This is a genomic window from Methylobacterium sp. 22177, assembly GCF_052045615.1.
GTDB lineage: Bacteria > Pseudomonadota > Alphaproteobacteria > Rhizobiales > Beijerinckiaceae > Methylobacterium > Methylobacterium radiotolerans.
Window position 1 is genome coordinate 1 of the sequence record NZ_JBQEPK010000008.1, and the last position, 56,776, is coordinate 56,776.

The 56,776-nt window shown below is 69.6% G+C and carries 49 protein-coding genes, 1 tRNA gene and 4 pseudogenes; 20 read left to right on the forward strand and 34 right to left on the reverse strand.

Annotated features, from left to right (window positions below):
* Both ACTJK8_RS10220 and ACTJK8_RS10225 read right to left on the reverse strand, forming a co-directional pair.
* Positions 1-1,256 (reverse strand): annotated as a pseudogene (locus ACTJK8_RS10220) (glycosyltransferase); the annotation flags it as partial.
* 239 nt (positions 1,257-1,495) lie between these two features.
* Positions 1,496-1,969 carry an acyltransferase gene (locus ACTJK8_RS10225; RefSeq protein WP_246694651.1) on the reverse strand — a complete coding sequence of 158 codons (474 nt, stop codon included), beginning with the start codon at positions 1,967-1,969 and terminating at the stop codon, positions 1,496-1,498.
* A gap of 434 nt (positions 1,970-2,403) precedes the next feature.
* Here ACTJK8_RS10225 and ACTJK8_RS10230 point away from each other — a divergent pair, with 434 nt between their 5' ends.
* Positions 2,404-2,922, forward strand: coding sequence for a hypothetical protein (locus ACTJK8_RS10230; protein ID WP_440761869.1), 519 nt, complete (start codon positions 2,404-2,406; stop codon positions 2,920-2,922).
* Between the two features lie 103 nt (positions 2,923-3,025).
* Here the strand turns inward: ACTJK8_RS10230 and ACTJK8_RS10235 are convergent, their stop codons facing one another.
* The gene (locus ACTJK8_RS10235) at positions 3,026-4,459 is read right to left on the reverse strand and encodes an SDR family NAD(P)-dependent oxidoreductase (protein WP_012318197.1); all 1,434 of its coding nucleotides are present in this window, start codon (positions 4,457-4,459) and stop codon (positions 3,026-3,028) included.
* A 179-nt stretch (positions 4,460-4,638) separates the two neighbouring features.
* On the opposite strand from ACTJK8_RS10235, the gene ACTJK8_RS10240 reads away from it, so the two are divergent.
* The 7 genes from ACTJK8_RS10240 to ACTJK8_RS10270 all read left to right on the forward strand — a co-directional run bounded on the left by ACTJK8_RS10240 (position 4,639) and on the right by ACTJK8_RS10270 (position 10,426).
* Complete coding sequence (locus tag ACTJK8_RS10240) at positions 4,639-6,246, forward strand: HAD-IIIC family phosphatase (RefSeq protein WP_024830686.1); 1,608 nt, start codon at positions 4,639-4,641, stop codon at positions 6,244-6,246.
* A complete protein-coding gene (locus ACTJK8_RS10245; protein ID WP_012318195.1) occupies positions 6,212-6,529 on the forward strand; it encodes a hypothetical protein in 318 nt (105 codons plus the stop codon). The genes ACTJK8_RS10240 and ACTJK8_RS10245 overlap by 35 nt, the downstream gene beginning before the upstream one ends.
* Positions 6,522-7,562 carry a ketoacyl-ACP synthase III gene (locus tag ACTJK8_RS10250; protein ID WP_024830687.1) on the forward strand — a complete coding sequence of 347 codons (1,041 nt, stop codon included), beginning with the start codon at positions 6,522-6,524 and terminating at the stop codon, positions 7,560-7,562. Before ACTJK8_RS10245 ends, ACTJK8_RS10250 begins: the two co-directional genes overlap by 8 nt.
* Entirely contained in the window at positions 7,559-7,786 is a 228-nt protein-coding gene (locus ACTJK8_RS10255) for a hypothetical protein (protein WP_012318193.1), read from the forward strand. The genes ACTJK8_RS10250 and ACTJK8_RS10255 overlap by 4 nt, the downstream gene beginning before the upstream one ends.
* 4 nt (positions 7,787-7,790) lie before the next feature.
* Entirely contained in the window at positions 7,791-8,528 is a 738-nt protein-coding gene (locus ACTJK8_RS10260) for an SDR family NAD(P)-dependent oxidoreductase (protein ID WP_012318192.1), read from the forward strand.
* The gene (locus tag ACTJK8_RS10265; RefSeq protein WP_440761870.1) at positions 8,525-9,184 is read left to right on the forward strand and encodes an acetyltransferase; all 660 of its coding nucleotides are present in this window, start codon (positions 8,525-8,527) and stop codon (positions 9,182-9,184) included. Before ACTJK8_RS10260 ends, ACTJK8_RS10265 begins: the two co-directional genes overlap by 4 nt.
* 90 nt (positions 9,185-9,274) lie before the next feature.
* Complete coding sequence (locus ACTJK8_RS10270) at positions 9,275-10,426, forward strand: DegT/DnrJ/EryC1/StrS family aminotransferase (protein ID WP_058607947.1); 1,152 nt, start codon at positions 9,275-9,277, stop codon at positions 10,424-10,426.
* Between the two features lie 30 nt (positions 10,427-10,456).
* Here ACTJK8_RS10270 and ACTJK8_RS10275 read toward each other — a convergent pair whose 3' ends face one another.
* The 5 genes from ACTJK8_RS10275 to ACTJK8_RS10295 all read right to left on the reverse strand — a co-directional run bounded on the left by ACTJK8_RS10275 (position 10,457) and on the right by ACTJK8_RS10295 (position 16,289).
* Entirely contained in the window at positions 10,457-11,974 is a 1,518-nt protein-coding gene (locus tag ACTJK8_RS10275) for a glycosyltransferase family 61 protein (protein ID WP_440761871.1), read from the reverse strand.
* A 61-nt stretch (positions 11,975-12,035) separates the two neighbouring features.
* Complete coding sequence (locus tag ACTJK8_RS10280) at positions 12,036-12,629, reverse strand: GNAT family N-acetyltransferase (protein ID WP_440761872.1); 594 nt, start codon at positions 12,627-12,629, stop codon at positions 12,036-12,038.
* A gap of 110 nt (positions 12,630-12,739) precedes the next feature.
* On the reverse strand, positions 12,740-13,837 hold the full coding sequence (locus tag ACTJK8_RS10285; RefSeq protein WP_440761873.1) for a DegT/DnrJ/EryC1/StrS family aminotransferase: 1,098 nt from the start codon (positions 13,835-13,837) through the stop codon (positions 12,740-12,742).
* Positions 13,834-14,247 (reverse strand): sugar 3,4-ketoisomerase, encoded by a 414-nt coding sequence (locus tag ACTJK8_RS10290; RefSeq protein ID WP_440761874.1) that lies wholly within the window; start codon positions 14,245-14,247, stop codon positions 13,834-13,836. The genes ACTJK8_RS10285 and ACTJK8_RS10290 overlap by 4 nt, the downstream gene beginning before the upstream one ends.
* A 152-nt stretch (positions 14,248-14,399) precedes the next feature.
* Entirely contained in the window at positions 14,400-16,289 is a 1,890-nt protein-coding gene (locus ACTJK8_RS10295; protein WP_440761875.1) for a glycosyltransferase family 61 protein, read from the reverse strand.
* Positions 16,290-16,512: 223 nt separating this feature from the next.
* On the opposite strand from ACTJK8_RS10295, the gene ACTJK8_RS10300 reads away from it, so the two are divergent.
* The 5 genes and pseudogenes from ACTJK8_RS10300 to ACTJK8_RS10320 all read left to right on the forward strand — a co-directional run bounded on the left by ACTJK8_RS10300 (position 16,513) and on the right by ACTJK8_RS10320 (position 22,616).
* Positions 16,513-17,274: a hypothetical protein gene (locus tag ACTJK8_RS10300; RefSeq protein WP_440761876.1), complete on the forward strand. Its 762-nt coding sequence runs from the start codon at positions 16,513-16,515 to the stop codon at positions 17,272-17,274.
* The gene (locus ACTJK8_RS10305; protein WP_440761877.1) at positions 17,271-18,278 is read left to right on the forward strand and encodes an NAD-dependent epimerase/dehydratase family protein; all 1,008 of its coding nucleotides are present in this window, start codon (positions 17,271-17,273) and stop codon (positions 18,276-18,278) included. The genes ACTJK8_RS10300 and ACTJK8_RS10305 overlap by 4 nt, the downstream gene beginning before the upstream one ends.
* Positions 18,279-18,357: 79 nt before the next feature.
* Positions 18,358-18,993: pseudogene (locus ACTJK8_RS10310) on the forward strand (DedA family protein); the annotation flags it as partial.
* 606 nt (positions 18,994-19,599) lie between these two features.
* Positions 19,600-20,016 (forward strand): hypothetical protein, encoded by a 417-nt coding sequence (locus ACTJK8_RS10315; protein ID WP_010685040.1) that lies wholly within the window; start codon positions 19,600-19,602, stop codon positions 20,014-20,016.
* Between the two features lie 194 nt (positions 20,017-20,210).
* Positions 20,211-22,616 carry a glycosyltransferase family 2 protein gene (locus ACTJK8_RS10320; protein ID WP_440761878.1) on the forward strand — a complete coding sequence of 802 codons (2,406 nt, stop codon included), beginning with the start codon at positions 20,211-20,213 and terminating at the stop codon, positions 22,614-22,616.
* Positions 22,617-22,665: 49 nt separating this feature from the next.
* Here ACTJK8_RS10320 and ACTJK8_RS10325 read toward each other — a convergent pair whose 3' ends face one another.
* The 8 genes from ACTJK8_RS10325 to ACTJK8_RS10360 all read right to left on the reverse strand — a co-directional run bounded on the left by ACTJK8_RS10325 (position 22,666) and on the right by ACTJK8_RS10360 (position 31,431).
* A complete protein-coding gene (locus ACTJK8_RS10325) occupies positions 22,666-24,324 on the reverse strand; it encodes a GDSL-type esterase/lipase family protein (RefSeq protein WP_440761879.1) in 1,659 nt (552 codons plus the stop codon).
* A gap of 22 nt (positions 24,325-24,346) precedes the next feature.
* A complete protein-coding gene (locus tag ACTJK8_RS10330; RefSeq protein WP_043073355.1) occupies positions 24,347-25,591 on the reverse strand; it encodes a hypothetical protein in 1,245 nt (414 codons plus the stop codon).
* A 79-nt stretch (positions 25,592-25,670) separates the two neighbouring features.
* Positions 25,671-27,014: a coagulation factor 5 8 type domain-containing protein gene (locus ACTJK8_RS10335; RefSeq protein ID WP_440761880.1), complete on the reverse strand. Its 1,344-nt coding sequence runs from the start codon at positions 27,012-27,014 to the stop codon at positions 25,671-25,673.
* 118 nt (positions 27,015-27,132) lie between these two features.
* Positions 27,133-28,083, reverse strand: coding sequence for an N-acetyl-gamma-glutamyl-phosphate reductase (gene argC / locus ACTJK8_RS10340; RefSeq protein WP_012318177.1), 951 nt, complete (start codon positions 28,081-28,083; stop codon positions 27,133-27,135).
* A gap of 171 nt (positions 28,084-28,254) precedes the next feature.
* Entirely contained in the window at positions 28,255-28,740 is a 486-nt protein-coding gene (gene rpsI / locus ACTJK8_RS10345; RefSeq protein ID WP_012318176.1) for a 30S ribosomal protein S9, read from the reverse strand.
* Positions 28,741-28,742: 2 nt separating this feature from the next.
* Positions 28,743-29,204: a 50S ribosomal protein L13 gene (rplM, locus tag ACTJK8_RS10350; protein ID WP_012318175.1), complete on the reverse strand. Its 462-nt coding sequence runs from the start codon at positions 29,202-29,204 to the stop codon at positions 28,743-28,745.
* Positions 29,205-29,414: 210 nt separating this feature from the next.
* Entirely contained in the window at positions 29,415-30,032 is a 618-nt protein-coding gene (locus ACTJK8_RS10355; protein ID WP_440761881.1) for a CoA-binding protein, read from the reverse strand.
* 127 nt (positions 30,033-30,159) lie between these two features.
* Positions 30,160-31,431: a nucleotide sugar dehydrogenase gene (locus tag ACTJK8_RS10360; protein WP_041372273.1), complete on the reverse strand. Its 1,272-nt coding sequence runs from the start codon at positions 31,429-31,431 to the stop codon at positions 30,160-30,162.
* A 208-nt stretch (positions 31,432-31,639) separates the two neighbouring features.
* Here ACTJK8_RS10360 and ACTJK8_RS10365 point away from each other — a divergent pair, with 208 nt between their 5' ends.
* The 3 genes from ACTJK8_RS10365 to ACTJK8_RS10375 all read left to right on the forward strand — a co-directional run bounded on the left by ACTJK8_RS10365 (position 31,640) and on the right by ACTJK8_RS10375 (position 32,621).
* Positions 31,640-31,921, forward strand: a complete 282-nt coding sequence (locus tag ACTJK8_RS10365; RefSeq protein WP_012318172.1) for a hypothetical protein — start codon at positions 31,640-31,642, stop codon at positions 31,919-31,921.
* 74 nt (positions 31,922-31,995) lie between these two features.
* Complete coding sequence (locus tag ACTJK8_RS10370; protein ID WP_020096204.1) at positions 31,996-32,130, forward strand: hypothetical protein; 135 nt, start codon at positions 31,996-31,998, stop codon at positions 32,128-32,130.
* A gap of 137 nt (positions 32,131-32,267) precedes the next feature.
* A complete protein-coding gene (locus tag ACTJK8_RS10375) occupies positions 32,268-32,621 on the forward strand; it encodes a hypothetical protein (protein ID WP_234741492.1) in 354 nt (117 codons plus the stop codon).
* Between the two features lie 258 nt (positions 32,622-32,879).
* On the opposite strand, the gene ACTJK8_RS10380 is transcribed toward ACTJK8_RS10375, so the two are convergent.
* Positions 32,880-33,245 carry a c-type cytochrome gene (locus ACTJK8_RS10380; protein ID WP_012318169.1) on the reverse strand — a complete coding sequence of 122 codons (366 nt, stop codon included), beginning with the start codon at positions 33,243-33,245 and terminating at the stop codon, positions 32,880-32,882.
* A 398-nt stretch (positions 33,246-33,643) separates the two neighbouring features.
* Positions 33,644-33,826, reverse strand: coding sequence for a hypothetical protein (locus tag ACTJK8_RS10385; protein ID WP_012318168.1), 183 nt, complete (start codon positions 33,824-33,826; stop codon positions 33,644-33,646).
* A 631-nt stretch (positions 33,827-34,457) separates the two neighbouring features.
* Between ACTJK8_RS10385 and ACTJK8_RS10390 the strand changes: the two genes are divergently transcribed.
* Positions 34,458-34,703, forward strand: coding sequence for a hypothetical protein (locus ACTJK8_RS10390; protein WP_012318167.1), 246 nt, complete (start codon positions 34,458-34,460; stop codon positions 34,701-34,703).
* Between the two features lie 291 nt (positions 34,704-34,994).
* Here ACTJK8_RS10390 and ACTJK8_RS10395 read toward each other — a convergent pair whose 3' ends face one another.
* A complete protein-coding gene (locus ACTJK8_RS10395; RefSeq protein WP_440761882.1) occupies positions 34,995-35,783 on the reverse strand; it encodes a hypothetical protein in 789 nt (262 codons plus the stop codon).
* Between the two features lie 1,236 nt (positions 35,784-37,019).
* Here ACTJK8_RS10395 and ACTJK8_RS10400 point away from each other — a divergent pair.
* Positions 37,020-37,811 (forward strand): hypothetical protein, encoded by a 792-nt coding sequence (locus ACTJK8_RS10400; RefSeq protein WP_440761883.1) that lies wholly within the window; start codon positions 37,020-37,022, stop codon positions 37,809-37,811.
* Between the two features lie 1,098 nt (positions 37,812-38,909).
* Positions 38,910-39,068, forward strand: coding sequence for a hypothetical protein (locus ACTJK8_RS10405; RefSeq protein ID WP_440761884.1), 159 nt, complete (start codon positions 38,910-38,912; stop codon positions 39,066-39,068).
* A 162-nt stretch (positions 39,069-39,230) separates the two neighbouring features.
* Here the strand turns inward: ACTJK8_RS10405 and ACTJK8_RS10410 are convergent.
* A pseudogene (locus ACTJK8_RS10410) lies at positions 39,231-39,892 on the reverse strand (IS3 family transposase); the annotation flags it as partial.
* 53 nt (positions 39,893-39,945) lie between these two features.
* Here ACTJK8_RS10410 and ACTJK8_RS10415 point away from each other — a divergent pair.
* Positions 39,946-40,610: pseudogene (locus ACTJK8_RS10415) on the forward strand (SDR family NAD(P)-dependent oxidoreductase).
* Positions 40,611-41,532: 922 nt separating this feature from the next.
* Here ACTJK8_RS10415 and ACTJK8_RS10420 read toward each other — a convergent pair.
* The 14 genes from ACTJK8_RS10420 to ACTJK8_RS10485 all read right to left on the reverse strand — a co-directional run bounded on the left by ACTJK8_RS10420 (position 41,533) and on the right by ACTJK8_RS10485 (position 56,764).
* Positions 41,533-42,507, reverse strand: coding sequence for a hypothetical protein (locus ACTJK8_RS10420; protein ID WP_440761885.1), 975 nt, complete (start codon positions 42,505-42,507; stop codon positions 41,533-41,535).
* A gap of 363 nt (positions 42,508-42,870) precedes the next feature.
* Positions 42,871-43,832 (reverse strand): IS630 family transposase gene (locus ACTJK8_RS10425; RefSeq protein ID WP_440761886.1). Its coding sequence is split into 2 segments (ribosomal slippage): positions 42,871-43,481 and positions 43,481-43,832, totalling 963 coding nucleotides; the frame shifts between segments, so codons are not numbered across the junction.
* A gap of 239 nt (positions 43,833-44,071) precedes the next feature.
* The gene (comJ, locus tag ACTJK8_RS10430) at positions 44,072-44,548 is read right to left on the reverse strand and encodes a competence protein ComJ (protein WP_440761887.1); all 477 of its coding nucleotides are present in this window, start codon (positions 44,546-44,548) and stop codon (positions 44,072-44,074) included.
* 2 nt (positions 44,549-44,550) lie between these two features.
* A complete protein-coding gene (locus tag ACTJK8_RS10435) occupies positions 44,551-45,777 on the reverse strand; it encodes a PAAR-like domain-containing protein (RefSeq protein ID WP_440761888.1) in 1,227 nt (408 codons plus the stop codon).
* Positions 45,774-46,844 (reverse strand): DUF2169 family type VI secretion system accessory protein, encoded by a 1,071-nt coding sequence (locus ACTJK8_RS10440; protein ID WP_440761889.1) that lies wholly within the window; start codon positions 46,842-46,844, stop codon positions 45,774-45,776. The genes ACTJK8_RS10435 and ACTJK8_RS10440 overlap by 4 nt, the downstream gene beginning before the upstream one ends.
* A gap of 10 nt (positions 46,845-46,854) precedes the next feature.
* Complete coding sequence (locus tag ACTJK8_RS10445) at positions 46,855-48,855, reverse strand: type VI secretion system Vgr family protein (protein WP_440761890.1); 2,001 nt, start codon at positions 48,853-48,855, stop codon at positions 46,855-46,857.
* A 43-nt stretch (positions 48,856-48,898) separates the two neighbouring features.
* The gene (locus ACTJK8_RS10450) at positions 48,899-49,261 is read right to left on the reverse strand and encodes a hypothetical protein (RefSeq protein WP_440761891.1); all 363 of its coding nucleotides are present in this window, start codon (positions 49,259-49,261) and stop codon (positions 48,899-48,901) included.
* A gap of 196 nt (positions 49,262-49,457) precedes the next feature.
* Complete coding sequence (locus ACTJK8_RS10455) at positions 49,458-49,973, reverse strand: Hcp family type VI secretion system effector (protein WP_024830708.1); 516 nt, start codon at positions 49,971-49,973, stop codon at positions 49,458-49,460.
* Between the two features lie 973 nt (positions 49,974-50,946).
* Entirely contained in the window at positions 50,947-51,198 is a 252-nt protein-coding gene (locus ACTJK8_RS10460; RefSeq protein WP_440761892.1) for a hypothetical protein, read from the reverse strand.
* A gap of 131 nt (positions 51,199-51,329) precedes the next feature.
* A tRNA-Ser gene (locus tag ACTJK8_RS10465) sits at positions 51,330-51,419 on the reverse strand.
* Positions 51,420-51,560: 141 nt separating this feature from the next.
* Positions 51,561-53,831, reverse strand: coding sequence for a glycogen debranching protein GlgX (glgX, locus tag ACTJK8_RS10470; RefSeq protein WP_058607931.1), 2,271 nt, complete (start codon positions 53,829-53,831; stop codon positions 51,561-51,563).
* 127 nt (positions 53,832-53,958) lie between these two features.
* The gene (locus tag ACTJK8_RS10475; RefSeq protein WP_440761893.1) at positions 53,959-54,957 is read right to left on the reverse strand and encodes an ABC transporter substrate-binding protein; all 999 of its coding nucleotides are present in this window, start codon (positions 54,955-54,957) and stop codon (positions 53,959-53,961) included.
* Between the two features lie 180 nt (positions 54,958-55,137).
* Complete coding sequence (locus ACTJK8_RS10480; RefSeq protein WP_440761894.1) at positions 55,138-55,872, reverse strand: NUDIX hydrolase; 735 nt, start codon at positions 55,870-55,872, stop codon at positions 55,138-55,140.
* Positions 55,865-56,764, reverse strand: coding sequence for a PhzF family phenazine biosynthesis protein (locus ACTJK8_RS10485; protein ID WP_440761895.1), 900 nt, complete (start codon positions 56,762-56,764; stop codon positions 55,865-55,867). Before ACTJK8_RS10485 ends, ACTJK8_RS10480 begins: the two co-directional genes overlap by 8 nt.
* Positions 56,765-56,776 lie beyond the last annotated feature (12 nt).

Consider the following 56,776-nt stretch of genomic DNA (forward strand, 5'->3'; position numbering starts at 1 on the left):
GCCTCGGACAGGCCGTAGCGCGCCCGGTAGAAGCCGTGGTCGAAATGCCCCGCCACCAGCCGCGCCTGCAGGTCCAGGAGCGCGTCCCGGTCGAGGGTCTCCCGCCCGATCGCCCCCAGCCAGCCGGTGTCCTCCACGGGCGCCCGCGCCGGCCGCAGCCCGCAGACCCGCAGCAGCGCCGCCAGCGTCGAGCGCCCCGGCCCGGGATCGCGCAGCTCCCGCCAGCCCGCCTCGGCGAAGTGCAGGAACGGCTCGCGCCCGCCCACGTCCGGGTAGGTCGCCCGGTACCAGTCCGCGTCCACCGCCGGCAGGTTCAGCCGGTGCGGCTCCGCGAACGGCTCGGCCCCGGAGAGCCGGGTCTCGGCGACGTAGCGGAAGAACGGGTCGTCGCTGACCGCCCGGCTGCCGGCCCGCGCCTGCACGTAGCCGGCCGGGTCGAAGTCCGGCCGCGGGCCGATCCGCGCCCGCCAGCCCTCCGCCACGTAGTGGCGCAGCAGCGCGGCGTCCGAGGCCCCGGCCAGAGCCTCGGCCTGCGGCTCGGGCAGGCGCTGCCGGTAGTGGGCGGCGTCGAAGTAGGGGGCGAGCGTCTCGATCCGCAGGGCGAGCGCGGCGTCCGGGTCGGGCCGGGCGGGACCGCCGTGGAGGACGTAGTGGACCAGCGGGTTCTGTGTGGCGAAGGTGATCCCGCGGGTGAGGCAGTAGGCCAGGGTGTCGAATTGCGGCGCCGGCTCGCGGCCCTCGCGCCAGCCCGAGGCCATGTAGTGGTCGACCGGGTCGACGCCGGCGGCGGCGAGGTCGGGATTGCCGGCGAGGTAGAAGGCGCCGTCGACGAGGCGGCGGGCGAGGCGGTGGGCCTCGGCCGTGTCGGGCCTCGGCAGGGCGGCCGCCTCCCCCTCCCCGCCCGCCCCGCCGCGCCGGCGCGCGAGGGCGTGCAGGAGCGGGTTGATGCCGGCGCGGGCGATGTGGGGATGGGCGGCGAGGTAGGCGGCGGAGTCGAAGTCGGGGCGCGGGTCGCGGCCCGCGCGCCAGCCGTGGACGAGGTAGTCGCGCACCGGGTCGGCCGCGATCCCGTACCAGCTCGCGTAGAACGCCGCGTCGACGTGCGGGGCCAGGACGGCGACCTGCGCGTCCGCGGTGACGAGATCGTCCGCCGCCGGCAGGCCGCGGCGGGCGGCCAGCCGGATCAGCGGGTTGCCGCTCGCGCGGACCGGGCCGGAGCGCGCCCAGCGATGGTACAGGCCGCGGATCTGCTTCAACGCGCGGCGCCCGCTCTGTCTCGCGACGGCCGCCGATCGCGGTCGGAGGCCGTGCCGGGCGCGGCGCTGGGGTCGAGACCTGAAGCTCGGGTGAGCATGTGTTCGCGCGGGCTGGATCGGAGGCGTGGCGGTGCGCCGGGCAAGGGGTCGCGCCGACGGCCCATCGCCCTAACGGAACGCGCGCGCGGGGTAAACAACGGCGCCCCCTGCCCCACGTCCCGCGCGCCCGTCCGGTGCGGTCAGATCAGGTCGGAGCGCCACGTCACGTTCTCCCGCACGATCCGCGCGGGGTTGCCGGCGGCCACGCAGTGGGCCGGCACCGTCCCGGTGACGACCGCGTGCGCGCCGACGATCGCGTTGTCGCCGATGACCGTGCCCTTGAGCAGGGTGGCCTGATTGGCGATCCAGACGTGGTTGCCGACCCGCACGGGCTTGGCCGGGTTCAGCCGCGCGCCGGTGTCCCGGGTGACGATGGAGTGGAAGTCGCTCGTCGTCATCCAGACGCCCGACGCGATCGAGCAGTCCGTGCCGATCTCGATAGCCTTCCCCTCGACGGGATTGAGGTGGACGAGCCCGGTGAAGCCGGTCCGGTCGCCGATACGCAGGACCGAGCCGGGGCCGATATAGATGTTGGCCATCGACAGCCGCACGTCCTCGCCGACGTCGAACCGGCAGTTCGACTCGATGACGATGTGCATGTCCTTGTCGGACACGCAGCCCCTGCCTATGCGGATGTAGTTGTTGTCGCCATTGATGTAGATCTTTCCCGCTTGGCTGTGCTGATCCCGCGAGTCAATGTCGATGACATTATTCTCCCCTTTGTCGAAGATATTCAAAGACATAATTCGCTCTGCGGGATCTGTGGAGGCCCCTGGGCGCGGCGCGGCCGAGGTCCGGGAGCGGACGGCCACACATCGAACCCGCGGAAGAATGCTCGCCTTCTGACATGACGATTACGGTATCGGCGTGCCGGGATCGGGATCCGTCGACATTCGGCGGCAGCGCCGATGACCCCGGGCCGGAAGCGGCGTTTGAAGATGTCTCTAAGCCATCGGGCGCCGTCCTCACAACTCGTGCGTCGGTTGACGTCCGAAGGGTCCTATGCCGTATGCCGTCCACCAGAGAAATCATGGGATGAGGCCGTCCGGTGGCTGAGGACAACACCCTGACGAAGGCCCTGGTGGACGTTCGGGCGCGCAGGGCCGCGCTGCAGAGCGACTACGACCGGATCGCGGCCGAGCTGACCAAGCTCCGGGCGGCGGAGGCCGCGCTGACCTCGATCGTCGAGGGGATCCCGCTGGAGGCCTCCGGTCTCCACGCGCCCGAAGGGCCGCGGACCGCCGCGGCCGACCGCTCCGTGCCCGCCTCGGGCGGCCGGCGCGGTGCTCGCGGTCCCCGGGCCAACTCGGCCAAGGGGCGGCTGAAGGCGCTGCTCGGCTCGGCCGGTCCGCAGGGCCTGTCGCATGCCCAGATCGCCGAGCGGCTGCCCGACGTCGCGCCCAACACCCTCAACACCTATCTCAGCATGCTGGTGACCGGCGGCGAGGCGATCCGGAACGGCGACTTCTTCACCGCCGCCGCGGCGCCCGACGGGGCCGAGGACGGTGAGGCCGAGGCCGATCCGGAGGCGGACGAAGAGGTCCCGCACGACGCCGCCGCCGAGTGATCCCGGCGCCGGGGGCGCGGCCACTGCGCCGCGCGCTTGAGATTGCGGCGCCCGGTTCGGTCAGGGCCGTCCGGCGCGGTCCCGTGCCCGCCGCGCCTCCGGGTCAGGCGGCCGCCGACATCCGGCGGATGATCGGCAGCATCAGCGCGCTCGGCGCGGCGGCCGGCACGGGGAAGATCGTGGCGGTCTGGTCGGTCTTCACCCGGGGCAGACGCTCGATCACGGTCCGCAGGTTCGGGAGCGTCCGCGCCAGGGTCGCGGCCAGCGTCTCGCCGGCGATCTTGGCCATGACGTATTCCAGGGTGTCGCGGGGCGCCTCGTCGATGGCGCTGGTCGACGGGTAGAAGGCCGCCACGGCGTCGCCGCGCTCCAGGCAGAACTGGCTCAGCTCGTAGAAGGCGGTGTTGTAGACGCGCATCATCTCGTCGAGGCAGGCGGGCTCGAACGGCGCGCGCTTCTGGCGGAAGATGCGGGGCGTCGCGAAGTGGTAGAGCTGCGACGGGCGCATCGCCAGCGCCGCGAGCTGCGCGGCGGCCGGCTCGGCGGCGTCGTAGCGCAGAACCTGGCAGCGGCCGCCGGCATCGCGGATCTCCCGGGCGATCGCCTCCGCCTCCTCGGCGCCGGACGCGTAGGTGATGCAGACCGCCCCGCCCCCGGCGGCGATCAGCTTGGCGGTCGCGGCGCCGAGGCCCCGCGACCCGCCGACGATCAGCGCCGACACCGCCGCGAAGGCGCCCGGCTCCACCAGCGCGGCGAGGTCCCGCAGGCTCTCCTGCTCCACCGGCCGCGGGCGGACGAAGCCCTCGACCCGGGCGACGAGGCCGGGGCCGACGGCGTCCAGCGTCACCGATTGCAGCATCGGCTGGAACCGCTTCACCGCGTAGCCGAGGCGCGAGCCGGTGCCGCCCTCTGTGACGGTCACGTCGATCTTCGAGAGGATCGAGTGGAGGCCGGGCACGAACATGCCGACGAGCGTCGAGAGGCCGCCCAGGGCGGCGACCCGGCCCGGACCGAGGGCGCGGGCGAGGCGCGGCGCCAGCGCGGCGATCGCCGCCGGGTCCGGCAGCGCGAAGGCACCGGCGAGCCCCGTCAGGGCCGCCGGATCGCGGGCGACCGGCTCGGCGGGGATCGCGACGGGCGCGACCTCGACCGCCTGACCCGGTGCCCGCTCGGCCGCGAAGGTCGCCTGGATCGTCAGGGTGCGGACGCCGTCCACCGCCACGGACAGGCGCAGCTGCCGCGCGTCCGCCTCGTGGACCGTCAGGACGGTGCGGTCCCCGACCAGCACGAACCGCTCGAACCGCATCTGCAGCGTCGCGAGCCGGTCGAGGGGATGGGCGTCGGCGCAGGCGTCGAGGGCCCAGAGGGCGGCGTGGACGCCGTGGACGGCGCGCTCGCCGGCCAGCGTCCGCCGGGCCATCCGCGCGTCCATGTGCATCGGGTTCACGTCGCCGGTCGCCCGCGCGAAGGCGGCCTGATGGGCCTCGGTCCAGGTCCGCGTCGTCGCGGCGGCGTCGTCCGAACCGGATCCGTTCATCGCGCAGCTCCTCCTCGGCCGGTCCCCGTCCCGGCCGGGCTGACCGGCCGCCGGATGCCCGGCCCCTTGCTTTATGACACGCGATCTCGCAAGAGGGCGGCGCTCGCACGCACGGAAAGGGGCCGGTCGATCGCCGGAGGGCAGGCATCCGCAGGGTGTCGCAGGGACCGGTATCGAGGATGACCACGGCTCGCGCCCTGTCGATCGGTTTCGTCGGAAACGTCGTCACCAACCCGTTCGGGAAGGTGGCGGGCCGCCTCGCGGATCTCGCCACGGTCTCGTGCGAGCATCTCCCCATCGGACAGATCGAGCAGGTGCTGGCGGGACCCGCAGCCGCCGACGTCCTGATCGTGCATCTCGACCACCGCTGGTTCTTCGACGTCGCTCCGGACGAGGCGGCCGTCGCCCGCGCGCGCGGCCTCGCCGACTTGGTCTCGGCGCGTCTCGCCCGCGCGCCGGGGACGATCATCCTCAACACCGTGCCGTTCGTGCCGGTCTCGTCCGTCGAGAGCGACCTCCACGACCAGCTGGAGGCGCTCGCGCGGGTGAACGCGGTGCTGTTCGACCTCGCCCGGGCGCAGGAGCGGGTCAGCGTCGTCGACGCCGCCGGCGCGCTGGCGCTGCTCGGCTTCGCCAACGCCTTCCGCGAGCGCAACCGGTACATGTACCAGATGCCCTACGCCCCGGCCGCCGTGGACGCGCTCAGCGAGCGCTACGCCGACGCCGTCGCGGCGCGGCTGCGGGCGCGCCGCAAGGTGGTGGTGGTCGACGCCGACAACACGCTCTGGGGCGGCGTCGTCGGCGAGGACGGCGTGGAGAACCTGGAGGTCGACAGCGACTATCCGGGGATCGTCCACACCCAGCTCCAGCGCCAGCTCCTGCGCCTGAAGGGCCTCGGGATCCTGCTCTGCGCGGTGACGAAGAACAACGAGGAGGATTTCCGCGCGGTCTTCGCCCAGCGCGCGATGCCGCTCCGCCTGGACGATTTCGTGGCCTACCGCAGCAACTGGACGGAGAAGAGCGAGAACATCCGCGACCTCGCCGCGACCCTGAACCTCGGCCTCGACAGCTTCATCTTCCTCGACGACAACCCCTTCGAGATCGAGGAGGTGCGCGCCCGGCTCCCCGGGGTCGAGTGCCACCTGTTCGACCGGACGCGCCCCGAGCAGGCGCTGACCCTGCTCGACGGGATCGCGTCCCTGCGCGCCCGGAACGTCACCGCCGAGGATCTGGCCAAGACCGAGCAGTACCGCGGCGAGGCCCAGCGCCAGGAGCTGCAGCGCTCCGCCGCCTCGATGGACGAGTACCTCGCCTCCCTCGAGATCCGGGTGCACGTCGCCCGCAACAACCCGGGCTCCCTGCGGCGGGTCACGCAGCTGATCAACAAGACCAACCAGTTCAACCTGACGACGCGGCGCTACACCGAGGACGAGGTCGCCACCGCCATGCGGGAGGGCGGCGTCTACGCGGCCCGGGTGGTCGACCGGTTCGGCGACATGGGCATCGTCGGGGTCGCCATCGTCCGGGGCGGCGAGCTCGAGACGTTCCTGATGAGCTGCCGGGCCCTCGGACGCCGCATCGAGGCCCAAATTCTGCGCCACGTCTGCCAGCAGGAGGGTGATCGGGACCTGAAGGCCCAGTATCGCCCGAGCGCGAAGAACCGGATGGTCGAGAGCTTCCTCGACGACAACGGCTTCGAACCCGTGAGCGCTGGCCCCGAGGGCAAGACGTACCGACTGACACGAGGACCGGATGACACCCCCTACATCCACATCGTCGCGGAGTGACCGCGGCGCCGTCGAGGCGGCTGCCCGCGCCACCTTCGCGCGGCTCGTCGAGACCTGGGGGCGCCCGGACCTGGAGAATCCCGGGCCCGAGGACGACGTGTACGAGCGGCTCGACTCCTTCGCGGTGGTCGAGCTCCTCCTCGAGACGGAATCCGAGATCGAGCGGACGGTCGGCCGCTACGTGCCGCTCGCCAACGAGAGCATCCTCGACAGCACGAAGTCGCCGCTCCGCCGCTTCCAGGGCTGGATCGACTACGTCGCCGAGACGGTCGAGCATGGCTGACCTGCGGTTCTCGCGCGCGACCCTCGCGGGGCTCGTCACCACGGTCGGCGCGCGCGTCCAGGCCTTCGACGACGAGGCGGCCGCCCTCGGGCTCGCCCCCGAGGAGGCGGAGCGCCTCAAGCGGGCCATGGGCTTCGCGACCCGGCACGTCGTCGCCGATCCCGGCACTACGACGGCGGATCTCTGCCTGCACTCGGCGCGCCACCTCCTGCGCGGCCTCGACCTGCAGCCCGACGCCGTCGACGGCCTGATCCTCGTCACCCAGACGCCGGATTACAGCTCGCCGTCGACGTCGATCGGGATGCAGCACCGCCTCGGCATGCGGACCGACACGCTCTGCTTCGACATCCGCCTCGGCTGCAGCGGCTTCGTCTACGGGTTGTCGGTCGCCTACAGCCTGGTCGAATCCGGCCTCGACCGCGTCCTGCTCTGCGTCGGCGACGTCGCGAGCCGCATGGTCGCGACCGGGGACCGGTCGATCACCCCGATCATGGGCGATGCCGGCGCCGCGGTGCTGATCGAGCGGCGCGAGAGCGAGAGCTTCTTCCAGCTCCACAGCGACGGCTCGGGCGAGAAGGCCCTGTTCATCCCGCACAGCGGCCTCCGGGCCGACGCCGAGGACGCGGACAAGCCCGGCACCATGCACATGGACGGGGCGCAGGTCTTCAACTTCACCCTGAAGCGCGTCCCGCCGCTGATCGAGGGCATCCTGGCCTTCTCGGACACGCGCGCCGAGGACGTCGACTTCCTGGTCCTGCACCAGCCGAACAAGTACATCCTCAAGAACCTCCAGCGCCGCCTGGGGCTCGACGACAGCAAGCTCCCGACCGGCACCCAGTCGGTCTACGGCAACCAGAACTCGGCCTCGATCCCCGGCACGATCTCGGGCTTCCTCGCGGAGGCCTACGCGGGCCGGCGGGTGCGCTCGCTGCTCGCCGGCTTCGGGGTCGGGCTGAGCTGGGGAGCCTGCACGATCACCACCGACCGGATCTTCGCGCCCCCGGTCATGACCTACGAGGAGACCACCCGATGACCGAGGGCGCATTCCTGGACGAGCTCGGCACGATCCTCGACCAGCCGGGGCCGCTCGCCCGCGGGCAGAGCCTCGGGGCGATCGAGACCTTCGACTCGCTCGGCATCCTCAACATCATGGCGCTCTACGACACGCTGGGCCTCGAGGTGGATCCGCAGCGGATCGCCGGGGCGGCGACCACCGACGACCTGATCGCGCTGGCCGGCGCGAAGCTGCAGGCCTGAGCCGATGTCGCAGCCGATCGCGGAGCCGGGGGGGCACGTCCTCGTCGTCGGGGCCAGCAGCGGCATCGGCCGCGCCGTCGCCGAGCGCCTCCGCGCGGGCGGGGCGCGGATCACCGCCCTCGCCCGGCGGGCGGACCGGCTCGCCGAGCTGGAGGCTCTCGGCTGCGCCGCCGTCGCGGCCGACGTCACCGACCTGCCGGCGATCGGCGGCGTGCTGCAGGCGGCCGTCGCCGAGCGGGGGCTCCTGACCGGGCTCGTGTACTGCGCGGGCGTCCAGGTCATCAAGCCGATGCGCAGCCTCGGCGTGGAGGAGGTCGAGCGCCTCTACCGCACCAACCTCGTCGCGCCGACCCTGTTCGCCGCCGCCTTCGGCAGCGCCCGGGTCTCGACCCGGGACGCGGTGTTCTGCGCGGTCTCGTCCGTGGCGGCCCAGCGGCCCGAGCCGGCGATCGTGCCCTACGCCGCCTCCAAGGCGGGGCTCGACGCCCTGATCAAGGGGCTCGCCCGGGAACTCGCCCCCCGGCGCGCGGTCGGCGTCGCCCCCGGCTGGCTCGACACCGAGATGACCCAGGCCCATGCCCGCCTGTACGGCGCGGAGTTCAAGGAGGCGCTGGAGAAGCGCAGCCCGGCGGGCGCCGCGACCGTCGAATCCGTGGTCGACGCCATCGCGTTCCTGATGTCGCCCCAGGCCCGGCACGTCACCGGCGAGATCCTGCGCGTCGACGGCGGGGCCGTGCTGTGACCGGGCCCGGGCAGCGGCTCGCGCTGATCGGCGGCGGCGGATTCTCCAAGGAGATCGCCGAGATCGCGCGCGCCCTCGGCCACACGGTCGAGAATACCTACTCCACTTCTCCGGAGGTCCAGGTCGGCCGTCACCGCGGCTATCTCGACGCGCTGCTCGCCGACCGGGCGGAGTTCGACGGCGTCGTCCTGGCGGTCGGCGGCGTGAGCCGGCGCGCGATCCGGGCGCGGGCCGAGCTGATCGCGTGGCTCGACCGGCACGGCCTCCCCTGCCCCGCCCTGGTCTCGCCTCGCGCGATCGTGAGCCCGGACGTCGCAATCGGCGCCGGCGCCTTCGTGGCGCACGGGGTGATCGTCAACGCCGATGCCCGGCTCGGGCGCTTCTGCGTGCTGAACTCGGCGGCCATCGTCGGCCACGACACGGTCGTCGGCGACAACACCACGATCTCGCCGGGCGCCTTCGTCGGCGGCCGCTGCACGATCGGCGCCGACAGCCTCGTCGGGCCGCTCGCCAAGGTTCTGCAGGGCCTCACCCTCGGCCAGGGCGTCACGGTCGGCATGGGCTGCAACGTCCTGCGCGCGCTGCCCGACGACGCCACGATCTGGCCCCGGGCGGACATCGTCGCCCCGGCACCGAAGCCGGCCGGTCAGGCCTGATGGGCGCGCGTTTGCTGGGCGTGGTCGGCCACACTAAGCTATTCGTTTCGCGATGAACGGGCTCCGGTCCGCGCATCGGCAGGAGTCATCATGAGCGCGCAGCCGCGGCCGTTCGAGCAGCCGATCTACGTCACCCGCCCGATGCTGCCGGAACTCGCGGTGTTCACCCGGCATCTGGAGGCGATCTGGAGCAGCGCCGTCCTGTCGAACGGCGGCCCGCAGCACGTCGAGCTCGAGCGGCGCCTCCAGGCACATCTGGGCGACGGCCACATCGCGCTGTTCAACAACGGCACCAACGCGCTGATGACCGCCGTCAAGGCCCTCGACCTGTCCGGCGAGGTGATCACGACGCCGTTCACCTTCGCGGCGACGCCGCACGTGCTGTCGTGGCACGGCATCGATCCCGTCTTCGTCGACATCGAGGAGCGGTCCATGACGCTCGATCCGGAGCGGATCGAGGCGGCGATCACCCCGCGGACCACCGGCATCCTCGCCGTCCACGTCTACGGCAATCCCTGCGACGTCTGGGCCATCGAGCGCATCGCCCGCAAGCACGGGCTGAAGGTCCTCTACGACGGCGCCCACGCCTTCGGGACCCGGGTCGAGGGGCGCGCGATCGCCGCCTACGGCGACGCCACCATGTTCAGCTTCCACGCCACGAAGCTGTTCCACACGGCCGAGGGCGGCGCGGTCGTGATGAACGATCCCGACCTCAAGCGCCGCATGGAGCTCCTGAAGAACTTCGGCATCGCCAACGAGGTGTCGGTCCCGGCGGTCGGCATCAACAGCAAGATGAACGAGCTGCAGGCGGCCCTCGGCCTCTGCCTCGTCGACGCCGTCGCCGGCGAGAAGCTGAAGCGCCGGGCCGTGGCGGAAGTCTACGACCAACACCTCGCGGACCTGCCGGGCGTGACGCGGCCCAAGCTGGCCGACCCGGCGGTGGACAGTCTCCAGTACTACTGCCTGCGCATCGACCCGCAGGAGGCCGGCATCGCCCGCGACGCCGTGTACGAGGGGCTGAAGCACTACAACGTGTTCGCGCGCCGCTACTTCTACCCGCTGTGCAGCGATTACGGGCCTTACCGGGACCTGCCGAGCAGCGCGCGGGAGAACCTCCCGGTGGCCAACCGGGTCGGCGAGCAGGTGCTGTGCCTCCCCCTGTTCGGGGATCTCGGCGTGGACGCGGCCGAGCGGGTCTGCGCCGCGCTCCGCGCCGTGATGACGGGGCCGGACCGGCGCTGACCGGCCGGTCAGAGCGGCGGGCCGCCCCGATCAGGCCTCGCGGAAGACCTTGAGCGCGTCGGACAGGTAGGTTGGATCGACGCTGAAGCTGCCGTGGGAAACGTGCAGGGGCGGGCGCCGCACGTCCATCCCCGCCCTGAACTGCGGGTGCGTCCCCGGCAGCGCGTAGTACCGGGCGCCCGCGAAGTCCGACAGGCTCTTGAACAGGGACATCTGAACCGCGAACGGCGAGACGATGCCCAGGATCTTGGCCTCGGGCGCGCAGAAGATGAGGTTCGAGAAGGCGGCGCCGACCGGGCCGGCGATATGGGACGCGGTCGCGAAGGTGACGACCTGCTCCGCGAAGGTCATCTTGGCCGTGTCGACGATCTCGAACCCGCTCGCCCTGAAGATCTCGGTGACCGCCTCCGCGTTCTCGATGTTCCGGCCCTGGAACCGCGCCAGAAAGATCTTCCTGTTCCGCGGCGTTCCGGCCGGGATGGCGATCGCCGCCAGGACCCGGTCCCGCAGCCAGGCCAGGCTGTCATGGTTGACGGCCGAGACCTGCCAGAACGGCGTCTTGGGGCAGTCCGGCACGTACGTCATCGTCGACGGCACGTGCAGCTTCGCGACGTCGATCCGGATCCCGCGCCTGTGGCGCACCAGCGCCCGGCCCGGGAAGACGATCTCCAGCAGTTCCAGCTCCTGCGGATACAGGTCGTCCGGAACGATCAGCGGCAGGCCGTCGAGCTCCGCGATCCGCTCGACGATGTAGCCCTTGGTGACGTACTCGACCAAGAAATGGAAATAGTTCACGCCGCAGCGGCCGCCCAGCAGGATCGCTTCTGGGACGTTCATCTCCGCGGTGTCGGGCAGGCGGGCGAAGGCGCTCTTCCGAGATCGGATCCGGTTGAGCGGATGGGTTGTCAGGAACTCATGCTGTCCAGCCACGAAGCTGAACTGCGGATCCGCCGCCGGCTCGGAGACCAGGAACGTGCCGCGCGATGCGATCTGAAGGGATCCGAAGACCTGAGCCTGGTCGATCGTCGCGCACCAGAGGCTCGGCCGCTTCACGGTCCTGTGCCGGGCTGCCTGCTCCGACAGGATTACGTCCGGGTCCGTGAACGCGAAATCCCCCTCGGGAGCGATGATGCGCCGCGCTTCGGCATACGGAGCGTCCGCGTAGATTCGCGCGATCGTCAGCGGCTGACCGACTTCCGCGGCCTGCATGGCCGCGTAGATGCGGAACACCATGAGGTACAGGAACGGGCGCAGTTTCCTGCCGCGTCCCTGCAGCGTGATGATGTGCTCGCGCAGGAGATCGAGAAAATCCGCCCGGACGACGCCGAACAGAATCGAAACCGCGACGAGCAGCGCGGAACCGGCGAGCAACGCCTTCTCGAAGCGGTGGCTCGGCGACCGCATCGGGGTGCGGAACCCGTACTCAGCGAAGTGCGCGACCGGATCGACCCCCGCCAGCGCGACGTCCTGATACCGGCTCAGGTAGAACTGCCGGTCGACGAGCGCCCGGGCCAGCCAGATCTTCATGGGTTTGGGTGATTGGCTCATCGGGGTTGTCCTGCATCCCGTTCAGCGGCGCGCCGGTCCGGTGCGACACCGGACCGGCGCGTTACAGGATCGCTCCGTGGTGGCGGGCCGCGTCGGCCTTGTCGGCCAGCAGGCGGTCGAAGCGGTCCCGCTCGAAGACGAAGTAGAAATTCTCCGCGTCCTCCGAGACGATCCTCGCACCGGTGCTGGTGTGGAAGCCGAGGACCTTCGTGTTGCCCTTCCGGACATCGAAGTGGCTCTGGTCGAACCCGAAACCCGCGAAGCCGATCTCGTAGATGGCGAGGGCCGAGTAGCTGGCGAGGCCGGGTACCGGCGGCGGCGGGATGATCCAGCTGCCCCAGGAGAAGGACTCACGTCCCTCGAAGCTCCGGATGTCGTAGAGCCGGACCAGGCCGCGTCGCCGACCCTCGTGCATGATGACGAAGTAGAAATCCTCGCCGCGCCGCTCCCGGGATTTGTACGCCTCGATCCACTGCGCCTGTTCCGCCACCGAGGGGGCGGGCTTGTTCAGGTAGCGGCCGATTGCGGCGTCCTGTCGGAGGTCGAAGATGAACGCGGCGTCGGAGACGTCGACCAGGCGGAAATGCGTGCGCGCCCGCGGATCGAGGGCGCGAAGTTGTCCGCAGGCACTGAGATCTCTGCGTGGGCTGTCCATGCTGCGCTCCGGCCTCTGCGGCCTCGCCGATGATCGTCCTTGCGAGCACGCGCCCGCCTGCCGCGGAAGGCGGGGCGTCCCGGTTACGGATCCCGCACCGCGGGGGCGGATCAGCGGGCCGCCTCGCGACAGGCCGCGACGACGTGCTGGACCTCCTCGTCGCGCATGTGCGGGCCGATCGGCAGGCTGAGGATCTCCCGGCCGAGCGTCCGGCCGAGATCGCTCGAGCCGAGCTTCGGGGCGTCGCGGTAGGCCTCGGAGTCGGCCGGCGCGATCGGATAGTGGATCTGCGTGTCGATCCCGTCCTCCCTCAGCCGGGCCGCCAGGGCGTCGCGGCGCTCCGTGCGGACGACGAACAGGTGCCAGACCGGCTCGGTGCGCGGGTCGACATGCGGCAGGGCGAGGCCGCAGCCTTCGAGGGCATCGCGGTACGTCCCGGCGATCGCCCGGCGGCGCGCGTTCCAGGCATCGAGATGGCGCAGCTTCACCCGGAGGATCGCGGCCTGGAGCTCGTCGAGACGCGAATTCAGGCCCCGCTGGCGGTGGACGTACTTCTCGCTGGAGCCGTAATTCGCGAGCTCGCGCATCCTGTGCGCCATCGCGCTGTCGGACGTCGTGATCGCGCCGCCGTCGCCGAGGGCGCCGAGGTTCTTGCCCGGGTAGAAGCTGAAGGCCGCCGCGTCGCCGAGGCTGCCGGCCGGGCGGCCGTCGAAGGTCGAGCCGTGGGCCTGGGCGGCGTCCTCGATGCACAGGAGTCCGTGGCGGCGGGCGAGGTCCCGCAGGGCCGCCATGTCGGACGGCTGGCCGTAGAGATGGACCGGGATGATCGCCTTCGTGCGCCCGTTGATCGCCCGCGCGGCGGCCGCGGGGTCCATGTTGTACGTGGCCGGGTCGGGCTCGACGGCGACCGGCGTGGCGCCGACCTGGCTGACGGCGAGCCACGTGGCGATGAAGGTGTTCGACGGGACCAGAACCTCGTCGCCCGGACCGAGGTCGTGGGCGCGCAGGATCAGGTGCAGGGCGTCCAGGCCGTTCGCGACGCCGATGGCGTGCTCGGCCCCGCAATAGCGGGCGAACTCGGTCTCGAAGGCCTCGACCTCCTCACCCAGGATGTAGCGCGAGCGATCGAGGATCCGGTGCCACGCCGCGTCCAGATCGGCGCGGATCGTGTCGTGCGTCCGGCTCAGATCGAGAAACGGAACCTTCATTGCAAACCCTTGGCGCGGAGGAACGCGTCGTAATCCCGGTAGTAGTCGCTCTCCTCGTATCGCTCCGAGGCGAGAGCAAGGCAGACCGCGCCGCCCGAGAATTCGTCGATATCGCGCCAGGTCATGCGCGGGACGTAGAGGCCCACATTGGGACGGCTCATCCGGAAGCTCTGGCGTTTCTCGCCGTCATCGAGATGCACAACGAAGCTACCGGATACTGCGATCAGGACCTGATGCAGGGCCTTGTGGCTGTGTCCGGCCCGCATGGCGCCGTCGGAGACGTCGTAGATGAAGTAGACGCGCCGGATCGGGAACGGCACATCCGCTTCCGCCTCAATGGGCGTGAGGGCGCCGCGCGGATCTCGGATCTGGCGAAATTCGATCAGATGCGGCTCGTCGGTCAAATCCATGGAAAACTCCAGCCCGGATCCTGTGCGCGCCGGGCGACAATGTCAGCCCGATACTGCGGCCCGTGGACCTGATGTGGCTCTGCTGCGCATGCCGGCACAGCTTCCCGCGCCGGGCCGTCCTAAGCCGGCAGGGACCGGTCCGCAACGGTGGCTCAGGAATCGGCACGCGAGGCGAAGGGCAGTGCCCGGACCACCCGTCGAAGCAGAGAAGGCCTGTCCAGTGCGGTCTGGAATGGCGGCGCGGGCAGGGTTGCGGTAGGCGCAGGGCTAGCAGGCATGCGCGCCGTCGGCTCCAGTTCGGCGACGGCCGCCGTAACGGTCTGGGGTGATACGCGATAGTTCGCGTGAAAGGCGTGACCGTCCTCGTTCGTGGTCGCGCCGCGCAGGAACGTGATCCGCGCGCCGCCCGCCTCGATGAAGCTCGTATAGCCCCGGAAATTGAAGCTCAGGTTGGCGTGGATCAGGCCGAGGATCCGGCAGTCCGGGCGGCAGAACAGTCCGTTGGTGAGCGCCGAACTCGACGAGCCGACGATGATGTCGGCGGCGTGGAACGCCTCGACCTGTTCGAGGAACGTCATCGTCTCCGGGGTGATGACCTCGAAGCCGTGCGGCCGGAGCGCCTCGGCGATCTCGACCTCGTTGACCAGCTGGCGCTGCGCGAAGGCCTTGCGCGAGATGAACAGCCGGCGGCCGGTGCGGCCGCTCAGGGCCCCGCGCGCGCGGGCGCTGTCGAGGATGCGGGTGCGCAGATCCACCAGGATGTCGGCGGGCCAGATCGTGTCGTAGACCCGCTGCCCCGGCCGCATCTCGAACGGGAAGAAGGCGGGCACCGGCGCGAGGCCGAGCCGGCCGAACGCCACCGGCCGGGGCGGCAGCTTGATGATCGGGCGGTCGCGCGCGTCGAGGAGTCGGACCACCTCCTCGTGGGTCGCCGGCATGTGGTCGTCGATGCAGAGCGGGATGCCGTCCGGGCAGCGCGGGTCGTTGTAGGCCAGCATGCGCGGGACGAACTCGCAGAACCAGTGGCCGTAATTCCGGCTCTGGAGCCCGAACATCGACAGGCCGGCCTCGATCGACAGGCTGTCCTCCGGAACCTCGACGAGGGCCCGCCTCTCCCCGAAGGCCGCCATCACGATCTGGTCCGGGTTGACCCCGTCCTGGAGCAGCACGTCCCGCCGGCGGGGATGGGCGGCGAGGTCGTAGATCAGGTGGCCGTCCTTCACGACGAGGTTGCTGCGCGGGAAGGCGTGGCAGCCGTCGACGAACGCGAGGTACTGGCTCGGCGCTTCCAGGTCCCCCGGTTCCGAGGTGAGGGGCGGCGGCGGTTCGGTGAACTTGAGCTCCGGCGCCTGGATCGGCCTGGGCGGCCGAAGCTCGGCGTAGTCGATGCCCGGCCGGCCGGCCAGGGACGCGGCGGCGACCATGTCGTAGCAGGCCAGGGGGCCGGCGCCGATCAGCCGGCGGGTCGTCTCGTGCAGCGCGACGGCCGCGTCGAAGTCGCCGGCCTCGATCAGCGCGTCGAGCTGCAGCCGGCGCAGGTTCTTGATCTTCTTGGCGAGCGGGTCCCCGTCCCGCGAGACGAGACCGGGGGCGCCGCCGTTGAGGTCCAGGGCGAGGCGGTAGCACTGGACGCTCGCCTCGGCCTCGCCGCGCAGCTCCAGCAGCCACGCCCGGTCGATCAGGTCCTCCATGACCCGGGGCCGCAGCCGGTTCGCGTCCGCGGCGCGCAGCCGCGCGACGACCGGATCCGCCTCGGCGAAGCGTCCGCGGGCGCAGAGGTCGCGCAGGCGCGCCTCCGCGGCGGCCAGCGCCCAGCGGCCGTCGTCGCGGCCCGCCAGTCTGGCCGCGAGGTCGTAGGCCTGGGCCGCGAGATCGGGCGCGCCGCCCCCGTCCAGCCGGAATGCCAGGGCGTCGAGATGGCGGATCATCGTGCCGGGACTGGTCCCCGCCGCTTCCGGATCGGCCGCGAGCGCGCCGAGCCGCGCGATCAGGTCGGCCTGGCCGCCGCGATGATCTCTGATCAGGTCCAGGAAGTGTGACATGTTCCGCGCGCTCGACCGGCCCGTTCCCGGCCTCGACGTGGTGCCAACCTCGGACGGCCGCCGGCAGGTGCGGGCCGCGCATCGGGCGTCGTGGCAGGAGCACACCCTTAGCGTCCCGCCGCGGAACTGGTAAATCCCCGTCCCGAACCGGTCGGGGCTTCGGGTGCCGGCCGGATGCGGCGGCGACGGTCCGGCGCGCGGATGGGAGAGGGAAGGCCTTCGGATGCCGGAGTCGGGGAGTCTCGAGGTCGACGGTGATCGGATCGCGGCGGTCCGGACGCTTGGGGCCGGCCGGCAGGCGGGTCGCGACGGGGCGCTGTGCGCCCTGGAAGCGGTCGCCCATCTCGCCGGCGAGCCGCTCTCGGACCGGCCGGCCTGCGCGTCCCCCGTGATCGCCGCCTTCGTCCGAACCTGGAGCGACGGCCTGCCCCAGGTGGAGCGGGACGGACTCATCCTCCCGCTCCTCCCCCGCCTCGTCGGGACGCGCGGTCCGGAACCCGTCGAGCGGCGCCGGGCCGGGATGGTGGCCGACTGGCTCGTCCGCGTTCACCTGCCGGCGTGGTTCCACCTCGCCAAGCTGAACGTCGAGGCCGACGTGCTGGCCGGCCTGCCCGAGATCCGCGATCTGAGCGACCTCGCCGGGCTGTGCGACGACCTCCGACGCGCCCGCAAGCGGGCGGCGATCGCCAACCTCACCCTGCGCCAGACCGGCCCCTCCGTGCGGGCGGCGGCCTGGGACGCCGCCCAGCGGGCGGCCTGGACGGCGATCCGGGACGATCTGGAGGCGGCCGGCGGGCCGATCCTCGCCGCCGGCTGGGACGCCGCCTACGCGGCGGCCTACGCGGCGGCCCGCGCCTCCGGCAAGGCGCCCCTGGACCCGACCCGGCGCGCGCTGCAGGACACAGCCCGGACGCTGCTCGAGCGCCTGATCGCGGCGGGCGAGGCCGGGCCCGAAGGGGCCCGCCCCGCCGATCCGCGGCCGTGAGCGGCGACGCCGCCGGCGGGCCGCCCGGGCCGGGGCTCGCGGGCGCCCGCTGCCTCGTGCTGGGCGGCGGCGGGTTCCTCGGGCTGAACCTGTGCAACCGCCTCGCGGCGGCGGGCGCCGAGGTCACGTGCTTCAGCCGCAGCCACCCGCAGGCCGAGGTCCTGGACCGGCGCGTCGCCCGGGTGTCCGGCCAGTTCTCCGACCGCCTCGCCCTCGCCAACGCGGTCGAGCGGCAGGACGTCGTCTTCCACCTGATCGCCGGCTCGATCCCCGAGAGCTCCAACCGCGACCCGTCGGCGGAACTCTCGGCCGCGCCGATCGCCACGCTGCACCTCCTGGAGATCTGCCGCTCGGCCCGGATCGGGAAGCTCGTGTTCGCGTCCTCCGGGGGCGCGATCTACGGGATCCCGGGCGCCATCCCGATCCCCGAGCGGGCGCCGACCGACCCGATCTCGGCCTACGGCATCAGCAAGCTGATGATCGAGAAGTCGCTGCACCTCTACCGGCACCTGCACGGGATCGACTACCAGATCCTGCGGATCGCCAACCCGTACGGACGCTTCCAGCTCGGCACCAAGCACCAGGGCCTGATCGGCAGCTACATCCACCGCGTCCTCACCGGCCAGCCGCTGGAGGTCTGGGGGACCGGCGCGGTGGTGCGCGACTTCCTGCACATCGACGACGTCAGCGACGCCTTCCTGGGCGCCGTCGCCTACCGGGGGCCGCACAAGGTACTGAATGTCGGCAGCGGCCGGGGCCTCAGCGTCAACCAGGTCATCGCCGAGCTGAAGGCGGCCTTCGGGCGGGACCACCTCCCCTGCCTGCACCGGCCGAGCCGCGCCGCCGACGTGCCGGCCAACGTGCTCGACACCGCGCTGATCCGGGCGGAGCTCGGCTGGCAGCCCCGCGTCCCCCTGCAGGCCGGGCTCACCGGCACCATCGCGTGGATGCGCGCCCATCTGGCGCGGTCGCGGGCGGCGGGCGCGCCCTCCGGCACCGGCTGACCGGCCGGATCGTCGATCCGCCCCGGAGCGGCCACGTTTGTCGGCGACAGCGCGCGGCACCGATCCGCGAGGAGACCCCATGTCCTTCCTGCACGATCTGCCGATCGCCGACCTGATCGCGCATTACGGCTACCTGGCCATCTTCGTCATCATCACCCTGGAGAGCGCCGGGCTGCCCCTGCCCGGCGAGACGGTGCTGCTGACCTCGGCGGCCTACGCGGGCAGCACCGGCAACATCAACATCGCCGTCGTCGTGGCGATCGCCGCGACCGCCGCCATCCTGGGCGACAATGCTGGCTACTGGGTCGGCCGCCGCTGGGGCCTGCCCCTGCTCCTGCGCAAGGGGCACCTGATCGGGCTCGACCACGGCCGGCTCAAGCTCGGCCAGTACCTGTTCCGCCGGCACGGCGGGAAGATCGTGTTCTTCGGCCGCTTCACCGCGATGCTCCGGGCCTACGCGGCCGTCCTGGCCGGCGTGAACAAGCTCGACGCGCGCCGCTTCATGGCCTTCAACGCCCTCGGCGGCGTGGCCTGGGCCTCGATCATGGGGTTCGGCGCCTACCTGTGCGGCCGGTCGATCGAGAACGTGATGGGGCCGGTCGGCCTCGGGCTGCTGGCCTTCGTCCTCCTGGGCGCCGTCGCCCTGTGGCTGTTCATGCGCCGGCACGAGGCGCGCCTGATGGTCGCCGCCGAGGCCGAGATCCCGGGGCCGCTCGGCGGGGGGCTCGGCGAGGCGCCGGCCGATCCTGCGCTGGGGCCTGTCCCGGCGCGCGGCGGCGTGGACCCGGACAGCCCCGTCCAGGCGGAGTTCCAGAATCAGATCGAGGCGCTCCTGGCCCAGCGGTCGCGCGCGGCGCCGCAGGCCCCCGCGCGCGCGGCCGTCCGGACCCGGCGCGCGCCCTGGCCCCTGTGGTTCAAGATCCCCGTGCTGCTCGTCGCCGCCGGCGCCGGCATGGCGGTGATCTCCTGGCACGACGGCGTCACCGGCGGCTTCTACGGACGTCTGATCGGGCATGTCGGGATCCTCGGCATTGCCCTGATCCTCGTCGTCCCGGCCCTCCTCCTCCTGGTGGTCGGCCGGCGGCTCCCGCGTCCGGAGGACGAGGCCGACGCGGAGTCCGAGGAGGCCGTCGGGCTGGCGGCGTGACCGCCGCGCCGGACGGCCCTCGCGCTCCCGGCGCAGGGTTGACCGGTCCCGGAGCCGATCGTACAGCCGGCCTCGACCCGACAGGGGCGCCCCGTCGCGCCGGCCTCCGGCCGATTCCGCCGGCGGCCGCGTGCCCGAGATCCGTCGGGCCCCGCGACTGAGACGGAGCCGACCTTGGGCGAGGACGTAGAGGCGCTGCGGGCGGAGCTTGCCGAGACCCAGGCGCGGCTCAAGGAGGCGCAGGGTGAGCTGGCCCGCTTGGTGCGCCTCGCCGAGGCGGATCTCCAGCGCCGGCGTCCCGGCGAGCAGTCGAGCGTCGTCGCCTCGTCGGTGCGCCGCCCCGCCGCCAAGGAGGTCGCGGCCCGGATCGCCCGGTTCGCTCACCTGTACCGGGAAGCCGCCGAGGCCACCCCGGACCGCGCCCCGGTCGTCCCCGAGCAGACGATGCTCGCGTGGCTCGAGACATCCGGCCTGTTCGACCGCCAGTTCTACCTCGCCTGCAACGACGACGTCGCCAATGCCGGGGCCGATCCGATGATGCACTACTACAATCACGGGTCGGAGGAGGCGCGCCTGCCCTCGACGCTGTGAGGCCCGTCGACGGCGCGGGTGCGCGGCGGGATGACCCTCTCGAAAGTCTTTACCCGATCCGTGATCGATCGAGACAAGTATAAAGTCAGAAGAACGGCCGATAGACTTCGTGATCGTCTCTATCGGCCGCGTTGACCCTCCCCGCCCCGTGATCTAGGGAGCGGCCGGACGGGGGCGTGCGAGGGATCAGACCGATGCAGGACGGTGCAGGCGCGAGCGCGCCGGGCTCGACCACGGCTCCGCCCGCGCTCGAGCCCTGGCAGGACGACTTCGCCACGATCTACGCCAGCGGCCTGTTCGACCATATCGGCTACGCGACGCGCTATCCCGATGTCGGCCTCACCGACCTGTCGCCCCTCGAGCACTACGTGAAGTACGGCGCCCGGCTCGGGCGCCGGCCCCGGGCCGACTTCACCGCGCCGCCGGACGAGACCTTCGACGGCAGCTTCGTCAATCCCTTCGCGGCCTGGATCCGGGCGCGCGCCGAGACCCAGCCCGCGCCGGCCTGGAACCGGCCGGTCGTCTCGGTCCTGTGCATCAGCTACAACCAGGCGGCCTTCATCCGGCAGACGCTGGAGAGCATCCTCGGCCAGGCGACGGACTTTCCCTTCGAGCTGCTGGTCGGCGACGACCGCTCCACGGACGGGACCGCCGAGATCATCGCCGAGTACGCCGCGCGCCACCCCAACCTCGTGGCGGTCCTGCGCAGCGAGAATCTCGGGCCGAACCGGAACTTCGCCGACCTCGCGGCGCGCGCCCGCGGCGAGTTCGTGGCGATCTGCGAGGGCGACGATTACTGGACCGACCCGCGCAAGCTCCAGCGGCAGGTCGATTTCCTGCGGGCGCGCCCGGAATTCACCCTCTGCTTCCACCGGGTGCGCGTCGTCTACGAGGACATGCCGGGGGTCGACGAGCTGTACCCGAAGCAGTGCAGCCCGCAGCCGTCGCTGTCGGACCTCGTGGCGCACAACTTCGTCCAGACCAACAGCGTGCTCTACCGCTGGCGCTACCACGGCGAGGAGGCGTTCGTGTTCGACGAGGGCATCGCCCCCGGCGACTGGTACGTCCACCTGATGCACGCCGAGGTCGGGCGCGTCGGCTTCCTGCCGGAGGTGATGGCGGTCTACCGCAAGCACGCCGCCGGGATGTGGGCCACCTACGCCACCGAGCTCGCCCGCCACAAGAAGCTCGGCAACTCCGAGATCGCGTTCTTCCGCAAGCTGCGCGGCCATTTCGGCGGCCGCTACGCGGCGGGCTACGAGGCCGCGCAGAAATCGATCTTCCGGCGGCTGGCCGAGGCCTATCTCGACGAGGAGGACGTGCCGAGCCTCGGGCGCCTGATCGACGCCAACCCCGACATCGCCCGGACGGCCCTGCACGATATGGGCCTCGACGCCCCCGAGGTGCTCACCGGCGACCCCGACGCCCTGCGCGCGTGGCTCATGGAGCAGCTCACGGTCAGCGTCATCGTCACGGCCTACAACCACGCCGCCGATATCGGCCGCTGCCTCGACGCGGTGCTGGGCCAGCGCGGGCTGTTCCGGCTGCAGGTCGTGATCGGCGACGACAAGTCGACCGACGGCACCGCGGAGATCGTCGAGCGACACCGGGCGCGCGACCCGGAGCGGATCGCGGTGCGGCCCCGGCCGCACAATCTCGGCATGCTGCGCAACATGCAGGACTGCCTCGCCGCCTGCACGGGCCGGTACGTCGCCTTCTGCGAGGCGGACGATTACTGGCTGTCGGACCGCAAGATCGCGATGCAGATGCGGATGCTGCGCAACGACCGCAAGCTGGACATGTGCTTCAACTGGGTGCTGCTCCACTACCCGGCGACCGGCTCCTACGTCCCGCACGACGAGCAGGGCCGCTATCCGACCGGCACGATCAGCTTCCCGGTCCTGGCCAACTCGCCGCTCACCGCGAACTTCTCGTGCTGCTTCTACCGCGCCGAGGCCCTGCGCCGGGTGCCGGAAGCCTATTACGCGAACGCCTCGGCGGCCGACTGGCTGATGAACCTCTACGTCGCCGACAAGGGCCGGATCGCGTTCCTGCGGGAGCTGCTCTCGGTCTACACGGTCCAGGAGAAGGGCCAGTGGTCGGGCCTGCCGGAAGACATCAAGAACGCCCGGATCGCGCAGTACCAGAAGGAGTTCGCCGCCATCTTCGGCGAGGGGCGCGGCTTCGAGAAGTACGAGGTCGGCTGCACGGTGGCCGAGCTCGACGGCGAGCTGCCGGATTCCTTCGCCCGCGCGAACCTGGAGGCCCCCCAGGACCGGGTCTGGGCCGAGATCCAGGACGGGCAGGTGGTGCTGGCCGGCTGGGTCGTCTCGGCGAGCCGCGCCAAGGCGACGCTGATCGTGGAGGCCGACGGCGAGGTCCAGCGCATCCCCGCGGACGTCCACCGGCCGGACGTGATCGCGGCGGTGCTGGGCGACCTGCCGACTACGATGGAGGAGGCCCGCTGCGGCTTCCGCTTCACCCTGCCCTACGCGCTCCACCTCGAAGTGCTGCTCTCCATCGAGGTCGAGCACGAGGTCGTGCCCTGGCTCTCGGTGATCTTCACCCACCGGGTGAAGCGGGCGGCCGAGCGCGGCTGATCGCGGGCGGGGCGTCGCGACACGCGGGGCGGCGCCCTTCGAGCCGGCCCTATCGCCGCCGACCGCCGAGGAGGTGGCGCACCCGGGCCAGCGGCGTGCGGGTGCGGGCCCGGTCCAGGGCGCCGCGGATCTCGGCGGCCAAGCGGGTCGCGACGATCTCGCGGGCGGGATCGTCGTAGTGGACGACGTCGTAGAACGTCCCCTCCTCCCGGTCGCGGAAGATGCCGCTGAGGTCGAGGGCCGTGAAGGTGCGCCGGTACGGGCGCCGCGCCGCGAGCTGCGCGGTGAATGCCTCCAGCTTGGCGTACTGACGGTCGAGATAGGCCAGGAACGCCCCCGAGGCGACGCCGCGCTCCACCTCGGTGAGGTGGCGCTTGCGCAGGATCGTCGGTTGCAGGACGCTGACGATTGGCACCCCGTGGTCGTGGGACAGCTTGGTCAGCCGGTGCGCCGCCAGTTCGTAATGGTGGACGATCGCGTCCTCCCAGCCGGGGCTCTGCCAGCCCACCTCGGCCCGCAGCCGCTTCAGCTCCTCGTAGATCAGCGTGATCAGCGCCTCGTAGGACAGGCCGTCCTCGCGGGCGCGGGGATCGTGCGTGTCGAAGAAGTGGTCGTAGAGCCGCTGGGTGATGAAGGCGTTGTAGGGGTGGCCCGGCCGGGGATCGTAGGTCCAGGGCTGGAACAGGTCGGTGCTGCCGCTGAGCACGAGGATCGCGTCGGGGCTGTAGGTCACGAGGCGCGACCAGATCAGGTGGGTCATCTGCGTTAGGCAGCTCGACATCACCCCGAAATTGTAGACCTTCGCGCCGTCGAGGCCGCCCGCCCGCAGGATCCGCTCGAGGCGGCCCGGCAGGGTGTTGGCGATGTCGCCGCCGTCGATCGTGGTCGAGTCGCCGACGACCAGGATCCGGGTCTCGCCCTCCGGCTTGCGCGCGACGATCGGGACGGCGTTCAGGAAGCCGTCCGCGTCGAACGGGACGCCGTAATGGCTCGCCCCCGGCTTGCCGGCGAACTGGATGAACGGGCTCGGATAGCGCGTGTTCGAGTCGAGGTAGCCGAAATGGTGCAGGAACTTGCGCCGCCGCGCCGCGTCCTCGCTCTCCGGCGGGGCCCAGATCTGCTCGACGCCCGGGGCGGTCAGAGCCGCCATCATCGCGTCCCTGAGTGCCGCGTAGCCGGCGGCGTTCAGCCGGACGCCGTCGTCGCTGAGAGCGGGCCTGAGCGCACCGGTCCCGGTGGCCAGGACGGCGTCGTAATCGATGAACTGCGCGCCGTACGCCTGCACGTGATCGCGCAGCCACGCGTTGACCTGCCCGATGAGCGGGATGGGCAAGCCGGCCGCGGCCGGCGCGGCCGGATCCACCGGCGGGATCGAGCCGACCCAGGTCCGCACGTAGAGGTCGCGCGCGTCCTGCAGCATGGCGACGAAGTCGGCCACGATGCTGTCCAGCGACGGCGCGGACATGCCGCTGAGGATGTCGTCGCGGCCGCCGATGAGGTGCAGGCCGCGGGCTCCGTAGAGGGCGATGTCGGAGCGGAGCCGGCGTCCCATGTCCCGGGTCGACTGGCCGGCGATCCCGCGCGCGACCGTCTGGGGTCCGGAGAAGAGCGGCGGTGTCCCGGCCACCAGCTCCGCCGTGACCGAATCGCCGAAGAACAGGATCGGCCCGAACGGGAACAGCGGCTTGTCCTGCATCGGCGTGCTCATGCCGTCGCGATCCGGGGCGGCGTCAGCGCGCCGCGAAGACCTCGATCCCGTCGAGGTGCAGGTGCTGCTCCTCGTCGAGATCGATCTTGAGGTAGCGGAACCGCGCGTTGTCGAACCGCAGGTGGAGGGGCAGGCCGGGATGGCAGTGGGCGTCCACGGCGTCGAAGACGAGGCGGTAGTCGCCCTCGGTCTCGCCCAGCCAGACCCGCATCAGCTGCGCCCGCTCGCTGAGCTGCCCCCAGCGGTTGTAGATCCGGATCTCCGAGACCCGCTCGACCGCGCCGAGGTCGAGGACGAACCAGGGGTTCCGGTCGAGCCCGGTGTGGAAGAAGAACGACGGGTCGCCGGTGGTGCGCTCGCCGTAGGTGCCGCTGGTACCCGACCAGGGCGAGGCGGAGCTCGCCGCCCAGGTCTTGCCCAGCGCGATGTTCTCGGAGGGGCGCGTCGCCACCAGCGTGTCCATCTCCAGCTCGTCGATCAGCGTCCGGATCTGCTTGGACGGCTGGCGCAGGGGCGGGATCTCTAGGTCGAGCTTGTAGATCAGGTTCGACAGGATGCTCTGGTCGAAGCGGTGGTCGATGAAGCCCTCGAGATCCGGCAGGCCCATCTGGTTCGGGATGTCGGTGACGACCCGCGGATCGCCCGCGTAGCGCAGCCACTCGGCCACGAGCCGGCGGGTGGCGGGGCTCACCATGAAGGCGATCCAGGAGGCCTGGATCTGGTCGGCGTCCCAGTAGCGCGCCGCGTCGCAGTCCATCAGCACGAAGCAGTCGCGCTTGGTCCAGGCCCGCTGCGGCTTGCCGTGCAGCACGCCGACCGCGACCCGGCGCTCCGAGCCGTCGAGCCAGGTGAGCAGCGGCGCCACCGGCGGCAGCGGGTCGTCGCCGACCGCCTGCATGCCGGTGTCGCTGAAGACGACGAAGTCGCCGTCGCGGCGCTTCTCCAGCGCCTCGGCGATGACGTAGGGCTTCCAGGCCCAGTTGCCGGCGCCCCGGGACCGGTCGAGGATCTCCCGGTGCTCCCGGTAGAACGGCGTCTCGCGCAGCCGGTCGGGGGACCAGCTCTCGATCGTGTCGAAATCGCCCGTGGCGGCGGCCGAGGCCACCAGCCGGCGCTGGCTCTCGACGTAGTGGTACTTGGCGGCGAAGCTGACCAGGGTGGTGTGGCGCGGCCGGAGCCGGCGCCGCAGCCGCATCAGCACCTCGGCCCGGTGCATGTCGAAGGCGTTGACGCGCAGGGCTTCCGGGGATGGGTCAGCGCTGGCCAAGTCTGTCCTCCGGCGGTGGCTCGAGGCTTGTCACCGGTTTTGCCGGCTTCGGCAAGGCGGCCGCGGCGGGGGGGCGGGCTCAGGCGTCGTCGAACGCGAGCTTCTCGGCCGGATACTCGAGCATCAGCGCGCGGCGCTCGGGCGAGTTGTCCCACTCGCCGACCTTCGTGTAGCCGCCGGCGACGTCCAGCACCTCCACGACCCGCCCGATGGTCGGGATGCTCTTGAAATGCTGCGGCCAGCCGGAGGCGAAGTAGAAGACCTGCTCGATGTGCTCGGAGAGCTGGCAGACCCCCGGCCCGAACGTGCCGAGCCCGAAGACGAGGTAGCGCCCGTTCATCAGCGCCGCGACGTCGTCGATGAGGGTGCCGCTCTGGGTCGTCAGCGGCACGCCGATCTCGGCGATCCAGGCTTCCAGCACCGGGATCACCGGGTTCAGCCGGTTCTCGAACACCATCTTGATCCGGGTGATGCGGCCCTCCGCCAGGAGCCGCCGGATCACCATCTGGTAGAAGGCGAGCGGCGGCTGCGGGTAGGTCGGCGCCACCCAGGTGCTGAAGATGTCCCCCGAGCGGATGTGGATCAGCAGCTCGTCGTCGGGCTTGGCGGGGATCTCCGCCGGCAGACGGTTGAACAGCGGCCGGATGCAGGTCCGCACGATGTCCCGTGTCTCGTCGGGGCCTAGGGTGCCGGCGAGCTGCTGGATGCCGAGGTCGAAATACATCCCCGACAGGAAGGCGCCCCCCTTCGGCAGCGGCTCCGAGCCGGGGATGAAGGTAAGGCCGCCGCAGGTCAGCGGGCCGGTCAGGCCGATCACCTCGCTCCGGTCGGCGGCCGGGAGCTTGATGTATTTCAGGTTCAGGTTGCGGGCGATGCCGATGGCGAGCAGCAGCTGGATCAGGCAGTTGCCGAAGGCGCCGCACTCGTAGAGCGCGAGCCCGACCAGGGCGCGGGAGCGCGGCCGCTCGGCGCCGACGAGGCGGTAGGAGACGTAAACGTTCGCGCCGGGCCGCTCGTCGGCCATGTCGAAGGGCACGTCGAGCACGCGCCGCAGGGCGATGAGGTCGAAATCCGCCCGGTCGCACAGCACCCGCGCCTCCGGCGGCGCCCCTCCGGCGGGGCCGTCCGGGGTGACGCGGACGTGGCGCGCCCAGGCGCCCTCCCCGGTGGCGAGCACCAGGGTCGCGGGCCCGCCCCGGGCCGCGTCGAGGTCGGCCGCGCGCCAGGCCTGCCCGTCGTCGGAGAGGGCGAGGCGCGGCGGCGAAGCCGAGGTGGCCGCGATCTCGACGCGGCGGATCGGGCAGCGGAAGCCGAGATCGACCTGGAAGCCCGGTGCGCCGGCCGGGTGATCGGTCGCGCCGGCCGCGGCGTCCGCGCGGTGCCAGGGCCGGCCGAACGCCGCATCGATCAGGTCGCCGTTCATCGCGTCTCGCGGTGCGAAGGGAGCGGTCCGGGGCCCGTGCCCCGACCCCCACTCTGTCGAGGCGGGCGCCCGGGTCCCGTCACCCGGGCGTGCGCGGGCGGGCGCCGGCGCCCGTGGGCTAGCCGTCGAGCCCGAGCATCAGCCCCAGATTCTGCACGGCCGCCCCGGAGGCGCCCTTGCCGAGATTGTCGAGGCGCGCGACCAGCACCGCCTGCCCGTGCTCGGCCGAGCCGAACACGCGCAGCTCCAGCCGGTCGGTGTCATTGAGATCCTCCGGCTCGATCTTCTCGCGGTGCGCGCCGGTGGCGGCGCCCGGCACGACCTGCACCAGGGGCTGCCCGGCGTACCAGTCGCGCAGGGCCGCCTCGAGGTCGGAGGCGCTGGGCCGGCCCGGCAGGGTCTCGAGGTGGAGCGGCACGCTCACCAGCATGCCCTGCCGGAAGTTGCCCACCGACGGCACGAAGATCGGCCGCCGGGTGAGCCCGCTGTAGCGCTGCAGCTCCGGCAGGTGCTTGTGGGCGAAGCCGAGACCGTAGAGCTGGAACGGCGGCGCCGTGCCCTGCTCGTAGGCCTCGATCATGCTCTTGCCGCCGCCGCTGTAGCCGCTGACCGCGTTGACGCTGATCGGGTGGTCGGCCGGGATCAGGCCGCCCTCCACCAGCGGCCGCAGGAGCGCGACGCCGCCGGTCGGGTAGCAGCCGGGATTGGCGACCCGCCGGGCGCGCGCCACCGCCGCCCCCTGCTCCCGGGTCAGCTCCGGGAAGCCGTAGGTCCAGCCCTCCGCGACCCGGTGGGCGGTGCTGGCGTCGAGGACGCGGGGGCCGCCGCCGGGCAGGCTGTCGGCCAGCGCCACGGTCTCCTTGGCGGCCTCGTCCGGCAGGCAGAGCACGACGAGGTCGACCTCGGCGAGCAGGGCGCGCTTCGCCGCCGGATCCTTGCGGTGCTCCGGCGCGATGCTGCGCAGGGCAACCCGCCCGTCGCGCTCCAGGCGCTCGCGGATGCCGAGACCGGTGGTGCCGGCCTCGCCGTCGATGAACACGGTGGGCTTCGTCGCGCCTGCGCCAGACATCGCTCGTCTCGCTCTCTCGAATGTGCCTCGCCGCCCGAGTCGGGCACCGCGGCCGGGGATCAGGTGCGCGCGGTGCGACAGCCTGTCAACGGCCGTGCCGCGGCCTGAAAACGCGAAAGGGCGGCCCCCGCAGGAGCCGCCCTCTCCGTGACACCGGTGTGACCGGGTGTCTTAACGCTTGGAGAACTGGAAGCTGCGGCGGGCCTTCTTGCGGCCGTACTTCTTGCGCTCGACCACGCGGGCGTCGCGGGTGAGGAAGCCCTCACGCTTCAGCGGGGCGCGCAGCTCCGGCTCGTAGTAGGTCAGGGCCTTCGACAGGCCGTGGCGCACCGCGCCGGCCTGGCCGGAGAGGCCGCCGCCCGCCACCGTGACGGTGATGTCGTACTGGTCGACGCGGCCGGCGATCTCCAGCGGCTGGCGCAGGATCATGCGCAGCACCGGGCGGGCGAAGTAGGTCTCCACCGGGCGCTTGTTGATCGTGACCGTGCCGTTGCCGGGCTTGATCCAGACGCGGGCGACCGCGTCCTTGCGCTTGCCGGTGGCGTAGGCGCGGCCCTGCGCGTCCAGCTTCTGGACGTGGACGGGGGCCTCGTTGGCGGGATCGACCGCGCCGGTGTTCGACCGGTTGAGGTCGGCGAGGGACTGCAGGGTCGCCATGATCAAGCGCTCACGTTCTTGCGGTTGAGGGCGCCGACGTCGAGCGCCTGCGGCTGCTGGGCCTCATGCGGGTGCTCGGTGCCCTTGTAGACGCGGAGATTGCCGAGGATCTGGCGGAAGAGCGGGCCGCGGGGCAGCATGCGCTCGACGGCCTTCTCCACCACGCGCTCGGGGAACCGGCCCTCGAGGATGAACTTGGCAGTCCGCTCCTTGATGCCGCCCGGATAGCCGGTGTGGTAGAAATAGCTCTTCTGATTGTACTTACGCCCGGTGAACTTCACCTTCTCGGCGTTGATGACGATGACGTTGTCGCCGCAATCGACGTGGGGCGTGTAGGCGGCCTTGTGCTTGCCGCGCAGGCGCATCGCCACGATCGACGCGAGGCGGCCGACGACGAGGCCCTCCGCGTCGATCACGATCCACTTCTTGTCGACCTCGGCGGGCTTCAGCGAGGTGGTCTTCATAGCCAAATCCCAGGGGTTCCGACGGACCGGACCCCGACGCGTCGGGATCCGCGGACATCGGGGTGCCGAAAAACGAGCCGCCGCGTGGGGCACACGCGGCGGCGGTGCCGGGTGCATAGACGGCCCCGGACGCTGGGTCAACAGGGAAGTTCAAGATCCCGGAAAAGCTATTTTGTTCAGCGTGTTGGCGGTTGAGGTACCAGAGTACCGCTAGCCGTCTGAGCGCCGGCCCCGCTCCGCGATGGTCAGCTTCTGGACGCCCCTGGCCGCCAGCACCGGCTTCCGGGCGCTGAGGATCCGGGAGTTCACGCCGGTCCAGCCGATCTCGCCGGAGAGCCGGCCGTACTCGATCTTGGGGCAGCGGTTCATGATCACCGTCAGTCCGCGCGCCTCGGCCCGGGCGGCGGCCGCGTCGTCGCGCACGCCGAGCTGCATCCAGATCATCTTCGGCGGCGGCGTCAGCGCCAGCGCCTCGTCGACCAGCGGCCCGGCGGCGGCGGAGTTGCGGAAGATCTCGACCATGTCGAGCGGCTGGTCGCCCAGCCCGGCCTGGACTTCGGCGAGGGAGGCGGCCACCCGGCGCCCGAGCAGGTCCTGGCCGGCGAGGCCGGGATTGACCGGCGTCACGGCGTAGCCCCGGTCGAGCAGGTATTTCAGGACGATCCAGCTCGGGCGCGCCGGATTTGCCGAGGCGCCCACCAGCGCGATCGTGCGCGTGCCGTTCAGGATCGTGCGGATCTGCGCGTCGGGGTAGCGGGTGTGCCGCTCCGCGAGCGCTGCCGCGTCGCTGGGCGCGGGTGGCCGGTTCTCGTGGCCGGTCTCGTCCATGGCGTCTTCCCTCGTCGTCCGGATGATCGCGGGTCGTGTCGCGCTTCTCGCCGCGTTCTGTGCCGCGTTTCTGGCCGCGCGTCGCGCCGCTGTCGCGGCCCCGGCGCGGCCGCCGTCACAGCCACCGTCACAGCCGCCAGACCTCGTAGCCCAGCCGCGCGAACGGCGCCTTCTCGAAGAGTGCCTTCACGTCCACGATCAGGCCGCCGGGCTTCACCCGGGCGGCGATCGCCTCCGGGCCGAGTCGGGCGTAGTCGCGGTGCGGGACCGCGATCACGGCCGCGTCGGCCTCGGTGGGCAGGTCGGCCCAGTCGACGAGGGCGATGCCGTACTCGGCCCGGGCCTCCGCCGCGCCGGCGCGGGGATCGTGGACCGACACGGCGCAGCCGAATTCCTCCAGCTCCCGCACGAGGTCGGCGACCTTCGAGTTGCGCAGGTCGGCGCAGTTCTCCTTGAAGGTCAGGCCGAGGACGATGACCCGCGCCCGCCCGGTCCCGCCGCGCCGGACGATCCGCTTCACCGTGCTGCGGGCGACGTGGGCCGCCATGCTGTCGTTGATCCGCCGCCCGGCCAGGATCACCTGCGGGTGGTAGCCGATCATCGCGGCCTTGTGGGTCAGGTAGTACGGGTCGACGCCGATGCAGTGGCCGCCGACCAGCCCGGGGCGGAACGGCAGGAAGTTCCACTTGGTCCCCGCCGCCGCGAGGACCTCCTGGGTGTCGAGGTCGAGCTTGTCGAAGATCAGCGACAGCTCGTTCATGAGCGCGATGTTCAGGTCGCGCTGGGTGTTCTCGATGACCTTGGCGGCCTCGGCGACCCGGATGGACGAGGCGGCGTGGAGCCCCGCCTCGATGATCGACCCGTAGAGGGCCTTGAGCCGCTCCAGGGTCTCGGGGGTGTCGCCGGCGACGATCTTCACCACCCGGGCGAGGCTGTGCTCCCGGTCGCCCGGGTTGATCCGCTCGGGCGAGTAGCCGACGAAGAAATCCGTCTTCCAGCGCAGGCCCGAGGCGCGCTCCAGGACCGGGATGCAGACCTCCTCGGTGGCCCCGGGATAGACCGTGGATTCGAACACCACGGTCGCGCCCGGCCGCATGTGCCGGCCGACGAGGTCCGAGGCCCGGATCAGCAGGTCGAAATCGGGGCACTGGGCCGCGTCCACCGGGGTCGGGACCGTGACGACGATCACGTCCGCCGCGCCCAGCGCGGTCGGGTCGTCGGTGATCGCGAGGTGCGCGGCGGCCCGGAACGCCTCCGCGTCGATCTCCCCGGCCGGGTCGTGCCCGGCCCGGTAGGCCGCCACCTTGTCGGCGGCGCGCTCGTAGCCGATCGTGGCCCGCCCCCGGCCGAACGCCAGGGCGAGCGGGAGCCCGACATAGCCCAGGCCGACGATCGCCACGCTGTCCGCCGAGCGGTCCGCCGGGCCTTCCCCTGAGCCGTCTGCCGCTCCGTCAGCCACGCCGGATCCCTCTGCGGGCTCGGAGGGCGCCGATGACGATCCGGCCGCCGGGCGCGTATAGGGGCGGTCCGCGCCGGCGTCGACTCGCCTCGGCCCGCGCGGTGCGCGGCCCCGGACCGCTTACGGGGCGAGACCATGGGGCGTGACGATGCCTGATCTCCGCTGGACCGAGGGGCCGGTCCACTGCACCGACCTCGTCGACGGGACCGGAAAGGTCTTCGGCTACGTCGGTCCCTGCGCCGCGGGCACCCGCGGCTACGTCGTCCAGTCCGGGTCGGAATGGCCGCCGCGCCCCGCCGCCTTCGCCGATCACCCCGCGGCCGCGGCGGCCCGCGCCTGGGTCGAGGCCGCCGTGTCCGCGCGCGCCTTCCGGCCCGTCCGCATCCTCCGGGAGGACGTTGCTCGGGAGGACGGCGCGCCGGAGGCCTGATCGCCCGGCGTGGTTCAGGAACTCGTCAGGTTCGCTCGGCTTTGGTGTGGCGTGGAGTGGAGTGGAGGCGCCCGATGGCCGAAATCTGCATCACGGAAGACCAGAACGGACGGTGGACCGTCTACACCGCCGGACTGGTGGTGACGGACCTGACGCGCGAGGCCGCCGAGGCCTTCGCGGCGAGCTACCGCCGCGTCACGGCCGGCTGAGCGGCGGGCCCTCCGACACCCCGGAGCCCGAACGCGCGGCCCCCGGGAGCGCCGGCGCGCTCGGGCTCCGGGGCGCGTCGTGCTATGAGGCCCGCCGAGCCCCGATCGCCCTGTCGCGGGCAATGAGGTCGATCACCATGCGCCTGTTCCTGCTCGCCGCCGCCCTGCTGGCGCTGCCCGCCCCCGCCTCGGCGCTCTGCCGCTGCACGTGCATCCGGGGCGAGATGAAGGCGATCTGCCAGGAAACCGACCTCACGGTGCCGATCTGCCAGGGTCTCTGCGAGACCACGATCCGGCAGGAGCGGGTCATCATCCCGCTGGCCGGCGGCCGGCAGGCCTTCGAGCCGGCCCAGTCGACCAACCCCGCGCCGGGCGGCCTCGTGTCCCCCGATCTCAGCCTGGACACCAACCCGAACGGCACCCAGCTGGGCACGCCGAGCCAGCTCTCCGGCAGTGTCGGGTCGAGCCTCTCCTCCGGCAGCGGCCGCTGAGCCACGAAAAAGCCCCGCGCGGCGGGTGCCGGCGGGGCTGAAGGTTGAGGACGCCCGGTGCGTTACGCCGAGCGACTGCGCCTAGAGTAACACCATTCTGCGGGATGGGAAGCTCCGGCGAAGAAAAATCAAGACTCTTTTCGGTCGATCGCCCTCGGGTAAACGGAAAAGTCCCCGCTCGGCTGGGCCGGGCGGGGTCTATCGCGGCGGGTGCGCGGCGGGAGGCCGCGCGTATCCTTGGTCCGGGACCTGTCCGACTTAGGACTGGGTCTTCAGGTAGGCGATGAGGTCGTTGATCTTCTTGTCGTCCGCGATGCCCTGGAAGATCATCTTGTTGCCGGGCACCTTCGCCTTCGGGTTCTTCAGCCACTCGTGCAGGTTGGCCTCGTCCCAGGTGATGCCCGAGTTCTTCAGGGCGGCCGAGTAGTTGTAGCCCTCGTAGGTGCCCGCCTTGCGGCCGACGACGCCCTTCAGATCGGGGCCCACGCCGTTCTTCTGGAAGTTGTGGCACGCCTTGCAGGGGGCGAACGCCTTCTCGCCGGCGGCGGCGTCACCGGCCTCCTGGGCCTGCGCGGCGAAAGGCAGGACGACGGCGAGAACTGCGCCGATTGCGAGCATACGCATGTATAAACCCCAATCCAGAAGATAAGCTTCGCGGTTTTGGCAGAAAAAACGCGCGATGCAAGCGAAAAAATCTGAGCCTGAGCGCAGATTATATTGCGCGCTGTCTCACATCATCTCGAAAACCGTGCCGGCCGCGGTGCAGCCCTTCGGGTCCGGTCGCCGCCCGTTGGCGGTCCGCCGCCCGCGCACGGCCCGTCGCGCCCGCAGAGGGACACGGACGGGGACGGCGAACCTGAGAACTCTTCCAAGTTTGGCATGTCGGGATGTTGACGTGCGCCGAGGCACGATAATCCGCCCCGCGCCGGAAAATCCGTCTCGCCCGGGGAGCCGAGGACGGCGCGCACGAGAAAGGGCCCGCCGCGGCGAGCCCTGCCGAGTCCCTGGACGGGCGCGCGACGCTAGGCGGCGAGCGGCAGCCGGATCGCCGGCGGGCGGGGCTCCGGCACCGCGGTGGCCCGCGCCATCGCGGCGCCGGCATTCCACGCCGCCGGCGCCGCGACCCACGCGGCGAGGATCGTCGTCTCCAGGATGCGGGGCGCCGCCGTCAGCGGGCGGGGTATCGTCGGTCGTTGGTTGATCATGACGGCTCCGCGGCTTGCTCCGAGGGCCATGCGCCCGAATGGTTACCGCCGAGTCTCCGCCGGGACGGCGCGCGCAGATGTGATGCGCCGGCCGTCACCCGCGATGGCCCTGCGCCTTTAGAAGCCATCACATCCCGACAGCTGGTGGGATCGATGATCGAGCGGAGCCGTCAGCGCCGAGAATCCGTTCGCTTATTCAACCCAGATTGGCGAAGGGAACGGGATTCGAATACAGTTGGTCTTGCATGTAAGCTGTTGCGAGAAAATTCGATATCAGATGCCATGCACCATGTTGGACATGATGATGGACGTTGTATCGGGGTCCCGATGCTCGCCCCTGCCCGCTCGAGCGGGAGGCTTCGCCGGCCTACCGGGGCCGCTGGCATCCATCCTGATCGCAGACAGAGATCCCCGTCTCGGCTAACATCGTGCACGGCTTCTTCGGTGGCTCGCGGACCGCACCGTATCGGCCGTTCATCCACTCTTTGACGGATCGCTCCGAGCAGGCGGGCGGGAATTTCTCGGACCGAGCCCGAGACGGTGCGGTGGGCAAGGCCGAGATGGCGAGTGTCAGGACGACTTCGGTCATGGACACCGCTCCGGATTCATAGGGGGACATTGGCTCGCATAGTTGCCCGTCTCCGAACTGCGCGAGGCCGCCGCGGACACCGACCAGAAGATTGACGCCGCGGTCGAGGCGGGACTGGCCGATCTTGCAACCGAGGTTTACCCGCTCGCGAAGGGCTGGGCCCTCAACCTCGTCGAGACGCTCCGCGCGAACACGCGCGCGTCCGAAGCGCTCACCGGGGACGAGGCCGCCTGGAAACGCAACATGGTCCGGACCGAGATCCTGCTGGCGCACCCGGTGAAGGGATGAGCGCGGATGACCCCGACCGCTCTCGGACGGATGGCCGCGACCCCGGCGACCAGACCGGCTCACGGTCTGGAGGCATGCAGGCTCAACGGCTGGGCTGGGCTGGGCTGGGCTGGGCCTGTACGTCTCGGCGCTGATCGCCCTCGTACACCGGCACTCCAGGTGGTCGAGCCGATCGAGGAAGCGGGGAGCGACGATTCCAAACTTGCGCATCAACGTGCCGCGATCCAGTTCACGATGCGGCAGCCGGACAGCTTCGAGCGCTGTAAGCTATAATTGTTAGTCCACGCATAACTATCTTAATCTGTCAATATAACTCCTTGCCGATCGACGCAAACTGGGCACGAACTGACGAGCAACCGATTTTATACCCAGATCGTCTCCGGATTTTCGGAGAATCCAGTTGTCTATCATCCGTCGCATAACTTCGGGCGGGTATGAGGCATCGAACATACCGGCAGTCCCGTCCGCCTCATAGCGGGCTGCAAGCCATGAACCGGCTGGCGGTGCGATACGCTTCCAGATCCCCAAACGATCTACGATGTTATTCCAGAGATGCACAGAGAAACTCTCTTTACATCTCGACTCACACCAATCGCGCTCCGAAGGGAGGAAGACGCGCCAAAAGTCGTTATGACTGATCGGGAAAAAGTCATTCGGTGGGTGCGCCACTCTTCGAATTGATTGTTCACCGAATATCTCAGTAAGGAGTCTCGGTCCCGTTTCTCCCCATATAAGATCTCGATCTTTCGCCTTATCTACTTTATTCAAAATCAGATCTAATTTTTCGCCAGGGTTCAGGCGCATTATCGCACCGCATATGCTGGTAGGACTTTCCATCGCGATGATTTCTGTCGCAACTTCGAAATCCAACGGCCGCAGCATCAGCATATCGGCGTCAATCCAGATATGAGACGTTCGATCGAACAAATTATACCGGAAAAAATCTGAAAAGTGACTCAGATTTGGCCTGCCATCGTAGATGAATCGCTGCACCATGTCCTGAGGAGCGATTTCGGAAGCGTCTCCAGTTTTCAGTTCACCCGGCAATGTCCCCAAGTTGTGGTATGAATAAACGGTCACAGAGTATCCTCGGCGGACAACTGAACAGAGGCAGGCCTGCTCGAACGCAGATAGTGGTGATCCATGCCAGAAAGTCGCGAATGTGATCAACTTTCGCCTCCATCTCAAATCTATAAGCCATTACTATAAAAACCTAACGACCGATCATGTCGTTTGCTCGCATTAACCCAATTAACAACAACGTTCCGCACATAAGGGCATGTAATCGATGTGAAGTCAAGCATTGTATCTGGCACAAAAGTCATAAATAGCAATATTCATTGGAAGTAATTAGCCTTAGAAATATATTGAAGTTTTTCAATGCAACTATTTCGGAACCCGAGTGAAGTCGGATAATCCCAAGCTGCGATAAAGGGGCGATGAATTTGAAGGCAGGAAGGATCGATGTTTTCTTTGATATTCGTGAAAATGCGTTCTACGAATTCAGCTCCGTGATTGCGGCGATCGAATACTTCGACTCACGCTGCGCGCCGAATGGGGCGGCTCCATCCAATTCAAGCCCAGCTGAGGCGCTCAGCCCGGCGGCACCCGCGCCGCGTCACAGAGTGTCCGCACGCCGAGGGCGGGGCAGCGTCCCTGTTGTCCTCTCCCCGTAAGGTGGCCCGGCGCCTGATGCGCCGGCTCCACAGCTACGCGCGGCGCTTAGGCCTCGACGACGCCGTTGCCGTGAAATCTTCGAGCGCGTCGTCACCGATATGCCGAACGCCGACGACATTCATCTCCTGCAGCGGCGCGCAAGATCTCGGTAGAGCGGGTTGGATAAGCTTCAGAGAGGTGAGACGAATCGGATAATTCCGCCGCCGGATGGGTACTGGGCAGGTGGCGCAGGCATATCGCGTCAACGCGGTGAGGTCGATGTATCGGGACTGTTGCTATGTCGGACAGGCAGCAGAAAGGGCGTCGTCCCCGTGCGGTACTAGCTCAAGACCGCCGAGCAAGATCACGACCTGGATTCGCTGTTCATCCGGCGGTCCGAGTTCCTATGGCACATCTGGTGAAGCCTCAATGATACGCGGACCGCGGAGGCTGACGAGCGGGAACTGCGGCGATGCTACCATATTCGGCTGTCGGCCGGAGTATATAAAGTAATCGCGCTTCACAAAGGTGTTAAAATATGCATATCGTTACAATCTGACGCGCAGGAACTTGATCCATCGATATCGGAGGCGCTCAAGCATGTCTATGACTGCGATCGGGAACAGCTATGGGACCGATAAGGCTACGACGAAGGGGAACATGCATGCTTACACATGCCTGTACGATGTACTCTTCGGACAGTTGCGCGGCAAAGCCATTAACCTGATGGAGATCGGCCTCAATATGGGCGGCCCGGAACTGGGAGGCAGTGCGAGCCGAAAGGTTCAGGACGTTCCTTCAGTTAGAATGTGGCGGGAGTTTTTCCCTCGTTCCCACGTGTTCGGCGTCGATATTTCCGATTTTTCAGCCTATCAGAATGACCATTTCACATTTTTCAGAGCCGATTGCGGGAATATCGTAGATCTGAGAAGAGTCGTTTCAGGTGCTCCTCAGTGCGATATTATAATCGATGACGGATCGCACGCATCGTATCATCAGCAGATTACATTCCTTGAGTTGTTCAAAATTTTGAAGAGCGGAGGGATCTATATCATAGAGGATCTGGATTGGCAGCCTACCGAGTACGAGGCCGAACTTCCCAGAGTGCCGAAGACACGCGATCTCCTCTCTGGCTTCATCAGAACAGGCTCGTTCAACGACACCGGAACCATACCGGAAAGCCATTGGTCTGGCCTCAGAAACGAGATCGAGAATGTGATGCTCGTCGAAGCAGCGAAGCTGAACGAGATGGGTGGTATATATAACCGATTGAACTCAATCAGTGCGGAGTACTACGATCGAGATACACATCCCGCGATGTTCTCTGCGCGACATATGAAGCAATCGGCTCTGCGGGGGATCGATTTTCTTCGATCCTTGGCAGGAAACGCTTTGTCTGCGCGCAACACCGTGAAAGTGGCAATTATCCAAAAGCGACATACGGCGATCTAGAGAGCTATCCGTTTGCGCTGTTCCACTATCTGCGGCAGCGAGGACGGCACGGTGCTCACATGGCTCGAGCAGTCCAGCAGGTGGCGTCGCAGCGAATCGGCGGCCAGGGCTTAGACCAGTCCATCCTTCGGCGGGGCTGCCAGCGTCTTCCCGGCTCGGGTTCACCAACTTCGAGAAGGCTAAGGCCGCGGCCGACGCTCGCGCCTCGGACACGAAGGTCCGGTCGGATCCCATCACCGTCAGATGCTCCGCATCGAGCAGCACGCAGGTCCACAGGTGGCGACCGGCGGATCGGATCTCGAAGTGCGCGACTGGCTCGGTGTGCGAGTGGACATACCAACATCCTGCGCCCGAGAAGGCCTGAAGCCTCGACGGCTTGGCTGACGCAACATCCTGCGCCGGCTCATATCGGATTTGCCCCGACATCCTCGAACATCACACCCCGGGTCAGCTGCGCCTCTTGGCCGCGAACTCCCAGACCGGCCGGCCGCAGGTCTGCCCGGGCATCGTCCAGTAGTCGGAGAACCGGTCGAACAGGATCCGCTCGGCCCCGCCCCGATCTGCTCACGGGGCGGGGGAGCGCCTGATCTCACCAGCAAGTGAGCCGAGCCGATACGCAACTCGGCTCGGCATCAGGATGGCCGCCGGCGGTTCCGAGCGGTGCGGATGCCGGCAGGCGAGCCATCCCGAGCTGGGATTTCAGGCACTGAAATGCGCCGAGCGAAGGCGCGGCGTTGTTGATCACCGAGGCGGGGTGGGAGCATCTGGCCGAGATTGACGCGAGCGAGCCAGGCGCCCCTGCGAAGCTTGGCAGCGAGGCTGAGGGCAAAAAGAAGCCCCCACGGCGGCAGCCGGCGGGCTCGAGGCATCGGATAACGGGTCGCCGCCCAATCAGTACGGTTGCGGACCTATCGTTGCCGAATGATACCGAAAGGCGACATCCGTTCAGACGCAGTCCCGGGCAAGACTCGACGCGACGACTCACTTCAGGTGGCAATCGTCTAGATTGATTAGACGGCAGCCGTAGAGTGTTGCATGCCTCCTTTCGGCCTGACCCTTCCTCTCCGGATTATCACGGAGACAGAGGATCTTAGGGTTATGGATGCCGCCGACAGGATCGTCGCAAAGATCCCGATCTGCGAGGACAGAAGTCGCCGTGCGGTTATGAAACGGCTGTCGCCAGCGGGCGGGGCCGAGGCTGCCAAGGTCATCCGGCAAGCGCTGACCGATACGACGGCCGCGTGCCGGGACTGGTGAGCGGGCACGAGAGAGCCGCCGCGGCTGGGGCCGGGCGGTTTGAGGTGGTCGTCACGGACCATGGTTAGACCCGCGACAGGGCCGGCGGTTCCGATCAGCCGGGCGGCGCGGGCGGATCCTCCGGGGCGGTCCGGTTTGACCTTGCCCCCTGTTCGCCCCCGTTCATAACCAGAGTCCGCTCCGGTTCTGGTCCTGTTTGGACCTGGTTGCAAACGCGTTCGGGGTGAGCCCGCCGAGGCTCGTATGGGGGCGGCAGGTGTCGTAATCGACCCGCCACGCTTCAAGGATGGTCCGGGCCGCCGGCAGGCTCCGGAAGAGATGCTCGTTGAGGCACGCGTCGCGCAAGCGTCCGTTCAAGCTTTCAACGAAGCCGCTCTGCTGCGGCTTGCCGGGCGCGATGTAGTGCCACTCGACTGCACGCTCCTTCTGCCAGCGCAGGATGGCATGCGAGGTCAACGCGGTGCCGCTGTCCGAGACGATCATCAGCGGCTTGACCCGGCCCGCGATGATCCGGTCGACTTCGCGTGCGGCGCGCTGGCCGGATAGCGACGTGTCGACCGCCAGCGCCAGGCACTCCCGCGTGCAGTCGTCGACCACGACGACGATGCGGAAGCGGCGCCCATCAACGAGCGTGTCGGAGACGAAGTCGAGGCTCCTGCGCTGGTTCGGCTCTTGCGGCACGGCGACCGGTGCCCGCGTGCCGAGGGCTCGTTTGCGCCCACCCCGCCTGCGCACCGACAGCCGCTCCTCCCGATAGAGGCGGAACAGCTTCTTGTGTTCAGCGTGAGACCCTCCCGCCGCAACAGGATGAGCAGGCGTCGGTACGAAACCCATCCTCGCCCTGGTCAGCGGCGCCAACCGCGGCATCGGGCCCGCCATCGCCACGGGCCTCGCCCGTCCGGGCACGCAGGTGCTGCTCGGATGCCGCGACCTCGGCAAGGGCGAGGCCGCCTGCAACGCCCTGCGGGCGGAGGGGCTGCCGGTTCGCCCGGTCGAGCTGGACACCACCTCGGCGGCAAGCGTGACGCGTCTCGCCGAGATGATCCAGCAGGGCTACGGCCATCTCGACGCCTTGGTGAACAATGCCGGCATCGGCGTGGATCACGACCCGATGCTCACCGCCGCGGACAGCCTGCGGCGGACCATGTCGGTCAACGTCCTCCGGCCGCTCCTGCTAACCGGCGCGATGGTGCCCCTGCTCAAGCGTCGGGGCGCGGCCGCATCGTCAACGTCTCGTCCGAGTTGGCGTCGTTCGGTCTGCGGTCAGACCCGAACTGGGCATTCGCCGGTTTCGCGATGCCGATCTATCAGGCGTCGAAGGCCGCCCTAAACTCCCTGACCTTGAGCTACGCGGTGCAGCTTCGGGACAAGGGGATCAAGGTCAACTCGATCTGCCCCGGCTACACGGCCACAGAAGCGACGAACTACGCCAGCACCCGCACGCCCGATCAGGCGGCAGTGGTCGCGATCCAGTACGCGCTGCTCGGCGAGGACAGCCCGACCGGCAGCTTCGCGAACGACCAGGGCGCATTGCCTTGGTGAGCACCGCAGGCCTTCAGCAAAGACGCTTACACATGGCGATGCGAGGGTCTCGACACCATTGAAGCGGGCAAGAAGGTGTTGTCCGCTCTGACGCCTCGCCGCCTGAGAGCGGACTGACGATAAATCACCCGGAGCGGCCTGCCCGATAACGACCTATGTCAGTCGCCCGCACCACCGCGGGCGCTTCCCGGAAGCGGACATTCGTCTCCGTCCGGCAGCCTCGGATCGGCGTGATAGGCGCGGGATGTGGGCCTCAGTATTTCAAGCCTGTATCGCACAGCACGGTCACGGCGATTGCGTCGGCTGGAAGGCGTCCAGACGACAACACCATCGCGGCCGCCGGCAACATGGACCGGTTGCAGGCCGCAGGCCGACAATATCCGGCAGCTCGACGCGACCACCGATCTCCCGGCGCGCACGGCGCTCCAGACCCGGCTCGCCCAGGGCGAGGCGGCGCTCGCCGAGAAGCGCGTCGCGCTCACCCGATCCGAGGCCGGCCTCCAGCCCGCCGAGATGGAGACCGGCTCGCGCGAGCGGCAGCGCATCCTCAACGACGCCCTGACCGCCGAGCAGGGGCTGCACGAATCCCGCTGCGCTCGCCCGGCGCAGCTCCCGGCCCGCCGCGTCGTGATCCAGCGTCAGCGCGCCGTGCCCGGCGATCTCCAGCCCCGTCAGCGCCCCCGGCGGGTCGTACCGGCTCTCCACCCGGCCGCCGAGCCCCACCCGCTCCACGCGGTTGCCGCAGCAATCGTACCGGCTCTCGACCCGACGCCCGTCCACCGTCTCGGCCACCACCCGGCCGAGAGTGTCCCATTCCAGCAGTACCTCCGACCCGCCCCCGCGCGCCGCAACCAGCTGCCCGGCCCCGTCATAGGCGAAAGTCGTCACCTGCGGCTCGGCCGCCCCTGGCACCGTCACGGTCTCACCCGTCAGCAGCCCCGAGGCGTCGTGCGCGTAGAGCGTGCGCGTGCCGTCCGCCGCGAGCTTCTCGGTCAGCCGCCCGGCCCGGTCGTACGCGTAGCGCGTGCGCAGGCCGTCGACGTCGGTCTCGGCCACCACCCGCCCGGCCGCGTCGCGCTCGAACGTCCAGGCGCCCGAGCTGGTTCTCCACCCGCTCCAGCCGGCCCAGCCCGTCATGGCTGAAGCGCAGGCGCCCGCCCTTCGGGTCCTCGATCTCGGCGAGCAGTCCGTAGGCGCCGGTGCGCTCGACCGTCCGGCGCCCCTCGCCGTCGACCCGCTCCACCCGCGTCCCGGACCGGTCCCGGGTCAGGCGGCTGACCACCCCGTCCGGCCGCGTTGCGCGGCTCGGCTGCCAGAACCCGGCCGTGCCCGCCTCGTAGGCGAAGCGCGTCACCCCGCCCAGCGGATCCTCCACCGCCACCACCCGCCCGAAGGCGTCCCGGGCGAACCGGGTCAGCCCGCCCCGGAAGTCGCGGATCCCCGACAGCCGCCCGTGCGCGTCGTAGGCCCGCCGCTCGATCAGCCCGTCGTGGCGCATCAGCGCCACCGGCCGCTCGGCGGCGTCCAGGGTGATGTCGGTGCGGTGGCACAGCGGGTCGGTCACCGAGACGAGGTTGCCGCGTTCGTCGGTGCCGTAGACCCACGACCGCCCGAGCGGGTCGAGCACGTGCTGCAGGTTGCCATCCGCGTCGTGGTCGGTGCGGGTCTCCCGCCCCTCCGGGTCGGTCACCGAAGCCACCCGGCCGTAGGCGTCGGAGCGGTATGCGGTGCGGCCGCCCTCGGCGTCGACCTCGGCCGGCTTCTCGCCGGCCGCGATCCAGATCTGCTCGCTGCGATTGCCGTCGGCATCCTCCTCGGCGATGACCAGCCCGCCGGGCCCGTAATGGTACCAGCGCCGCTGGAAACGTTGTCGGCCGCGTTCACCAGGCCGGCCCAACCCGTGACCTACATGGCGACTCCGACCGGTATACCGGCGACCGTTCCCTCCGCAGCCGCTCCGCCCAAGATCAAGCCAGCTGAACCCAGTCCCTCCGCGACGCCGCCGGCGGCCTAATCGGGCCGATCGTCCTCGCATGCTCGGCCACCCACTCGCCGACCGCGTCCCAACCCTTCCGCAACCAGCTACGATCATCCTCGGGATTTTGGCTCTGGGCAGAACCACCCTGGGGGGGCACGGCTGAACGGCCGCGGCTCAGCACGATATCGCCGTCGGTATTGCCGCCGCTTGAGGAACGCGGGCTAATTTTTACAGGACGCATTCACTGGCACGCTCGACGCGATCGGCTAGAGCCGTGCCCGCTCAGGTAGCAACGGCCAAGTCGGTATCGTAACCGGCGGCAGCGATGCAGTTGCGGCATTCGTCGGCTGTGAAGCGAGCGAAGGCCTGCCGGATGGTGTGCCATAGGTCTGGGACAGTGCGGGCCGCCGCGATTCGGAGCAGGCCCTTCAACTTGGCGAAGATCTGCTCGATTGGATTAAAATCCGGGCTGTAGGGCCGAAGGTAGAGCAAACTCGCACCGGCAGCCTCGATGGCCTCGCGCACACCCGTCACCTTGTGGGCCTGCAGGTTGTCGAGGATGACGGTATCGCCGGGCCTGAGCACGGGCACGAGCGTGTCGGTGACGTAGGTCCGGAAGCGTGCGCCGTTGGTGGCGCCGTCGAACAGGGTGGTGGCACACAGCCCATCGCTGCGCAGGGCGGCGGTGATGGTGGTGGTCTTGTAGTGTCCGTGCGGGACGGCGAGGCGACAGCGCTCACCGCGCGGGGCTCGACCGTAGCGGCGCGCCATGTTGGTGGCCGCAGCCGTCTCGTCGAGGAAGACCAGCCTGTCGGGATCGAGGGCGTCCTGGTTCTCGAACCAAGCCTCGCGAGCGGCCCTTACGTCCTCGCGCGCCTGCTCGGCAGCGTGGATCGCCCCTTTTTACGGGTGATGCCGTGCCGGGCGAAGAAGCGGGACAAGCTGCTCGTGCTGGTCTGCACGCCGCGCTCGGCCAAGGCGTCGCGCAACTCGTGCAGGAAGATCGCCGACTGCGCCTCGTAGGTCGTCAGGATCAGTTCGGCCTGCGCCTCGATCTGGTGCGAGGCATGATCGCCACCCGACGGCTTGGGCGTGAGCTGCCCATCCTGGCGGAACTGTTCCGACCAGCGACTGGCACTGGACACGCTGACACCGAACCGGGTTGCCGCCTGATGACAGGAGGCCCCCTCCGAAATGGCGGAGACGACACGCTGGCGTAGATCGACGGACAACGGTGAAGGCATCGGCATGCTCCTTCACCCCTCAACGTCTCAGAGCCCGAGCCGTCCCAACACGCTCGGGCGCAGCTCTAAGATGATCCCTTGGCCGCTGGCCTTCCACGCGCCAAAAGGCCAGCGGCCATCGTAAGATTGGCTCATGACGCCGGAGCGATTCGACAGCTGTCTCTAACATGGAACATATTGACGGAGCCAATTATTGGCAAAAATCGTTGATGAATTCCTCGTTCAACTGTTAGTAATTGCTAACTCATTTCATCAGCATCTACACGAAGAACGCGATCGGTTGTAACGCCGATACCATTCTTTATGATCGCAAAAGATGGGTTGGTGTCATTTGAAAAAAATAACTTCAAAAAGAAAGTACAGTCACCGTCTATACCGAGCCCGTCATAGGCGGAAAACGTCAGATTGTAGTTATCTCTATCGATGTGGACCTTGCGTGTTTCGGAAACCGTCCCGACGTCTATAAAATCTCCGCGGACCTCAAATGGGATCTGCACGGCCCATAGGCATAGATCGTCGAGTACAAATTTTTCGTTGCTGTAGATCTGTATCCGGCATACACCGTCGTGATCTGGGACTCCGAAAGACACGTCACCGGGGGAAAATAAAAATCCCTGAGCTACGTGGTCGTCAGTCCATTCATATGCCTTCGGAGGACGTTCAAAGACGACAACTTGTGCATGTGTTACAGTTACATTAAATTCTGTGATCAGCATATTTACGGCCCCGTGGTTATCGTTACCTTACAGCCCTCATCGGCACGAGTTGGTGTATTCATTTGTGCTTTAAGCTGCTGCCCAGCGCTTCGATTGTCCGATAACGGAACATACTTGACACTCGCGTTGGTGCTCTCGACAAATGTCGCAGGCGGATACTCGTCCCGATCATATAATGAGATGGGCGGCAAGCCTGATCTTCTCATATTTGCCGCTCGCCTCTGGTTCGTGCCCGGCCTATCAAGCGTCAACTCTCTAGGCTGTCCCGAAGCTTGAGCAACCTCAATATGCTTGGCCGCCAGCGGTGAACGTGATCGCGAGATTACAACGGTTCTTCTGCAATTATTTCTTTTTGAGCTGCGTGTGATTCGAATGGTCTGCAATGCGCCTGCTGTCGCCAAGCCGGCAGCAATCGCAGCCTCCAGCCTTTTCTTCGCATCTGGATCGCCTTGTCCAGCCGCTCCTACAGTTCCGGGATGCGTGCGTTCCATCTTGGCAACTGACCGCGCCACACTCTCGTTGCGTGGGCCAGACCATGGAACATCCCAATAGCTCATCGGAGCCATATTCTTTGCCCACACGTATGCGCGCGCGGCAAGGACATCATTTGTGTTCTGTAGATTTAGATCGAGTTGCTGAGCAGCATTCTGGATAGCCCTGTCTTCGCGAAGAACGTCGAGTTCGTGCAGAGCTATTCCCCCGACTACCGCGCCTGCTGCAAGGCCGGGCTTCGGTATGGAAATCGCCTCGCCGCCGATGGGAACAGCATCGGTCATCGTGCCAGCACCCGCTTGCGCAAGCCTTAGCGTTGGTGCGACCTTCACTCGCCTCAGCGCCGGATAGCTGTTGATGTCCCTTAGGTGAGTGAGCTTTCCGAAAGTATTTCTGTTATTCATCCACAGTTCGTCACTGTGGCTCACCACGCCCTTGTCTTCGATCCTTGCCGTCGAGGAGTATGTCTTTGGCTCACACGTCCCACCGTGTGTGCCCGATAGAACCCCGCCGCCAGTCCCCGCTTCGTCACCATAGCAAGCCTTGATCAGCGAACTGCTCACGTATGAGGGTTCGTCGTTCTGCCGGACGCTCGCGACCGTGCAGGCGCCCTCGATCTGTCCCTGAGTATGGATCCGGTACGGCACGATCGCCTGAGGCGAGCGGCACCAATCCATCGCGGTCGACACCACGATCCCGTCGCGCGTGGTGCGTGCGCCCTCCCGCGGCAGGCTCATACGGCCTCTCCCCCATCCCGCAGCCCGTGCTCGCCCGAGATCGGCAGGCCCGCCGCCTGCCCGGCCGGCACCGCCTCCAGTCCCGCGCCCAGATACGCCGGGCACCGCGCGATCCAGCCCCGCCAGGTCAGGTCCACCGACCAGGGCGGCGCCTCCGCCCGCAGATCGAGGTGCAGCCCGTCCAGCGTCAGCGCCGCGCGCGCCTCCCGGCCGTCGTTCCAGCTGTGCCGCACCACCGGCACGAACGCCGGCAGCTGGAAGCCGAGCGGCCCGGTCGGCAGCAGCCCGTCCAGGCTCACGCGCGTGCCAGCGGCGAGGCGGCGGACCACGAGCCGCGGCGGCGCCACCTGGAAGAAGCGGTAGTCGAAGTCCGCCGGCATCTGCGGGCAGCGCCCGCGCGCCCACGCCTCGTCCCGGGTGCCGCAGCGCCGCTCCCGCCACGCCCAGAACGGCGGCACCGGGCCGAAGCCTGCCGGTTCCGGCACCGCGAACGCGTCGGTCACCGGCGCGTCCACCGCCTCGATCTGCGGTGCCCGCAGCGCCCGGCCCGCCGGGCTCCAGTCCCGGTGCAGCAGTCCCGGGCCGATCGGGTTGTACGGGCTGCCCCCGCCCTCCGGATCGCCGACGAACCGGCCGCCGGCCGCCAAGCGGTAATCCAGCGGCACCCGCGCGGCCGGCTCGGCCGGGCCGAGCCGCCACGACGACCCGTCCAGCTCCCAGAGCCGCGGCCCGTGCACGCGCAGATCCGTGCGGGCGTTCCCCAGGCCGAGCGACACCTCCCAGGAGGCCGCCGGCCTGCCGCCCGGCGCGTGGGCGCTGCCCAGCACGGTCACGTCCGCGTACGGCCGGTAGCCGACGAGGTCGTTCGCCCGCAGCAGCGGCGTGCGGTGCGGGTCGCCCGCGTAGACGTCGCTCAGCGCGATCGCCTGCCGCTCGGACAGGCGCAGCGCCCCCGACTCGGTCAGCGCGTAGCTCGCCCGCACCGCGACCACCGCCATGACCGCCCCGTCCCGGTGCAGGTCGTCGAAGCCGATCGCCGCCAGCGGCGTGTCGTTGCGCAGCAGCATCGCCCGCCCCTCAGCGCGAGGGGTTCAGGTCGATCACCTTGCCCCAGTGCTTCACCTGCTCGGAGAAGTCGGTGGTCAGGGTCGTGCCGGTGAGCGTGACGTGCCCGTCCTTGTCCAGGGTCAGCGTCGCCTTGCCGACCGTGAGCTGGAACGTCTCGCCGACGTTGATCAGCATCTCCTTGCCGACGTTGATCACGTGCTGCTCGCCGACCGTGACCTGCGCGTCCTTGCCCACCGTCACGGTCTGGTCGACCCCGACGACGGTGTTCTTCATCACCCCGACCTCCTCCGAGGAGGTCAGGCCGACCGTGCGGTTCATGTTCAGGCCGACCGCGAGCTGCTTGTTCTGCGCGATCGTCTCGACGTGGTTGCCGCCGACATCGATCGCCTTGTCGTGGCCGATGCTCTCCGACTGGTCGTGGTCCACCCGCTTGTGCCGGTCGTGGCGCACCTTCACCCGCATGTCCCTCTGCGCGTGGACGAACACCTCCTCGCGGCCCTGCTCGTCCTCGAACCGCAGCTCGTTGAACCCCTCGCCCTTGTGCGTCTTCGACCGGATCGTCATCCGCGTCTTGTTGGCCGGCAGCGGGTACGGCACCGGCTCGCGCGCGTTGTAGGCCCGGCCCGTGATGATCGGCTGGTCGGGATCGCCCTCCAGGAAGTCCACGATCACGTGCTGGCCCACCCGCGGCAGCGCCATCTGGCCCCAGCTCGCCCCCGCCCAGCCCTGGCTCACCCGGATCCAGCACGAGGCCGTGTCGTCCGCCCGCCCCGACCGGTCCCAGGGAAAGCGCACCTTCACCCGGCCGAACGCGTCGCAGTGGATCTCCTCGCCCGCCGGACCGGTCACGATCGCCATCTGCGGGCCCTCGACCCGCGGCTTGGCGGGCGCGTCAGGCCGGTACGGCGTGTCGTGCCGGATCACCCGGAACGACGTGGTCAGGTACGCGCCGCCGTCGCCGGCATCGCCCTCCGCGGCCCCCGGCTGGCTGCCGGCGTGGCTCGCCGCCGCCACCAGGAACCGCCGGTTCAGCGCCGGGTCGGGATGCCCGGTCAGCGCGACCCGGTGCCCCGGCAGCAGCCGCGCGCACCGCCCCGCGCCCTCGCCGTGGCTCGCCTCAGCCCGGAACCCCTCCAGCCGGTAGCGCGTGAACGCCCGGCCGACCGCGTCCGCCTTGTAACGCCCGGGGTAGTCGTACATCTCCAGCTTGCGCGTCAGGCCGTTGAGCGCGCTCGCCTGCGCCCGCGCCTCGAAGTCGTGCACGGGGTTGCGGAAGAAGTGGTCGCGCTGCACCACGTCGGAGGGCGCCACCACCTCCCGCCACGTGAACCGGCCGACATGCGGGCCCTTCACCGTGCCGCCGGGCTCGGCGTTGTACTCGATCGCCTCCGCGCCTGGCGCGTCGGGCGCGAGCTTGGTGGCGTCGGTGAGCACCAGGGTGTGGCCGCCCTCCGCGTGCTCGAAGTGGTAGGCGATGCCCTCCTCGGCCAGCAGCCGCTCGATGAAGGCGAGGTGGGTCTCCCGGTACTGCACGCAGTACTCGCGCGCGGGGTGCGGCTCGGTCAGCGCGAAGCGGTAGGCGGTGACGCCGGTCTCCTCGAGCACCGCCTCGACGATCTCGGGCACGCGCTTCGCCTGGAAGATCCGGCAATCGGCGGCAAAGCGCAGGCGGTGCAGCGCCGGCATGAGCAGGACGGAGTAGCGCGTGTGGTGCGCGCCGGTGTCGCCGCGCTCGGCCAGGGCGAGCACGCCGTGGACGTGGCGGGGCGGGCCGTAGCGGTCGAGCACGGTGAGCCGCGCCGGCTTGTCGAGGAGCGCGGTCAGGTCCAGCCCCGGGTCGGGCGAGGCCAGGGCGATCTCGGCCTGGAACAGGCTCGAGATCGCCTCCTCCAGGCGGAAGCCCGTGACCGCGAGATCGGCGTCCGGCAGGCCGTCGGCGGTGAACGCGAGGGTGAAGTCGCGCTCGACCGCGCTCAGCGGCTGGGTGATCTCGGCGGGCAGGGCGATCATCGGGGAGCCTCGAGGGTGGCGGTCCCGGCCGGCGAGGGCTGGTTCAGGGGGTGCAGCCGGGGACGTGGAGGACGAAGCGCTGCAGCCAGAAGGCGGCGAGCCCCGCGCCCAGGATCGGGCCGAGCCGGGAGTGCGGGCGATTGGGGCCGACCGGGCCGATCAGGCCGAGCCCCGGGCCGAGCGTGAGCAGGCCCAGGAGGATCGGCATCCCGTCCCGGCCGTCCGGCACGGCGCAGAACGCCAGGGCCGGGTGACCGGGCAGGTCGAGGATCAACCCGGTCGGGTCGGCGGAGAACACTTGGATCGCCCGGGCGGTGACCGCGGCGGTCGGCACCAGCGCGAGGTCGCGGGCGCGGTCGCGCCAGCCCGGCCACCGCCCCGGCAACCGGGCGGGGGGCCGGACCATCCGGGCCGGGATCGGCCGCGGCGGGGGATCGGCCGCGGCCGGCTCGTCCTGGGCCCCCCGCGTCCGCGCGCGCTTCGTCGCGCGGGACGCGAGGCTGGACCAGGCGGAGCTGTCCGGGCCGTCCGGCGCGTGGGCCGCCCGAGGCGCGCATCGGCTCGCCCCCGCCGCTCAGGCTGTCCGGCTCAGGCTGTCCGGCTCAGGCCTTGGGCTTGCGCCAGTCGTCGGCGCCCGACGTGCTGGCGACGGTGTGCTCCCACTCGATCCGGCGGTAGGACAGCGACACGGCGATCAGCTGGGTGAAGTCGGCGTTGCGCCCGTCCTGGCAGTGCGGCAGCTGGGCGTCGATGTCGATGATGGTCGCGTCGACCAAGCGGGTGGTGAAGAAATGCTCCTGCTTGCCGGCCGAGCTGGTGCGGAACCACTTGACCTCGACCTTGGTCAGCATCTCGCCCGAGGTGAGCGCGTTGTAGAGCAGCGGGGTCGCCTTGTTCAGCGGCGCGGTGAACTTGAACGGCAGGTGGACGCGCTGACCCGAGGGCTGGCCGGACTGGGGGTCGCGCGGGATGGTGACGCGGTGGTCGATGGCCTGGACGAGGATCTCGTTCTCGTGGCCTTCCTGCCAGATGTTGCCCACGGAGGCTTCGGTGAAGGCGCCCTGGGTGATGTTGCCCTGGGTCGAGCCCTCAATCGAGATATAGGCGGGTGTCGGCATGGTCTTCCCCGATGATCCGAGGCTGGTGCTGGTCGATCTGCAGGTTCGGACGGACTAGGTCCGATGATCTGCGATTTGTTCTGGCCTCATGGGAAGCGCATGGCAGAGTTCGTGCCAAGATTTGCCGAGGTGACGTTATTTTTTCTTTGCGAAACAAGCGCCTGATTTGTCAGAAGAATCGGTTTAACCTGATAACCGGGTGCTCGGATGCGGCAATCACCGGTTGAGAGTGTTGGCAAAAACTGGCCGAGCGCTTGGCCAGAACTGGCCGAAATTTTTAAGTGGGGTAAGCTACTGCGGTGGCAGCGAAATTCGATGCAGTTCGAATTGGTCTAGATCCATGAAAGGGCTAAGCTGTTGAGAACATACGAACCGGGCGTTTGGCCAGAAATGGCCGAACCGTTCGGGCGGTTGGTAGGATTGGTCGCCCTGCGGTCAGGTCGGCCTGCGCCGCTCAGGTTGTCAGTCGCGGGGGTGGCTACCGTGCCGGCTGCCTGCCCGGCCAGGGCCCATACCGGCCAGGACGTCCGGGACACCGCGTTCCGAAGCCGGCTTTCCGCGAATGGCCTGCGCAGCTCGCAGCATCCACTTATGGGCTCTTGTCACAGGCTGCTGAGTGGCCAGATCAAGTCGAAAGCGGGCAACTGGTCAAACCTTTCCGTCATCAGCCCTCGTCAACGCAATGCCTGATTGAGGAGTCTGATTAGACGAAACGCGGGCTTCGCGAACTGCTGATGCGCCGTTTCCTGCGCTCGCACAGCGTAGGCACCGTCGAGCATGTAAGCCGGTGCCCAGTGCTCATCCGGCGCGATGGCAGTCGGAAGCGCATAGGTCCCATTGCGGGCAGGCGCGAACGACGCCTCGCCCCAATGACGACCGGAACTGCCCCCGCTCTCGCGCTGAGGCGGGGCGAGGACTGGGTGGGCGCCGATCAAGGCTTACGCCGTCCGCCCTTGGTCGGATCATGATACGCTCACGAGCCTCCGGCGGTCGGCAAAGTGTGCGTCGTGACGAGGGCGATCCGGAGCGCCTGCCGAAAGGATGCGACGGTCAGCAATAGGCCTGGGCTCCCCTCGCCCGCCGGCCTCGACGACCCGTCAAGCGTGAAGCGGGCCATCGCGGCGTCGATCTGCGCCTCAAGCGTCAGGTTGGCGTCGACCTCGCGCTTCAGCGCGCCCGGGCTGCTCCCCGGGCGTGGCTTTCGGATCGAGCGCCATGCCTGCACGGCTATGTCCGCTTAGCTTGTCCGTCCACGTATCGGGGGGCTCCGCTGGCCCGTCCCACCGCTCGCTGGCGGGGTGACTGGTGGGGTAAGCCCCGTAGCGGCTCAAAAAATCTATCTGACTCGACAATGGCTGGCGGAGGGAGCGGGATTCGAACCCGCGATACCGTTTCCGGTATACACACTTTCCAGGCGTGCGCCTTCAACCACTCGGCCACCCCTCCGTCCGCGAACCAGGCACCCGGACGCGCAAGCGGCGCGCCGGGCGCGGCCAGGGCCGCGCGGTGCCGTGCTGTTAGCCGGGTGCGCCGTCCGGCGCAAGGCGCTGACGGCCGGGCGATGCGAAAACCGCCCGGCCGGGTCCCTCACGCCTCGGCGTCGTCGAGGTGGAAGCGGACATGCTCCACGTTCGCCCGCTCGAAGGCCTGCATCACGTGCTGGTAGGAGCGCTCCATGGCGTTGTCCTCGACCCCCGGGCTATCCTCGGGCTTCAGCACGAACATCAGGAGCGAGCGCCCGGTCACGTCGTAGCCGGAGCCGAACTTGAAGCTCTCCACGTCCTGGCTGTCGGGCAGGTTGGTGTCGAGGAGCCGCGTCCAGGCCACGCCGCCGACCGATGCCGGCAGCGTGAACGTCACGAGGTCGTGGTAGGCGTTGAACATGATCAGCAGCGTCGCGTCGCCGCCGCGGCGGTGCAGGCCGGTGGCCTGGGCGCGCCCGTCGAGCTGGACCGCGAAGGCCCGGGCCTCGCCGTCCGACCAGTTCTCGCCCGCCATCTCGCTCCCGTCCGGCCGCAGCCACGTCACGTCCTTGACGCCGAACTCCTCGTCGTACTGGCCGGTGAGGAACCGCCCGCGGCTCAGGATCGGCAGGGCGTTGCGCAGGATGATCAGGCGCTGGGTGAACTCGGCCAGATCCCGCTCCTCGTCGCCGATCGCTTCCCAGTCGAGCCACGAGACCTCGTTGTCCTGGCAGTAGGCGTTGTTGTTGCCCTTCTGGGTCCGGGCGAACTCGTCGCCGGCGAGCAGCATCGGCGTGCCGCGGGACAGGAACAGGGTCGCCAGCATGTTGCGCATCTGGCGCAGGCGCACCGCACGGATCTCGGGATCGTCCGTCGGGCCCTCCACCCCGTAATTGTACGAGAGGTTGTGCGAGTGGCCGTCGCGGTTGCCCTCGCCGTTCGCCTCGTTGTGCTTGTCGTTGTACGAGACCGTGTCGTGCAGGGTGAAGCCGTCGTGGGCGGTGAGGAAGTTCACCGAGGCCCAGGGCTTGCGCCCGCGCTTGTTGAACTTGTCGGCCGAGCCCGAGACGCGCGCCGCCAGGTCCGGCAGCAGCCCGCCGTCGCCCTTCCAGTAGGCGCGGACGTCGTCGCGGAACCGATCGTTCCACTCGGCCCAGCCAGGCGGGAAGCCGCCGACTTGGTAGCCGCCCGGGCCGCAATCCCACGGCTCGGCGATCAGCTTGACGTTGTTCAGCACCGGGTCCTGCCGGCAGGTGTCGAGGAAGCCGCCGCCCTCGTCGAAGCCGTAGGGCTCGCGGCCCAGGATCGTGGCGAGGTCGAAGCGGAACCCGTCCACCTGCATCTCCTGCGCCCAGTAGCGCAGGGAGTCGGTCACGAGCTGCAGCACCCGCGGATGCGACAGGTTGAAGGTGTTCCCGGTGCCGGTGTCGTTGATGTAGTAGCGCGGATCGTTCGGCAGCAGCCGGTAGTAGGAGGCGTTGTCGACGCCCTTGAACGACAGGGTCGGACCCTTCTCGTTGCCCTCGGCGGTGTGGTTGTAGACCACGTCGAGGATCACCTCGAGGCCGGCGCCGTGGAAGCGCGAGACCATCTCCTTGAACTCGGAGAAGGCGAAGTCCGGCACCGCCGCGTAGCGGCGCGCGGGGGTGAAGAACGAGATCGTGTTGTAGCCCCAGTAATTCACCAGGTCCTTCTGCTGCAGGTAGTCGTCCTGCACGAAGGCGTGGACCGGCAGCAGCTCCACCGAGGTGACGCCGAGGCTCTTGATGTAGTCGAGCACGTCCCGGGTGCCGAGGCCGGCATAGGTGCCGCGCAGCTTCTCCGGCACCCGCGGGTCGAGCTTGGTCATGCCCTTGACGTGGGTCTCGTAGATGATCGTCTTCTCCCACGGGACCAGCGGCTTCTGGTGCCGCCCCCAGGTGAAGGCCGGGTCGATGACGCGGGAGCGGCGCGTGTAGGGGGCGCTGTCGCGCTCGTCGAAGGTCAGGTCGTCGCCCGTCTCCATCTGGTAGCCGAACAGCGCCGGGTTCCAGGTGATCGAGCCGACGAGCCCCTTCGCGTAGGGGTCGATCAGCAGCTTGTTGGGGTTGAAGCGGTGACCGGCCTTCGGCTCGTAGGGCCCGTGGACGCGGTAGCCGTAGATCGTGCCGGGGCGCGCGTCGGGCAGGTAGCCGTGCCAGATCTCGTCCGTGTACTCGGGCAGCTCGATCCGCTCGATCTCCTGGTCGCCCTGGTCGTCGAACAGGCAGAGCTCGACCTTGGTGGCGTGGGCCGAGAACAGCGCGAAATTGACCCCGAGCCCGTCCCAGGTGGCGCCGAGGGGATAGGGGCGGCCTTCCTGGATGCGCGAGCGGGTCGCGCGGGCCTGCGATGCGGGACGACGGGAATCGGACATGGACACTCCGGAACGCGACCCGCACGGCCACGTGCCGCTGCGGGGAGCCCCTGGTGAACGTGCCGAAAACAGCGAAGCTCCCGCAGTGCCGCAAAAATCGCGGGGGGGCGTGACGACCGTCCCGCGCTCAGTTCGAGGCCGCGGCCGTGAAGCTCCGGTCCACGGCCCGCCCGACATCGAGGGGCTTCGACAGGATGCCGTACCGCGTCGCCCGGTCCGAGGCCGCCTGGACCTCCCTCACGACGTCCGCGTCGAGCGCGATCGGGCTGGTCCGCTGCGCCGTGTAGGCCGCACGCAGGACGTCCTCGGGCAGCTTGGTCAGCGCGGCCGTGTTCCGGGCGTAGGCGTCGAGGTGGTCCAGCGACCAGAGCCGCGCCCGGCTCAGGCGGCTCAGGAAGTCCTGGAGGGCCGCCCGCTTGGTGGCGATGGCGCTGTCCGTGGCGACGACGAAGGTGATGGTCGGCGTGAGGCCCGCGCCGTCCGCGATCGGCCGGGCCCTGTCCTTGAGCGTCGCGAACGCGACGTAGGGCTCCCAGACCGCCCAGGCATCCACCGAGCCGGCCATGAGCGCGACCTTGGCGTCGACCGGGTTGAGCGGCGCGAACGTGGCCTCGGACGGCGCGATCCCGGCCTTCTCCAGCGTCGCGCTGATCAGGAACTGGCCCCAGCCGCCGCGGGTGCCGGCGAGTCGCTTCCCCTTCAGGTCGGCGGCCGAGCGGATCGGAGATTCCGCGCGGACCAGGATGGCCTGCGTCCGCGGATCCGACCTGGTGCCGCCGATCGCCTTGATCGGCGCCCCGGCCGCGACGGCGGTGAGGAAGGAGAGGTCGCCGGTGTAGCCGACATCGAGGGCGCCGGCGTTGAGCGCCTCCAGGATCGGCGCGGCGGCGGGGAATTCCGACCACGCGATCCGGTAGGGCAGATCCTTCGCGTCGCCGGCGATCTCGAGGAGCGACCGGTTCCCGCCCTTCTGGTCGCCGACCCGCAGGACGACCTCCTCCGCGCGGGCGGTCACCGCGGCCAGCGTCGTCATGGCCAGCATCGTCGTGGCCAGCGACAGTGCGGCGGCGAGCAGCGCCCCGGCGAGCCGGCGGCCGCCGGGACGCGCGTGAGATCCGATGAGCATGAGGCCTGCCGCGATCCGCTGCCCGCGTTGTGCGGGACTGTTCTGTGGAGGGCCGATTTTATGCTTGCCGCCAGGGCGGTCAACGAAAAGAAAATCTGTATTGCCCGCGGTCGATGCGCGAGATGACATCCGATCGACCCGCGCGGGGAGACGAATGTCTTTCCCCGCGCGCCGCGCCGGTCAGCGGGCGGGTGGGAACGCGTCCGCCAGGTAGGCCCGCACGAAGCCCGGCATCCGCGCGGCGTCGATGTCGTCGCGGCCGCGCACCACGTGCATCCGGGCGAGTTCCGGCTCGGCCTCGGCGCCGAGATGGTCGGCGATCCGGGCCACGAGCCGCGCGGCCGGCTCGGGGAAGCGCACCGGCCGGAGGAAGGCGAGCTGGCCCTCCCCCTCCAGCAGCACCCAATCCGTTTCGGCCTCGTCCGGCAGCGCGAGGCCGGTCTCCTCGGCGAGTTCCCGGTCGGCGCTGCCGGTGAGATCGACCTGCGCGCCGCGCACGTCGTCCGGATCCGGGGTGCCGCAGGGGAAGTAGAGCTGGCCGGCATTGGCCGTGTGGGCGCCCATCTCGCCGAGCAGGACGGCGCCGTCCGCCGTCCAGGGCACGATCGCCGCGAAGGCGTTGGCGATGCGGGCCTCGGCGTGGGGCACCTCCCGGTAGTAGGTGAAGGTCGCGTAGCGCGTCGCGAACAGGTCGAGGCGGGCGACCCCGTCGGCGACGGCGTGGTCGCAGCACAGCAGGACGGTCCCGTCGAACATGCCGGGGCTGCGGCGCAGCCGGGCCTGCCAGTGGGCCGCGATGGCGGCTTCGTGCGCCCGGGCGAAGGCCCAGTCGTGGTCCACGAACCGCGCCACCACGTCCGCGACGCGGGTGATCCGGAAGCCGTCGGAGTAGCCGTCAGAAGAGCGGTCAGACATGCAGGGTGCCGTCTGACAGGATCACGGCGGCGCCGCCGATCTCGACGCCCTGCAGGGCGCCGGCCGCAACGGTGAGCTGGAGCGCGATGTCGCTCGGCCGTCCCATCGCCTCGCCCTGGCGGATCGCCACGTCGTGGGTGCCGTCGCCCAAAGCCTCGAACTGCATCAGCACCCCCGCGAAGGCGGAGGCCGCCGAGCCGGTGGCGGGATCCTCCGGGACGCCGACATTCGGCGCGAACATGCGGACGCGCCAGCGCTGGCCGGTGCCCTCGGGATCCGGAGTGTAGAGGTAGAGCCCGTCGGCCGGATCGGGCGCCTGGGCCGTCCGGGCGGCGTCGAGGGCGGCCACCGACGCCACCGGCACGCAGGTGAAGGTCGGCCCCACGCCGTGGCGGCTCGGTGCGTGCCGGCCGGTGCCGATGTCGCCGGGCTTGAGGCCCAGCAGCGGCGCCAGCGCCGCGGGATCGGGGCCGGGCCCGAGGTATTCCGGCAGGACCGGGAGCCGGAACCGGGCCCGTCCGCCGGTCCCGTCCGCCAAGGTCTCGACCACGCAGGGGACGATCCCGATCCCCTCCTCCAGGCCGAAGGCCCGGGCGTCGCCCCGGGTCGGGTCCTGCAGCGCCAGCAGCACGGCGGTGCCGACCGTCGGGTGCCCGGCGAAGGGCAGCTCCCGGGCGGGGGTGAAGATGCGCAGCGACGCCCGGTGCCGGGCCTCCCGGGGCGGGAGGACGAAGACCGTCTCCGACAGGTTGAACTCCCGCGCGATGGCCTGCATGGCGGCGGTGTCGAGCCCCTCCGCGTCGAGCCCCTCCGCGTCGAGCACCACGGCGAGGGGATTTCCGGCGAGCCTCTGCTCGGTGAACACGTCGAGGGTGACGAAGCGGCGCGCCATCGTGTCGATCCT

Coding starts and splice junctions, on each gene's coding strand:
- ACTJK8_RS10235 (WP_012318197.1), bottom strand. CDS start 4,459: ATGAACGGATCCGGTTCGGACGACGCCGCCGCGACGACGCGGACCTGG.
- ACTJK8_RS10240 (WP_024830686.1), top strand. CDS start 4,639: ATGACCACGGCTCGCGCCCTGTCGATCGGTTTCGTCGGAAACGTCGTC.
- ACTJK8_RS10245 (WP_012318195.1), top strand. CDS start 6,212: ATGACACCCCCTACATCCACATCGTCGCGGAGTGACCGCGGCGCCGTC.
- ACTJK8_RS10250 (WP_024830687.1), top strand. CDS start 6,522: ATGGCTGACCTGCGGTTCTCGCGCGCGACCCTCGCGGGGCTCGTCACC.
- ACTJK8_RS10255 (WP_012318193.1), top strand. CDS start 7,559: ATGACCGAGGGCGCATTCCTGGACGAGCTCGGCACGATCCTCGACCAG.
- ACTJK8_RS10260 (WP_012318192.1), top strand. CDS start 7,791: ATGTCGCAGCCGATCGCGGAGCCGGGGGGGCACGTCCTCGTCGTCGGG.
- ACTJK8_RS10270 (WP_058607947.1), top strand. CDS start 9,275: ATGAGCGCGCAGCCGCGGCCGTTCGAGCAGCCGATCTACGTCACCCGC.
- ACTJK8_RS10275 (WP_440761871.1), bottom strand. CDS start 11,974: ATGAGCCAATCACCCAAACCCATGAAGATCTGGCTGGCCCGGGCGCTC.
- ACTJK8_RS10280 (WP_440761872.1), bottom strand. CDS start 12,629: ATGGACAGCCCACGCAGAGATCTCAGTGCCTGCGGACAACTTCGCGCC.
- ACTJK8_RS10285 (WP_440761873.1), bottom strand. CDS start 13,837: ATGAAGGTTCCGTTTCTCGATCTGAGCCGGACGCACGACACGATCCGC.
- ACTJK8_RS10290 (WP_440761874.1), bottom strand. CDS start 14,247: ATGGATTTGACCGACGAGCCGCATCTGATCGAATTTCGCCAGATCCGA.
- ACTJK8_RS10295 (WP_440761875.1), bottom strand. CDS start 16,289: ATGTCACACTTCCTGGACCTGATCAGAGATCATCGCGGCGGCCAGGCC.
- ACTJK8_RS10300 (WP_440761876.1), top strand. CDS start 16,513: ATGCCGGAGTCGGGGAGTCTCGAGGTCGACGGTGATCGGATCGCGGCG.
- ACTJK8_RS10320 (WP_440761878.1), top strand. CDS start 20,211: ATGCAGGACGGTGCAGGCGCGAGCGCGCCGGGCTCGACCACGGCTCCG.
- ACTJK8_RS10325 (WP_440761879.1), bottom strand. CDS start 24,324: ATGAGCACGCCGATGCAGGACAAGCCGCTGTTCCCGTTCGGGCCGATC.
- ACTJK8_RS10335 (WP_440761880.1), bottom strand. CDS start 27,014: ATGAACGGCGACCTGATCGATGCGGCGTTCGGCCGGCCCTGGCACCGC.
- argC (WP_012318177.1), bottom strand. CDS start 28,083: ATGTCTGGCGCAGGCGCGACGAAGCCCACCGTGTTCATCGACGGCGAG.
- rpsI (WP_012318176.1), bottom strand. CDS start 28,740: ATGGCGACCCTGCAGTCCCTCGCCGACCTCAACCGGTCGAACACCGGC.
- rplM (WP_012318175.1), bottom strand. CDS start 29,204: ATGAAGACCACCTCGCTGAAGCCCGCCGAGGTCGACAAGAAGTGGATC.
- ACTJK8_RS10355 (WP_440761881.1), bottom strand. CDS start 30,032: ATGGACGAGACCGGCCACGAGAACCGGCCACCCGCGCCCAGCGACGCG.
- ACTJK8_RS10365 (WP_012318172.1), top strand. CDS start 31,640: ATGCCTGATCTCCGCTGGACCGAGGGGCCGGTCCACTGCACCGACCTC.
- ACTJK8_RS10370 (WP_020096204.1), top strand. CDS start 31,996: ATGGCCGAAATCTGCATCACGGAAGACCAGAACGGACGGTGGACCGTC.
- ACTJK8_RS10375 (WP_234741492.1), top strand. CDS start 32,268: ATGCGCCTGTTCCTGCTCGCCGCCGCCCTGCTGGCGCTGCCCGCCCCC.
- ACTJK8_RS10380 (WP_012318169.1), bottom strand. CDS start 33,245: ATGCGTATGCTCGCAATCGGCGCAGTTCTCGCCGTCGTCCTGCCTTTC.
- ACTJK8_RS10385 (WP_012318168.1), bottom strand. CDS start 33,826: ATGATCAACCAACGACCGACGATACCCCGCCCGCTGACGGCGGCGCCC.
- ACTJK8_RS10400 (WP_440761883.1), top strand. CDS start 37,020: ATGCATGCTTACACATGCCTGTACGATGTACTCTTCGGACAGTTGCGC.
- ACTJK8_RS10405 (WP_440761884.1), top strand. CDS start 38,910: ATGGATGCCGCCGACAGGATCGTCGCAAAGATCCCGATCTGCGAGGAC.
- comJ (WP_440761887.1), bottom strand. CDS start 44,548: ATGCTGATCACAGAATTTAATGTAACTGTAACACATGCACAAGTTGTC.
- ACTJK8_RS10435 (WP_440761888.1), bottom strand. CDS start 45,777: ATGAGCCTGCCGCGGGAGGGCGCACGCACCACGCGCGACGGGATCGTG.
- ACTJK8_RS10440 (WP_440761889.1), bottom strand. CDS start 46,844: ATGCTGCTGCGCAACGACACGCCGCTGGCGGCGATCGGCTTCGACGAC.
- ACTJK8_RS10445 (WP_440761890.1), bottom strand. CDS start 48,855: ATGATCGCCCTGCCCGCCGAGATCACCCAGCCGCTGAGCGCGGTCGAG.
- ACTJK8_RS10450 (WP_440761891.1), bottom strand. CDS start 49,261: ATGGTCCGGCCCCCCGCCCGGTTGCCGGGGCGGTGGCCGGGCTGGCGC.
- ACTJK8_RS10455 (WP_024830708.1), bottom strand. CDS start 49,973: ATGCCGACACCCGCCTATATCTCGATTGAGGGCTCGACCCAGGGCAAC.
- glgX (WP_058607931.1), bottom strand. CDS start 53,831: ATGTCCGATTCCCGTCGTCCCGCATCGCAGGCCCGCGCGACCCGCTCG.
- ACTJK8_RS10475 (WP_440761893.1), bottom strand. CDS start 54,957: ATGCTCATCGGATCTCACGCGCGTCCCGGCGGCCGCCGGCTCGCCGGG.
- ACTJK8_RS10480 (WP_440761894.1), bottom strand. CDS start 55,872: ATGTCTGACCGCTCTTCTGACGGCTACTCCGACGGCTTCCGGATCACC.
- ACTJK8_RS10485 (WP_440761895.1), bottom strand. CDS start 56,764: ATGGCGCGCCGCTTCGTCACCCTCGACGTGTTCACCGAGCAGAGGCTC.